At 71.5% G+C, this 57,671-nt stretch carries 46 protein-coding genes, 1 tRNA gene and 3 pseudogenes (2 of these 50 only partly in view); 22 read left to right on the top strand and 28 right to left on the bottom strand.

The window, feature by feature from the left end:
- A protein-coding gene (locus tag OG594_RS04790; RefSeq protein ID WP_266595473.1) for an RHS repeat-associated core domain-containing protein crosses the window boundary here: on the bottom strand, positions 1-1,890 show its 5' end (the start). It extends 4,068 nt beyond the left edge of the window; the window shows 1,890 of its 5,958 coding nt (coding positions 1-1,890); the start codon lies at positions 1,888-1,890; its stop codon lies off the left edge, out of view.
- A gap of 1,026 nt (positions 1,891-2,916) precedes the next feature.
- On the opposite strand from OG594_RS04790, the gene OG594_RS04785 reads away from it, so the two are divergent.
- On the top strand, positions 2,917-6,906 hold the full coding sequence (locus OG594_RS04785; protein ID WP_266595471.1) for a ricin-type beta-trefoil lectin domain protein: 3,990 nt from the start codon (positions 2,917-2,919) through the stop codon (positions 6,904-6,906).
- Between the two features lie 256 nt (positions 6,907-7,162).
- Here the strand turns inward: OG594_RS04785 and OG594_RS04780 are convergent, their stop codons facing one another.
- Together OG594_RS04780 and OG594_RS04775 are read right to left on the bottom strand one after the other, a co-directional pair.
- Entirely contained in the window at positions 7,163-8,650 is a 1,488-nt protein-coding gene (locus tag OG594_RS04780; RefSeq protein WP_266595469.1) for a vanadium-dependent haloperoxidase, read from the bottom strand.
- A gap of 326 nt (positions 8,651-8,976) precedes the next feature.
- Positions 8,977-10,470, bottom strand: a complete 1,494-nt coding sequence (locus OG594_RS04775; protein WP_266595467.1) for an FAD-binding oxidoreductase — start codon at positions 10,468-10,470, stop codon at positions 8,977-8,979.
- Positions 10,471-11,238: 768 nt separating this feature from the next.
- On the opposite strand from OG594_RS04775, the gene OG594_RS04770 reads away from it, so the two are divergent.
- Together OG594_RS04770 and OG594_RS04765 are read left to right on the top strand one after the other, a co-directional pair.
- Positions 11,239-11,311 (top strand) — tRNA-Arg (locus tag OG594_RS04770).
- Positions 11,312-11,542: 231 nt separating this feature from the next.
- Positions 11,543-12,394 (top strand): nitroreductase/quinone reductase family protein, encoded by an 852-nt coding sequence (locus tag OG594_RS04765; RefSeq protein ID WP_266595465.1) that lies wholly within the window; start codon positions 11,543-11,545, stop codon positions 12,392-12,394.
- On the opposite strand, the gene OG594_RS04760 is transcribed toward OG594_RS04765, so the two are convergent.
- The 4 genes from OG594_RS04760 to OG594_RS04745 all read right to left on the bottom strand — a co-directional run bounded on the left by OG594_RS04760 (position 12,297) and on the right by OG594_RS04745 (position 19,041).
- Complete coding sequence (locus OG594_RS04760) at positions 12,297-13,643, bottom strand: ATP-binding protein (RefSeq protein WP_266595463.1); 1,347 nt, start codon at positions 13,641-13,643, stop codon at positions 12,297-12,299. The two genes, OG594_RS04765 and OG594_RS04760, sit on opposite strands and share 98 nt — an antisense overlap.
- A 249-nt stretch (positions 13,644-13,892) precedes the next feature.
- A complete protein-coding gene (locus OG594_RS04755) occupies positions 13,893-14,096 on the bottom strand; it encodes a hypothetical protein (RefSeq protein ID WP_266595461.1) in 204 nt (67 codons plus the stop codon).
- A 146-nt stretch (positions 14,097-14,242) separates the two neighbouring features.
- Entirely contained in the window at positions 14,243-16,222 is a 1,980-nt protein-coding gene (locus OG594_RS04750) for an MFS transporter (protein WP_266595459.1), read from the bottom strand.
- 104 nt (positions 16,223-16,326) lie between these two features.
- Positions 16,327-19,041 (bottom strand): D-alanyl-D-alanine carboxypeptidase, encoded by a 2,715-nt coding sequence (locus OG594_RS04745; protein ID WP_266595457.1) that lies wholly within the window; start codon positions 19,039-19,041, stop codon positions 16,327-16,329.
- A gap of 186 nt (positions 19,042-19,227) precedes the next feature.
- On the opposite strand from OG594_RS04745, the gene OG594_RS04740 reads away from it, so the two are divergent.
- The 3 genes from OG594_RS04740 (at position 19,228) to OG594_RS04730 (ending at position 21,572) form a co-directional block, all read left to right on the top strand.
- A complete protein-coding gene (locus OG594_RS04740; RefSeq protein WP_030390041.1) occupies positions 19,228-19,962 on the top strand; it encodes a GPP34 family phosphoprotein in 735 nt (244 codons plus the stop codon).
- 295 nt (positions 19,963-20,257) lie between these two features.
- On the top strand, positions 20,258-21,142 hold the full coding sequence (locus OG594_RS04735) for a helix-turn-helix transcriptional regulator (RefSeq protein ID WP_030010145.1): 885 nt from the start codon (positions 20,258-20,260) through the stop codon (positions 21,140-21,142).
- A 220-nt stretch (positions 21,143-21,362) separates the two neighbouring features.
- Complete coding sequence (locus OG594_RS04730; protein WP_266595453.1) at positions 21,363-21,572, top strand: DUF397 domain-containing protein; 210 nt, start codon at positions 21,363-21,365, stop codon at positions 21,570-21,572.
- Between the two features lie 214 nt (positions 21,573-21,786).
- Here OG594_RS04730 and OG594_RS04725 read toward each other — a convergent pair whose 3' ends face one another.
- A complete protein-coding gene (locus tag OG594_RS04725; RefSeq protein WP_266595447.1) occupies positions 21,787-22,656 on the bottom strand; it encodes a hypothetical protein in 870 nt (289 codons plus the stop codon).
- Between the two features lie 138 nt (positions 22,657-22,794).
- Between OG594_RS04725 and OG594_RS04720 the strand changes: the two genes are divergently transcribed.
- On the top strand, positions 22,795-24,051 hold the full coding sequence (locus tag OG594_RS04720) for a PLP-dependent aminotransferase family protein (protein WP_266595445.1): 1,257 nt from the start codon (positions 22,795-22,797) through the stop codon (positions 24,049-24,051).
- Between the two features lie 61 nt (positions 24,052-24,112).
- Here OG594_RS04720 and OG594_RS04715 read toward each other — a convergent pair whose 3' ends face one another.
- The 3 genes from OG594_RS04715 to OG594_RS04705 all read right to left on the bottom strand — a co-directional run bounded on the left by OG594_RS04715 (position 24,113) and on the right by OG594_RS04705 (position 26,352).
- On the bottom strand, positions 24,113-24,523 hold the full coding sequence (locus OG594_RS04715) for a hypothetical protein (RefSeq protein ID WP_266602600.1): 411 nt from the start codon (positions 24,521-24,523) through the stop codon (positions 24,113-24,115).
- A 167-nt stretch (positions 24,524-24,690) separates the two neighbouring features.
- Positions 24,691-24,933 (bottom strand): amphi-Trp domain-containing protein, encoded by a 243-nt coding sequence (locus OG594_RS04710; protein WP_266595443.1) that lies wholly within the window; start codon positions 24,931-24,933, stop codon positions 24,691-24,693.
- Positions 24,934-25,017: 84 nt separating this feature from the next.
- Positions 25,018-26,352, bottom strand: a complete 1,335-nt coding sequence (locus tag OG594_RS04705; RefSeq protein WP_266595441.1) for a diacylglycerol kinase family protein — start codon at positions 26,350-26,352, stop codon at positions 25,018-25,020.
- Between the two features lie 296 nt (positions 26,353-26,648).
- On the opposite strand from OG594_RS04705, the gene OG594_RS04700 reads away from it, so the two are divergent.
- From OG594_RS04700 to OG594_RS04685, 4 genes are all read left to right on the top strand, one after another.
- Positions 26,649-27,152, top strand: a complete 504-nt coding sequence (locus tag OG594_RS04700) for a hypothetical protein (RefSeq protein WP_266595439.1) — start codon at positions 26,649-26,651, stop codon at positions 27,150-27,152.
- A 99-nt stretch (positions 27,153-27,251) separates the two neighbouring features.
- Positions 27,252-27,509, top strand: coding sequence for a hypothetical protein (locus OG594_RS04695; RefSeq protein WP_266595437.1), 258 nt, complete (start codon positions 27,252-27,254; stop codon positions 27,507-27,509).
- A gap of 40 nt (positions 27,510-27,549) precedes the next feature.
- Positions 27,550-28,332: an SDR family oxidoreductase gene (locus tag OG594_RS04690; protein WP_266595434.1), complete on the top strand. Its 783-nt coding sequence runs from the start codon at positions 27,550-27,552 to the stop codon at positions 28,330-28,332.
- A gap of 51 nt (positions 28,333-28,383) precedes the next feature.
- Complete coding sequence (locus OG594_RS04685) at positions 28,384-30,960, top strand: bifunctional FO biosynthesis protein CofGH (RefSeq protein WP_266595430.1); 2,577 nt, start codon at positions 28,384-28,386, stop codon at positions 30,958-30,960.
- Positions 30,961-31,046: 86 nt separating this feature from the next.
- On the opposite strand, the gene OG594_RS04680 is transcribed toward OG594_RS04685, so the two are convergent.
- Entirely contained in the window at positions 31,047-32,111 is a 1,065-nt protein-coding gene (locus OG594_RS04680; protein ID WP_266595428.1) for a tyrosine-protein phosphatase, read from the bottom strand.
- A gap of 645 nt (positions 32,112-32,756) precedes the next feature.
- On the opposite strand from OG594_RS04680, the gene OG594_RS04675 reads away from it, so the two are divergent.
- The 3 genes from OG594_RS04675 (at position 32,757) to OG594_RS04665 (ending at position 35,524) form a co-directional block, all read left to right on the top strand.
- Entirely contained in the window at positions 32,757-33,875 is a 1,119-nt protein-coding gene (locus OG594_RS04675) for an ADP-ribosylglycohydrolase family protein (RefSeq protein WP_266602598.1), read from the top strand.
- 103 nt (positions 33,876-33,978) lie between these two features.
- Entirely contained in the window at positions 33,979-34,839 is an 861-nt protein-coding gene (locus OG594_RS04670) for a TIGR03619 family F420-dependent LLM class oxidoreductase (RefSeq protein WP_266595426.1), read from the top strand.
- 100 nt (positions 34,840-34,939) lie between these two features.
- Positions 34,940-35,524, top strand: coding sequence for a hypothetical protein (locus tag OG594_RS04665; protein ID WP_266595424.1), 585 nt, complete (start codon positions 34,940-34,942; stop codon positions 35,522-35,524).
- A gap of 22 nt (positions 35,525-35,546) precedes the next feature.
- On the opposite strand, the gene OG594_RS04660 is transcribed toward OG594_RS04665, so the two are convergent.
- Complete coding sequence (locus tag OG594_RS04660; RefSeq protein ID WP_266595422.1) at positions 35,547-36,800, bottom strand: DUF4241 domain-containing protein; 1,254 nt, start codon at positions 36,798-36,800, stop codon at positions 35,547-35,549.
- 218 nt (positions 36,801-37,018) lie between these two features.
- On the opposite strand from OG594_RS04660, the gene OG594_RS04655 reads away from it, so the two are divergent.
- Positions 37,019-37,261, top strand: coding sequence for a hypothetical protein (locus OG594_RS04655; RefSeq protein WP_266595419.1), 243 nt, complete (start codon positions 37,019-37,021; stop codon positions 37,259-37,261).
- Between the two features lie 115 nt (positions 37,262-37,376).
- The gene (locus OG594_RS04650; RefSeq protein WP_266595417.1) at positions 37,377-37,793 is read left to right on the top strand and encodes a VOC family protein; all 417 of its coding nucleotides are present in this window, start codon (positions 37,377-37,379) and stop codon (positions 37,791-37,793) included.
- Here the strand turns inward: OG594_RS04650 and OG594_RS04645 are convergent.
- Positions 37,739-37,930: pseudogene (locus OG594_RS04645) on the bottom strand (hypothetical protein); the annotation flags it as partial. The gene OG594_RS04650 and the pseudogene OG594_RS04645 overlap by 55 nt on opposite strands.
- On the opposite strand from OG594_RS04645, the gene OG594_RS04640 reads away from it, so the two are divergent.
- Positions 37,887-38,189, top strand: coding sequence for a MerR family transcriptional regulator (locus tag OG594_RS04640; protein WP_266595415.1), 303 nt, complete (start codon positions 37,887-37,889; stop codon positions 38,187-38,189). The pseudogene OG594_RS04645 and the gene OG594_RS04640 sit on opposite strands and share 44 nt — an antisense overlap.
- Positions 38,190-38,204: 15 nt before the next feature.
- Here the strand turns inward: OG594_RS04640 and OG594_RS04635 are convergent.
- Together OG594_RS04635 and OG594_RS04630 are read right to left on the bottom strand one after the other, a co-directional pair.
- Positions 38,205-38,591, bottom strand: a pseudogene (locus OG594_RS04635) (MarR family transcriptional regulator); the annotation flags it as partial.
- A 162-nt stretch (positions 38,592-38,753) separates the two neighbouring features.
- Positions 38,754-38,951 (bottom strand): annotated as a pseudogene (locus tag OG594_RS04630) (helix-turn-helix domain-containing protein); the annotation flags it as partial.
- A 245-nt stretch (positions 38,952-39,196) separates the two neighbouring features.
- Between OG594_RS04630 and OG594_RS04625 the strand changes: the two are divergent.
- From OG594_RS04625 to OG594_RS04615, 3 genes are read left to right on the top strand one after another with little or no spacing between them, the layout of a single operon-like run.
- Positions 39,197-39,871, top strand: a complete 675-nt coding sequence (locus tag OG594_RS04625) for a DUF4097 family beta strand repeat-containing protein (RefSeq protein WP_266595413.1) — start codon at positions 39,197-39,199, stop codon at positions 39,869-39,871.
- Between the two features lie 33 nt (positions 39,872-39,904).
- Positions 39,905-40,870, top strand: coding sequence for an ATP-binding cassette domain-containing protein (locus OG594_RS04620; RefSeq protein WP_266595411.1), 966 nt, complete (start codon positions 39,905-39,907; stop codon positions 40,868-40,870).
- Positions 40,867-41,652 (top strand): ABC transporter permease, encoded by a 786-nt coding sequence (locus tag OG594_RS04615; RefSeq protein ID WP_266595409.1) that lies wholly within the window; start codon positions 40,867-40,869, stop codon positions 41,650-41,652. Before OG594_RS04620 ends, OG594_RS04615 begins: the two co-directional genes overlap by 4 nt.
- Here the strand turns inward: OG594_RS04615 and OG594_RS04610 are convergent.
- The 4 genes from OG594_RS04610 to OG594_RS04595 form a co-directional block, all read right to left on the bottom strand.
- The gene (locus tag OG594_RS04610) at positions 41,610-42,023 is read right to left on the bottom strand and encodes a hypothetical protein (protein ID WP_266595407.1); all 414 of its coding nucleotides are present in this window, start codon (positions 42,021-42,023) and stop codon (positions 41,610-41,612) included. The two genes, OG594_RS04615 and OG594_RS04610, sit on opposite strands and share 43 nt — an antisense overlap.
- Positions 42,024-42,145: 122 nt before the next feature.
- Positions 42,146-42,940 carry a DUF4239 domain-containing protein gene (locus tag OG594_RS04605; RefSeq protein ID WP_266595405.1) on the bottom strand — a complete coding sequence of 265 codons (795 nt, stop codon included), beginning with the start codon at positions 42,938-42,940 and terminating at the stop codon, positions 42,146-42,148.
- Between the two features lie 63 nt (positions 42,941-43,003).
- A complete protein-coding gene (locus OG594_RS04600; protein ID WP_266595403.1) occupies positions 43,004-43,291 on the bottom strand; it encodes a hypothetical protein in 288 nt (95 codons plus the stop codon).
- Between the two features lie 154 nt (positions 43,292-43,445).
- Complete coding sequence (locus OG594_RS04595) at positions 43,446-45,011, bottom strand: APC family permease (RefSeq protein ID WP_266595401.1); 1,566 nt, start codon at positions 45,009-45,011, stop codon at positions 43,446-43,448.
- Positions 45,012-45,427: 416 nt separating this feature from the next.
- Between OG594_RS04595 and OG594_RS04590 the strand changes: the two genes are divergently transcribed.
- Positions 45,428-46,516, top strand: coding sequence for a DNA alkylation repair protein (locus tag OG594_RS04590; RefSeq protein WP_266595399.1), 1,089 nt, complete (start codon positions 45,428-45,430; stop codon positions 46,514-46,516).
- A gap of 51 nt (positions 46,517-46,567) precedes the next feature.
- Here OG594_RS04590 and OG594_RS04585 read toward each other — a convergent pair whose 3' ends face one another.
- From OG594_RS04585 to OG594_RS04560, 6 genes are all read right to left on the bottom strand, one after another.
- On the bottom strand, positions 46,568-48,208 hold the full coding sequence (locus OG594_RS04585; RefSeq protein ID WP_266595397.1) for a transposase: 1,641 nt from the start codon (positions 48,206-48,208) through the stop codon (positions 46,568-46,570).
- A gap of 351 nt (positions 48,209-48,559) precedes the next feature.
- Positions 48,560-50,032, bottom strand: a complete 1,473-nt coding sequence (locus OG594_RS04580) for an aldehyde dehydrogenase family protein (protein WP_266595395.1) — start codon at positions 50,030-50,032, stop codon at positions 48,560-48,562.
- Entirely contained in the window at positions 50,029-51,768 is a 1,740-nt protein-coding gene (locus tag OG594_RS04575; RefSeq protein ID WP_266595393.1) for an amidohydrolase family protein, read from the bottom strand. Before OG594_RS04575 ends, OG594_RS04580 begins: the two co-directional genes overlap by 4 nt.
- A 240-nt stretch (positions 51,769-52,008) precedes the next feature.
- The gene (locus tag OG594_RS04570) at positions 52,009-53,130 is read right to left on the bottom strand and encodes an LLM class flavin-dependent oxidoreductase (RefSeq protein WP_266595391.1); all 1,122 of its coding nucleotides are present in this window, start codon (positions 53,128-53,130) and stop codon (positions 52,009-52,011) included.
- Positions 53,131-53,225: 95 nt separating this feature from the next.
- Positions 53,226-54,011 (bottom strand): SDR family NAD(P)-dependent oxidoreductase, encoded by a 786-nt coding sequence (locus OG594_RS04565; RefSeq protein ID WP_030012737.1) that lies wholly within the window; start codon positions 54,009-54,011, stop codon positions 53,226-53,228.
- A 13-nt stretch (positions 54,012-54,024) separates the two neighbouring features.
- Complete coding sequence (locus OG594_RS04560) at positions 54,025-54,972, bottom strand: TIGR03619 family F420-dependent LLM class oxidoreductase (RefSeq protein WP_266595387.1); 948 nt, start codon at positions 54,970-54,972, stop codon at positions 54,025-54,027.
- 148 nt (positions 54,973-55,120) lie between these two features.
- Between OG594_RS04560 and OG594_RS04555 the strand changes: the two genes are divergently transcribed.
- Positions 55,121-55,759 carry a hypothetical protein gene (locus OG594_RS04555; protein ID WP_266595385.1) on the top strand — a complete coding sequence of 213 codons (639 nt, stop codon included), beginning with the start codon at positions 55,121-55,123 and terminating at the stop codon, positions 55,757-55,759.
- Here OG594_RS04555 and OG594_RS04550 read toward each other — a convergent pair.
- Both OG594_RS04550 and OG594_RS04545 read right to left on the bottom strand, forming a co-directional pair.
- A complete protein-coding gene (locus tag OG594_RS04550) occupies positions 55,731-56,585 on the bottom strand; it encodes a hypothetical protein (protein ID WP_266595384.1) in 855 nt (284 codons plus the stop codon). The genes OG594_RS04555 and OG594_RS04550 overlap by 29 nt on opposite strands.
- Positions 56,586-56,626: 41 nt before the next feature.
- Positions 56,627-57,671 carry the 3' portion of an ATP-binding protein gene (locus OG594_RS04545; protein WP_266595382.1) on the bottom strand. Its footprint extends 203 nt past the window's final position, so only the last 1,045 of its 1,248 coding nucleotides appear in the window; its start codon lies off the right edge, out of view; it ends in the stop codon at positions 56,627-56,629.

The raw sequence follows: 57,671 nt of genomic DNA, 5'->3' as shown, positions 1-57,671 counted from the left end.
GTCGAGTTCGGTGACGCGGGTGACGACGTACTTGTGGAACCAGTCCAGGGTCGGATCGTTCGGGCTCTTGTCGTCCGGGTTCCAGTAGACCGGGTAACAGCGGGTGGTGTTGGCGTCCTTCGAGGACGGCAGGCCAGCGCCCGGCGCGCAGTCCGGGTCCGCGTATCCGACGTCGATGACCTGGCCCGTTTCGGACGTGATGCCGACGATGCGGCGTCGGTTCATCGCGGGCCTGTTGTCGGAACTGGAATCGACGCGGTTGTTCCTCAATTGGCCGGTGAAGGTGATGGGCTTGGTCTCGAACGTGGCTTCGCCGTCATGACCGGTGCGGGTCAGCGAGGCCAGCCACAGGGCGGGCGCCGTGTGGTCTTCCGGGTTGGGGAACTCGTGCTTGAGCTCGTAGAGGTCGACGTCGTCGTAACCGCCGCTGGTGTTCAGGACCTTCGTAGTGATCTTGGTGAGGCGTTTGGTGGTCCAGAACGTGGCGGAATAGTTCTCGCAGGTGCCCGTGCTCGCGCAGTTCTGGTCGAAGGGGACGTCGGGCCACTTCGTCGCGTTGGCCTTGGTCAGCTTGGCCGGGGCGCAGTCGAAACCGTCCTTTTCCGGAAGGCAGCGCTCGGACGTACCGAAGACCACCTGGGCGGTCGGCTTGACGGTGTCCGCGTCGGTCAGCTTCGAACCATAGGTGATCTTGGCGAGGTTGCCGCCACGGATGTACGGGGTGAGATCACCCTTGGGCGTCGCCTCCGACGCTCCGCGCTTGTAGTGGTTGGTCTCCGTGTCGTACCAGTGGGTGATCACCCCGCCGCGCGGGTCGACGACGAAGTCGAGGTTCCAGCGCCAGGCCTGCTGGCACCAGGACGCGGCGAAGGTGGACTGGTGGCACTCCTCGCCGGCGTTGTTGCCGTAGACCGGTGTGGTCCAGGCGGAGTTGGTCGGCGGGGCGGTGGTGCTGCCCGGCTTGCGGCCCACACCGAAGTAGTACTGGGTGCCGTCCGCAGTGGTCACCTTCCAGTACTCGCCGTTGTTGTCGCCGTTGGCCGCGCCGGTAAGCCGCTCGACCTTCGACGCGTCGTCGTCCTCGAGCCGCCAGTCGCCGGTCGCGTCGTTCCGCACCAGGGCCGAGGACTTGCCGTTCAAGGAGAGGACGGCGTTGTGGCCGGCCAGGCACTGCTCGCTCGATTCGGCCTGACCGTCCTTGGCGCACGGCTTGAAGACCCGTTCGACGAAGCCGGGCGAGTAGTCCCAGCCCTCACCGACCCACGAGGCCTGGTTGTTGGTGGCAGCGGTACGGCCGTCAACGGACTGGGAGCTGTAAGCGAGGGAGACGGTGGGCTTGGCGCCGCCCAGCCCGTCGGGCACCGCGATCGGGTACGACCAGGAGAACCCTCCCCCGCTCCCGCCGCTGGCCCACTTGCCCGAGGGCGCCAGGCTGGTGGCCGCGTACGTACCTGCGGGGCCGCCCGGGGCAGCCGACGCGGCGATCACGGTCGCCCCGCCCGGGCCGCCCGAGGCGCCGCTCGCACGTGCACCGCCCTGTGCGGAGGCTCCGCCGAGGGCCACCTCCGCGCTGAGCAGCCCGGCACGGTCGCCGTCCCGGGCGGTCTGCAGCGGCGTCTGCGTACGGCACTCGGCGCGCTCGGGAGTGGTCAGCGCACACGCGGGAAGGGCGACGAGGCGGGCTCGGGAGAGCCAGTCGCCGCCGAAGGCCCCCGCGATGAACGAGACGTCCACCGAAACCTTGACCGGGCCGCCCTGCACCGTTTCCCCGGCCGGCCGGACCGCGAGCAGCAGGCCCTGGACGCCAGCCTTCTCCGCGGCCGAGCGGTCCGTGAGCTGTACGGCGGCCTTGCCCGTGCGCGGCGCGTCCTTGGCAGGGGCCGGAGTCACCCAGACGGGAGCAGCGCCCGCGCGGCTCGGGTCAGCAGCGGGAGCCGCCGGGACGTCGGAGGGGGCGGGCGCCCTGAGGAGCGAACCTCGGGGAGGGGCGGGGCGCGCGGCGCCCAGATCCACCTCGGCCTCCGAGGCGGGTGGCCAATACACGTCCTTCGGGCTCCAGGCCCTCGCCCCGTCGCCTTTCGGAGCCTTTGCGTCCGATTTCGGGGCGCTCTTTCCGGGGACCGATTCCGTTTTCTTTAACACCTCTGGTGACCAGCGGCTTTTCTCTTTGGGCTGCCACTGCGCAGCCTGGGCGGTGCCCGAGCCGACGACCAGCGAGAGAGCCACCAACACCGGGACTGCAACGCCCTGTTTGATCTTCGAGTTTCTTCTTAATGGCCGAAATCCAGCCGCTGGTACCGACACGGCATTCCCCCCAAGGTCGCCGAGTGGATCAATTGGCCTGGGAGCCTAGCGTGTTAGCAAATCGCAAAATGCAGAGCAATTCGGACAAGGCGTGCCCCACCGACGCGCCCACCCCGCAAAGATGTCCGAAAAGAGTCCGCCGACCCAGGGGTTGACTCATTTGCATCAGTCAATTGATCACGATTATGGGAATAAATTCCAAGGAATATCCGATTCCATATTCGCGCCCACGGGGGATATGCCAAAGGGGCTGTTAGCGTTCACGCCCAGTTGACAGGCAGCAATCAAACCGGGGAGTTTGCCGTGGGGGGCACACTGAGAAAGAGGCGACCAGCCAGCTGGCCGATCGCCATTGCGGGGCTGGTCACACTGGCCCTGCCCATCACGTCCGTCGGCGCAGCACCGGCCGCTTCAGCGGCACCGGCGGCGGGCAAACCGGCAGCACCGGCGGCGGGCAAACCGGCCGCACCAGCAGCACCCGCCGCACCAGGAGCACCCGGAGCACCCGGAGCACCCGCAGCTCAGACGCCGCCGAAGCGGCCGACGACCGAACGGGAGGCCGCGGAAGACGCAGCGCTCGCGGAGGCCAAGCGCACCGGGAAGCCCGTGCCCGTGGCTGCGGCGACCACCGAGACCGACGCCGTGGTGGCCAACCCGAACGGCTCCCTCAGCCTGACCCGCAGCGTCGCTCCCTTGCGCACCCAGCGCGACGGCACATGGGTCGACCTCGACGCCACCCTCGTCAAGGCGGCCGACGGCATGCTCCGCCCGAAGGCGACCACCAACGGTCTGACCCTGTCCGGCGGCGGCACCGTGCCGCTCGCCACTCTGGAGCAGGACGGCAAGCAGCTCGTGCTGAGTTGGCCGGAGCCGCTCCCCACACCCGTGCTGGAGGGCGAGAGCGCCCTCTACCGCGAAGTGGTCCCGGGCACCGACCTGAAGGTGACGGCCGACAAGGCCGGCGGAATCTCCCAGATCCTCGTCGTCAAGTCCGCCGAGGCCGCCAAGCACCCGAAGCTCGCCAAGCTGACCACGGGCCTCAAGGGCGAAGGCGTGACCGTCTCCGCCGACGGCCAGGGCAACCTCAAGGCGGCCGACGCCTCGGGCCGTACGGTCTTCCGCGCCCCGGCCCCGACGATGTGGGACTCCACCGCCCCGGTCCGGGCTCCGCTCTCCAAGCCCTCCAGCTCCACCGCGTTCTCCCAAGCGGCCAAGGGCCGAGGGTCCGCGCCGACCGGCGCGGACGAAGAACCTGCCCGGCCCGTCTCCGGCACCGACGGCCCGGGCGACTTCGCCAAGGTCGCCCCGCTCCGGGCCGACCTGGGCAAGGATTCCCTCGCCCTGGCACCGGACCAGGCCTTCCTCACCGACCCCGCGACCGCCTACCCGGTGTACATCGATCCGGCGTGGCAGCCCACCAGCCGCGGCACGCAGCACTGGGCTTGGGTCCAGGAGGCCTACCCGGGCGCCAACAACTACGACGACTACAACGACACCTACGACCCGGGCGTCGGCTACCAGCGCTGGCGGGCCAGAACCGGACTGGAGCGCTACTACGTACAGGTCGACACCAGCGACCTGGGCGACAAGAGCCTCAGGAAGGCCTCCTTCTTCGCGACCCAGTCGTACGCGGCGGACGCGACGTGCAGCCGGACCTACGACGTGGACCTGCACTCCACCGGAGAGCTGCCCTCCAACATCACCTGGGACACCCAGCCACGCGACTGGGAGGTCCTGCGCACCACCTCCATCAACAGCGCGGGCGGCCCCGGCTGCCCCGGCTCCACGAGCCGCGGCGAGTGGGACGTGCTCAACCACCTCGCCGCCAACTACTGGCGCGGCAACCTCACCTACGGGCTCTTCGCGTCCAACGAGTCCAAGAGCGGCAGCAACAACTCCTTCAAGCGCTTCACCCGCAACAAGAACGACCTGCCGTTCCTGTACGTCGAGTACAACCGGCGCCCGTACGACCCCTGGGCGCTGGGCACGTTCCCCGCGCCGCAGAACCCCAGTGGCACCGGCTGCGGCTGGGTGGGCGCCACCAACTACGCGGGCCTCAGCATCGGTGCCTGGATCGGCGACCCGGACGGGCAGACGAACGCCGCCCGCTTCCTGGTCAACGACACCGCGGACTCCAGCCTCGCCTTCGACAGCGGTTGGATCGGGTCCGCGGCTGGAACCCACTGGGTCGCCGCCCACCCCACCTACCTCGTGGACGGCCACACCTACAGCTGGCAGGTCCAGAGCGGTGACGGGGACATGGCATCCAATTGGGTCACCGGATGCAGCTTCACCATGGACACCCAGCCGCCGTCCGTTCCCGTGGTCACCTCCGCCGAGTACCCGCCGTCCGGCACCCTGCCCGGCTCCGCGCAGCACATCGGCCAGCCCGGAACCTTCACGGTGAAGTCCACCGATTCCCTCAGCGGGGTCACCTCCTACGAGTGGTCCCTGAACGGAACCATCCCGGTGGGCGGCGCCCAACAGGTCGAAGCGGCCGCTGACGGGAGCGCCACCCTCAAGCTCACCCCCACGACCTGGGGCACCAACGTCCTTCGCGTCCAGTCCGTGGACCGCGCGGGCAACCGCTCGCAGCAGCACACGTACGCCTTCTACGTGCCCGACAACCCGAACGCCAAGACGACCCTCGGCGACATCACCGGTGACGAGCGGGTCGACTTCATCGCCCCGACGGACAACGGCGACCTCGTCGTCTACCCGACCGCCGTCGACCCGGCCGCCGGCGGCGTCATCGCCTCCAACGTGGCCAACAGCCCCGGGGGCAAGGGCTGGGGCCCCGGCACGCTGACGACGCACCGCGGCGGCAACGGCATCCGCATCGACGACCTGTGGACCTACCGCGACGGGGAGCTCACGCTCTACCGCAACTCCCTCACCAAGGGCGGCCTCGAAGCCAACGGCGGCCTCTACTACAACCGGACCAACGCAGCCGGTGTGCCACGGCCCTACACGCAAGACTGCAAGGTAGCCGCCACCGGCCGACCCTGCGGTGCGGAGTACGTCGAGAACTGGACCCGGGTCAAGCAGATCCTTGCCGTCGGTGACGCGCTGCCGGAAACGGGCGCCACCCCGCGCAACGACCTCCTCACCGTGGAGAACGACGGCACGAACAGTTCACTGGTGCTCTTCCAGGGCACCGGTGCCACCGGCGAGCTGCGCGATCCGCTCGTACTCGTCCTCAGCCCCACCGGCTGGGACAACCTCACCCTCATCGCACCCGGCGACGCCACCGGCGACGGCCTTCCCGACCTGTGGGCCCGCGACGGCACCACCGGTGACGTCTACCAGTACGCGAACGTCGCCGGAAACCCGGCAGCCCTCGGTGACCACACCAAGCGCACCAAGATCGCCTCCGGCCTCCAGGGCGCCACCCATCCCGTAGTCGGCTCGTCGGGCGACACCAGCGCCGACGGCATCCCCGACCTCTGGGCCCTGGACAGCCTCCACCGGCTGCGCACCTGGGACGGCACCGCCACCACCGGGAAGGTCACCGGATTCGGTAACGGCCGCACCATGGGCGATGCCCGCATCTCCGGCTCGCACTGGAAGCTGGACGAAGGCGCGGGATCCGCTGCCGCTGACCTGCGCCGCCGCAACAACGCCACGCTCAGCGCCACCGGCGCCACCTGGGCCAACGACACCGTCGCCGGCACCGCCACCAAGGTGCTCGCCCTCGACGGCAATTCCGGCAGCGTCACCGCCACCGGCCCCGGCGTCGACACCACCCGGAGCTTCACGGTGTCGGCCTGGGCCAAGTCGGAGAAGCCGTCCGTCGTCCTCAGCCAGGACGGCCAGCACGCCAGCGGCTTCATGCTCTGGCACGACGCCGACGGCACCTGGCGCTTCGCGATGTCGGTCAAGGACGACGACGACTGGGCCTACGACCAGACCATCACCATGAACGAAGTCGCCAAGGTCAAGACCGGCGCGTGGACCCAGCTGACCGCCACCTACGACGCCACCACCGGCCTGATCGCCCTGTACGTCAACGGCACCCTGGCCGGCACCGGCCACCACGCCAAGACCAGCGCCTGGAACGCCACCGGCCCCCTGGTCCTGGGCCGCTACAAGCACCGGAGCCTGCCCTCCTCCTACTTCGAGGGCAAGATCAGCAACGTCGCGGTCTACTCCCACTCCACCGTCCCCACCACCGCGGGCGCCGGCACCAAACTGGTCTCGGCATTGAGCTCGGCCAAGTGCGCGGACAACAACGGCGGCAACAACGCCGATGGCAACCGCATCCAGATCTGGGACTGCAGCAGCACCGACCAGGACACCGCCCAGAGGTTCGAGGTCACTGCGAACGGTGAACTCCGCGTCGGCGGAAAGTGCGTGGACGTTGCAGGAGGTGGCACGGCCAACGGCACCCCGGTCCTGCTGTGGACGTGCGCTACCGGCGCCTACAACCAGCAGTGGCTCCCCACGGCGACGGGCGGCTTCTTCAACCCGACCGCCAACCGCTGCCTCGACGTGCCGTCCGCACGGCTCGACAACGGAACACAACTCCACATCTGGGACTGCATGGGCAACAACAACCAACGCTGGCACACGCCCGGCCTCGCGACACCCCTGGCCGGCTGACCGCCGACCCCGACCTGCCGGCCCGCCCCCTCCGCGATCGCGGAGGGGGCGGGCCGGTTTCCACACCCCGGAGCACCGGCAGAGCATCCGTCCGGGCGAGCCGAGCACCGAAGACCAAGCCCTGCCCACCCCTGCTCCTCATACCTGGGACTGGTGACGACCGGACCACCTACGACCCTTGACTCACCCGGTCCCGCTTCAACCGAACGGCGTTGGTACGAGCAGCCCCTCCGCTGGCGCGGGCCAGGGCGTCGGTTCACTGCTGATGCGGACGGCTCGATCGCGTCGGCTGGAGCGCGTTGGCGAACACGTAGTCGCCGACGTTGGTGCCGATCTCCCTCCCGTCCTCGGCGTCCCAGCGGAAGTGCACGCCCAGCCACATTCGGCTGAACTCGCCCTCCTCGGCGACCTGGCTGAAGCTGTTCATCCGGCGGAACCGCTCGAGGGTGTGCGGGTCCTCGGACTGCGCGGTGAACGAGGCGTCGTCACGGCCGAAGAAGTTCTGCATCGCGGCTGCCCACGCACCGGTGAAGTTGGCGTGCCCGGAGGTCCAGGCGATGAAGCACGGGGTCCACGGCTTTCCCGCCCGGTCCGCGCTGAGGGGTTGCCAGTTCGCGTTCTCTCCGCCCAGCGCCTGGATCGCGGACACCGGACGCCATTCGTTGATGGGCCCGTCGAACTTGCTGTCCCAGGCCGTGATCCCGGCATCCGCGAGGGTTAGCGCCGACAGTGCGAACAAGCGGGTCGTCTCGTACGTGTCGAGCTTGAACTTCTTGGCGACCGTCCCGGTCAGCTGGAGCAGCTGCCCCGGGGGGTGGTAGGTGCCGTTCAGGTCGTGGTCCCAGAACCAGCCGATGACGGTCTGTTCGCGGGTGCGCTCGGTGGAGTCGACGGCACCCACGCGTCGCACCTCGTCGACCTGGCGCGCATACTCCGGGCTGTTCACCATCTTGTCGTAGGAAGTGAAGCCGCGCAGGCTGGGAGGCCGGAACTGCGAACCGGAGCGGAGCACGAACGGCTTCACCTTGCCCCAGTTCGGGGTCACCGCGTCGCCAGGCTCCTGGCAGGCCCCCTCGTCAGCCGTCGCCTCTTCGCCCGTCGGCCGCCAGGCTCCGGGTGTGGTGGTGTCGCCGTCGTAGAGCTCCGGGTTGTCCGAACCGTCGTTCGCCCGCGCCTTGTTGATCTGCCTCACCACGCGGTCGACCACGAGGCGGTCGAGGGGGTCGTGGGCACGGGGGGAGCGGCCGGTCCGGGCCTCGTACCGGGCGTCGATGAAGGCCCGGTCTCCCGGGTACAGCTCGGAGAGCATCCGGTACGCCGTGCGGTCGATCAGCCGCTCTTCTTCGTCCGCGGGCGGCTTCGACGAGTCGGTGGCGTACTTGAGCGGCCGGTTGAGGTACGGCTCGTACTTCATGGTTCCGTACGTGTTCTGGTAGGCGCTCTCGGCGTTGTAGATCGCCGCGAAGACCATGGCCCCGGATCGGGAGAGTTTGCCGGGCGAGGCGTCCCAGCCCCGCGCATTGCGGAACGTCTGAAGCAGGACCTTGTTCCAGTACTGCGTCGGATCGCCCTTGCGCTCCGGCCCGGCGGCGGCCTGCGGCGCAGCGGCCGCCACCGGACTCAGCCCGGCAAGCAGGGCACCGGCCACGACGACGGCCCGGAGCCGTCCCAGGCGCCTGCCTGCGCGGGACTTCGAGCGCGGTAGCGCGGACTTCGCGGCCGACTGGCGGCCATGGTTGGGCATGAGGGGCACGGCGTTCCTTTCGGTATGTACATGGAAATGCGCATCCGATCGCGGTCGCGATGGATGGGCGGTGCACCAACTGGCCGCGAACGGACGCGACTTCCCATGCGCATGCCGCTGCCGCCGTTGGAAGACCTGTGCCGCCCGCTCAGGCCTTCGCCCCTCCCCGCCGCGGACCAACCGCACTCCTTGGCGAACAACTCAGGCAACGCGGCCCGCTCGTCCAAGCCGAGCCGTGCGGGACCCGTTCACCACCCGGCGGAGGCCGTCGACGCGCCTGCGCCCCCTCACCGGTCGGGGGAGGGGGCGCAGGCCCTGCTCGTCCATCAGGACGCGGGCGGAATGCTCTGCTCGTACTTGAAGACGTTGTGCGGGTCGTACTCCGCCTTGATCGTGCGCAGTCGGTCGAAGTTGGATCCCCAGTAGGCGGTCTCCCAGTCCTGCATGCCCACGTTCGGCACGTTGACGTAGGCGCCGTCCACGTAGGGGCGCAGGGCCAGGCTGAATTCGGCGATCCAGGCCTGGGCCTGCGGGGTGAGCGGGTCGCAGACGCCCGGCTCTTCGGAGCGGGTGCCCCAGCCGGCACCGGGCTCGGAGTAGAAGAGCGCATCGCGGTGCGGGAACGCGGTGCCGCCACGGGGGGTCTTCCTGACCGCCCCGCCGAACGCCTGCGCGAAGAAGTTGCTGTCGTCCGTGGGCGCGTTCTGCATGTACGAGACGATCACATCGATCGCCTTGCTCGGGAACGGCTTTCTGGTGAACTGGGAGTAGAACTTCCAGTTCGCGGGTTCGTCCGCGGTCGGGATCTGGAAGCCGGCATACACGTCGCCCCAGTTCCCCACCTGCACCGCCACTTGCGGGCTGTCGATCGACAGGAGCGGGTCCAGCAGCTTCTTCGCCTCCGCGGGTGTTCCTTCCGCGAGGACCCCGAACAGGAAAATCTGGTTCCGGTGGATTTCGAGCTGGGTGCCGAGGCGGTCGTCGATGTACGGCGCAGTGCGCTGATAGGTGTCGAAGATCCTGCGCAGGTCGCCGATTCCGTCCCAGGTGGCCTGTACGTACGTGACGCTCTTCAGCGGGGCCACGTTGTAGGTGAGTGAGGTGACGATCCCGAAGTTGCCGTTGCCGGCTCCGCGCAGCGCCCAGAGCAGGTCCCCGTGGTGGCGCAGGTCGACCTTGACCACCTTGGCGCACTCGTCGCCTTCCGCAACCACGATCTCAGCACCGATCAGGCTGTCGCAGGCCATGCCGAGCCAGCGGGTGAGGAAGCCGAAACCGCCGCCGAGTGTCGCCCCGGACAGGCCCACGGTGCCTTCGGTCCCCGTCGTCACCGCGAAGTTCTGCTCCGCGAGCGTGGTCACCGCTTCCAGCTGGCTGAGCCCGGCGCCGACCGTCGCGATCCGGGCGGCGCTGTCGATGTGGACCGACTTCAGCTCGCTGATGTCGATCACGAGACCGTTGTCGACGTTCGACCAGCCCTCAAGGCTGTGGCGGCCGCTCCGGACCCGTACCGCGACGTCGTTCTGCCGGGACCACGTCAGGGCGTTGACCACGTCCTGGGTGTTCTGGGCGAAGACGATGACCAGCGGGTAGTGGGAGAAGAGCTGGTCCCAGCCGAGGCGGGCTTCCGTGTACCCGGCGTTGTCGGGGCGGACGATGCGGCCGGTCAGCTTAGCCGGCGGGCACTTCGTGTGCTTGGGGGGCTCGTTCACGGCGCTCGCACCGTGGGCCTCCGCGGTCGTGACGCCTTGCGCGACGACCGCGCCGGCACCGGCGACCGCGGTCGCCTTGAGTAGTTTGCGACGGGAAAAGTCGTTCATAGTCCGTCTTTTTCCTCTCGGCCACCGATAGGTGCGAATGATTCCCTTACGGGCGATTTAGGCGAAGTGGACGGTAGCAAGGACGTCTGCGTGGACTGCTCCGACACACTCGCGATCTCGGCCGTAGGGGCTAACGCCGTAGCTCCACAGCGCGAACCCGATGCGCTTGGCTGGTAATACGGCTGCATTACCGGGGCCTGGATGGGCTGCAGTTCCTCCGGAACCCCCGGCGGCCTCGCCCTTCCGGTGACCGATCACCTCGTGGAAGCGCAGGAGTTGGTCGCCGAGACTCTCCAAGGTGACCGGGCTCGCGGCCGGAGACGTCCCCGCGGTCAAGTACGAGGCGGGCGCGAGCGGCGGGACCGGGCACACCCCCGTGCTTCGATCGCTCGCCGCACGGTGTCAGCGTCCGGGGGCGGTCCCGGACGCGACGGCAAACCTTGCGGTATTCGCCAAGCAGCGGTGCAACAACGGGGCCGGGGGTCATCCGCAGATCATGCTCGCGGTGCTGGTGGCCTGCGGGTCACCGAAACGCGCAGGTCACAGGCCCCGAGATGGACGTGGCCGAGGCGCACGGCAATCGAGGCGACCTCGGCCAGCCTGATCCGCTAGGCTGTCAGCGGTCAGTCGGCTACCAGGCGTGTGCCCGGGAAAGTGTCCGCGAGGGCGCTGCCCGCTCCGCATACGCACGCAAGCTGACCAGGACGTTCGTCCGTCCGCGTCGGGCGGCCCCAGCGGGGTTTCCGACAAGGTTCGCGACGAGCCCCCGCCTTCGTAGCTCAGGGGATAGAGCACGGCTCTCCTAAAGCCGGTGTCGCAGGTTCGAATCCTGCCGAGGGCACGGACGGGGCCCCGCGGTCGATATCGATCGCGGGGCCCCTTTGCGTTGTGGTTACATGGCGCACGTGTCGCGTGACGCCGCCTACTGAGATGTGGGCCGGGCGGTGGTTGGGCAGGCACCTGTTGTTGAAGGACCGGGCCCATGGGCATGTACGCCACCGGCTACGGGTGATCTCCCTCGGTTGTTTCGCTGCCGTCGCACGCACACACACCGTGAGGAATTACACACTCCGTGTCATCGTTCAATCACACCGCCATCGAAGAGTTCAGGGCGAACGCCGGCCAGGTCGGCGGGCCCATCGAAGGTTCCGAGCTGATCCTGCTCACCACCACCGGCGCCAGGTCCGGAAAGCCGCACACCGTTCCGCTCGGGTTCGCCCGCGAGGACGGCGGCGGGGGCGGCGGGGAGCTGTTCGTCGTCGCGTCCGCCGCCGGGGCCGACCGGCATCCCGCCTGGTACCACAACCTGCTCGCGCGTCCCCTCGTAGAGGTCGAGACCGGGACGCAGACGTACGAGGCCGTCGCCGTCCCCGCCCAAGGGGCGCGGCGGGACGAGCTGTTCGCGCGGATCGTCCGCGCGGAGCCCGGGTACGGGGAGTACCAGGCGCGCACCCGGCGGGTGATCCCCGTCGTCGCGCTCCAGCGCACGCACGAGGTCCCGGCCCGGGAGGGCGGGATCGCCGGGAAGCTGCTCGAGGTGCACGGCTGGCTGCGGGCGCAGCTGGCCCTCGTACGGGAACTCGCGCGCGAAGAGCCGCAGGGCGCCGGGGCGGCCTCGCTCGGGCTGCAACTGCGCCAGCACTGCCTCGCGTTCTGCCATTCGCTGGAGTTCCACCACCGGAGCGAGGACGCCGGCCTCTTCCCGTACCTGGAGCAACAGCATCCGCACATGCGGGAGTTCTTCCTCCGGGTGGGCGCCGAGCACCGCGTCATCGCCCGGCTCCAGGAGGAGTTGGTGCGCGCCCTGGACGCGCCCGGCGCCGGCTTCAGCGAGCGGGTGGAGCGGATGAGCCGGGAGCTGGAATCCCATCTCGACGGCGAGGAGGCGCAGTTGCTCCCTGTCCTGCGGGCCCTGGAAGCGTGACGCGGGCCTCGGCGCCGCCCGCCTCCCGGTTGCGGAAGGTAAGGGTGGCGCCGAGGACCCGGGCCTGGGCGGCCGCGATGGTCAGGCCCAGCCCGTGGCCCTTGCTGGTGCCCTCCGTACGGAACCGCTGCGGTCCGGTGGTCAGCACGTACTCCGGGTAGCCGGGGCCCGAGTCCGTCACGGTCAGGGTCCGGCCGTCGACCGTGAGCGTGACCGGGGCCGCGCCGTGGCTGTGCGCGTTGGCCACGAGGTTGCCCAGGATCCGCTCCAGGCGCCGCCGGTCCGTGTCCACCCGCAGGGATCCGCGCGAGCCGCGCACCTCCAGGGCCGTGTCGGTGCCGGAGGCACGGATCGCGCGCGCCGCCAGGTCGGCCAGGTCGTGCGCGTCCAGCTCCAGGCGTTCGCTGCGCGTCTCCAGCCGGGAGATCTCCAGGAGGTCCTCGGTCAGCGAGCGCATCGCCCGAACCCGGTCCCGTACGAGCTCGGCCGGACGGCCCGGCGGCAGGAGCTCGGCGGCTGCGTTCAGGCCGGTCAGCGGGGTGCGGAGCTCGTGGGCGACGTCCGCCGTGAACCGCTGTTCCGCTTCGAGCTTGCCCTGGAGCGAGGAGGCCATGGTGTCCAGGGCCCGGGAGACCGCCGCCACCTCGTCCTTGCTGCGCGTGCTGTCATCGACGCGCGCGTCGAGGTCGCCGGCGCTGATCCGGCGGGCCACCTGCGCGGTCAGGTGCAGCCGCCGGGTGATCCGGGTGACGACGAACGCGCCGATGAGGAGGGTCGCCCCGATGGCGAGCCCCGAGGAGCCGAGGATGGCCCGGTCCAGTTCGGCGATGGTCCGCTCGCTCGCGCGGAAGTCCACGGAGACGGCTATCGCGCCGCCGTGGGCGGCGGGCCCGGCCGCCCACATCACGGGCCGGCCGCGGTGCCTGCCGACGGCCGTGCCGCGCTTGCCGCCGACCGCCAGGGCGCGCAGCTCCGGCGGCAGGCCCGCAGGGTCGATGCCTTCGCCGCGCGGCATGCGCCCGCCGGCCTCGTAGATCTCGATGGCCCGTTCCAGCCGGGTCAGCGCCTTCTCGCGGGCCACGCCCACGGTCTGGCGGGTCATGGCGCCGTGCACGAGGCAGCCCAGCAGTGCCGCGAGGCCGCAGCACATGAGGGTGATGAAGACCGTGGCCTTCCAGGTCAGGGTCGAGGTCCAGGCGGGCAGCCGCAGGGGCGGCCGCAACCGCTCGTCGCGCTGCATGTCGTTCATGGTCACGTCACGGTAATGCGCGAGCCCCGGAGGGTGAGCGGCTGTATTCGGCCGGATCGCATCGGGTCCGGCCGGATTGCGACGGATCTCGACGGATCGCGACCGATCGCCGGTCGGACCACTGCCCAGGACCGCTGCCCCCGCACAGCGCGCCGGAGCGCCGCGCCGGGCCCCCGCGCCTGAGCGCCGCGCCGGCCCGGGGCGCACGAAGCCCTTCCGGCCCGGGCCGGAAGGGCTGTGCCATCACGGTCAGCTCAGGCCACTGCTGCGTTCGCCGATGCGGTCGCCCTGCGGAGTGCCGGCCCGCTTGAGCGCGGCCTTGGTGTGCAGTCCGCCCTTGACCTTGCTCCGTACCGGACCGCTGAAGCCGTGTCCCGGAGCGCGCGGCGGTTGCGCCTGCTCCTGCGCCCTCGCGATGGCCGCCCGGACATCCCGCTTCTGCTCTTTGTTCATCCCGTCGTCAACTCCTTCGGGAAGCACCCAATCGGACTACTGGGATCGTATGCACATATACGGACCAACGCACCCGGACCGATGTGCAAAGAATTCCGATCAAGAGCCCGATCGAGGGCCCGATCAGGGGCCGATCAGGGACCCGATCAGGGGCGCGGCGGAGCCGGACGCTTCGGCTGGCCGAGCGTCTGGTGCACCAGGTCCTCCGGGCAGGGCGTCCCCCGCGGCAGCTGGTACTTCGCCGCCACCCGGTACTCCCCGGGCGCCGGTGCCAGCAGCTCCGTCCACACGTCCCCGGTCTCGTCCGGAGCGGCCTTGAAGAGGCATCCCGCCGTGTTCGCGTACTGCTTGCGCAGCGCGCCGCCCTCCCCGCTCCCGCCCCGCGCCTTCGAGGCGAAGGTCTCCTGCGGCGGCGGTACGGGCTTGCCCGTCGCGTCCACGAGCCCCAGCCACGGCGAGTGCGGGATCCGCACCAGGACCCGTCCGGGCTGCTTCACGTCGACGACCAGCTGGTCGGCGCTCGCCCGCACCACGGTCGCCGGTCCGGCGACCAGGTCGGTGGGCTCCTGGACCTTGAAGAGCAGCCAGTTCTCGTCGCCCCACACCTGCTGGAGGTACGGGAGCCCCCCGCGCACCAGCTTCGCCTCGTCCTCCCCGCCCGAGTCGGGTTTGTCGGCGGGCAGCACCACGTAGTGCACGGCCCAGCGCTCCAGCCAGGCCCGGTAGCTGTCGGCGCTCAGGGTGTCGTCGTAGAAGAGCGGGTTGCGCTCCAGGTCGGCCTGCCGGTTCCAGCCGCGCGCGAGGTTCACGTACGAGGGGAAGGCGGAGGACTCGCGGTGGCTGCTGGCCGGGACCACCTCGACCCGGCCGCGGTCGGCGCCGGCCTTCTGTAGCTGGTCGACGAGCGGGGCCAGCTCCCGGCTCCAGGCGGCCAGCGGGGTGGTCCGGACGATGTCGGTGACGCTGTTGGTCGTGATCCAGGCGTTCAGCCCGACGAAGGCCAGCAGCACCGCGTACCAGCGCCGCGAGCGGGAGAGCTCGTACGGGAGGGCCGCGAGCAGCGCGACCCCGCCGAACAGCATCACCAGGCGGGTGACGTTCGAGCCGACCTGGGAGTCGATCGCCCAGGTGAGGAAGACACCGAGGGCGTAGACGGCCGAGGCGATCCGGACGGTCTTCCACCGCCTCGGTACGAGGAACAGGATCAGCAGCCCGAACACGAACGGCAGCCCGGCCGAGCCGATCTTCATCGGCTGCGTCCCGGAGAACGGGAACAGCCACGCCGACAGGCCCACCACGGCCACCGGGGCCAGCCCCAGCGCGTACGCGCCCGGGCGCCGCCCGCTCAGGAACAGCGCGGCCGCGATCACCCCGAGGAAGAGCCCGGCGACGGGGCTGGCGGCGGTCGCGAGGCCGGCGAGCGGGGCCGCCACCGCGGCCTTGGCCCAGCGCCGCTCCGCCCATTTGCGGGGCCAGCAGAAGACGGCGGCCACGGCGCCGAGCGCGAACATCACGCCGAGGCCGAAGGTGACGCGGCCCGAGAGGGCGTTGCAGAGCAGGCCGTAAACCCCGGCCAGGGCGGGCCACAGGGGCTCGCGCACGGCCCCGCGGCAGCGGGTCAGGATCAGCGCGAGCAGCCCGGCCGAGACGGTACCGGCGATCATCATCGTGGTCCGGACGCCGAGCATGTGCATGAGGTACGGCGAGACCACGCTGTACGAGACGGGGTGCATGCCGCCGTACCAGGCGAGGTTGTAGGCCGAATCGGGATGGCGGCCGACGAACTCGGCCCAGGCGTCCTGCGCGGCCAGGTCGCCGCCGCTGTTGGCGAAGCTGAAGAACCAGACGACGTGCAGCAGCCCGGCGAGGACGGTGGCGACGACCACCGGGTGGCGCCGGGCACCGTCGAGAACGGCGGCGAGCCGGCCGCGGGGCGGCCGTGCGCCTCCGGGCGTGGAAGGTGCCGCGGACGCGCCGGGCGCGGCGGACCCAGTGGTCCCGGCGGAACCAGTGGTCCCGGCGGAACCGGTGACCACGGCGGTCGCGGACACCGCCGGAGCAGCGCCGTCGCCGTCGGCCGGCGGGATGGCTTCCGGGCGCCGGCCCTGCTGCTCAGCGGTGGTCACTGCCGCACTCCCCAACCCATGAGTCCACGAACTTCCCTGGGGCCAAGACGCGGCCCGGCGCCCCGGGGTTGCCCGGGGCGCCGGATCCACGCTCTCACCGGATGTCAGCCGACGCGCGTCAGCTTGCTGCCGATCCCCGGCGCGGCCAGCTCGGACTTCAGCGCCACCGGCACCTTGACCTGGCTGGCACCCTCGCCGACGGTCAGCACGCCGACCTCGGTACCGGCCTTCGCGGTCTGCGGCAGCTTGCCCCCGCCGTCCGCGAGCTTGATGTCCACGGTCAGCGAGGCCCAGCCGACCGCCTGCACGTCGGCGGTGGCCACCACCGGCGTCCGGCCGCCGAGACCGTCGTCGACGTAGCCCACGACCTGGCCCTTCTTCACGACGGTCGCGCCGTCGAGTGCCTTTTGGGTGGCGAGCATCAGCTCCTTGCTCGCGGCGAGCACGGTGTCGATGATCGCCGGCTTGTGCTGGCCGAGGACGGCTCCGACGATGAGCTGGTTGGTGTTGCCGACCTTCTTCTGGGCGGCGAAGAGCAGGTTTCCGCCCGCCTTCGTCGTCGTACCGGTCTTGATGCCGAGCGCGCCGGTGGGTCCGGTGAGGCCGTTCCAGTTCCGCCAGTTCTTGCCGGACGGGTCGACCCAGTTGGGCTTCTTGGTGATGTCGAGCAGCGTCTCGATCTCGACCAGCTTCAGGCCCAGCTTCACCTGGTCCTCGGCGGTGCTGACCGTGGTCGCGTCCAGACCCGAGGGGTCCGTGTACGTCGTGTTGGTCATGCCGAGTTCCTTGGCGGTGTCGTTCATCTTCTTGACGAACGCCTCCTGCGACCCGGAGTCCCAGCGCGCGAGCAGCCGCGCGATGTTGTTGGCCGACGGGATCATGAGGGCGGCGATCGCGTCGTACTCCGAGATCTTGTCGCCCTCCTTGACCGTGTCGAGGGTGGACTCGTTGTCGGTCGAGTTGTTCTTCTTGCCCTCGGTCTCGGCCGTCTTGTCGACGTCGATCATCGCGCCCTGCTCACCCTTCTTGATGGGGTGGTCGCGCAGGATGATGTACGCCGTCATCGACTTGGTGACGCTCGCGATCGGCACGGGCTTCTGCTCGCCGGACTGGCCGAGCGTGCCGAGACCGGCGGCCGCCATGTACGCCTGTCCCTCGGAGGGCCACGGCAGCTGGGGCTTGGCACCCTCGAAGGTGTACGAGGACTTGCCGGTCTTGACGAGCTTCGGCTCGGGCAGCGGGCGCACCAGCTGCACGACGGCCAGGATGACCACCAGGAGCGCGACGAGCGGCGCGTAGATCTTGACCCGCCGGATGGCGGTGCGCATCGGGCTCGGCGGCGGGGGCGGGTTGTTCGTGAGGTCCGCCAGCATGTCGAGCGGCGGCTTGGGCGGCAGCGGCTGCTGCGTGGTCCGCTCGGAGTGGTCGAGCCGCGCGGCGGCGGGCGGCACCGGAACCTTCGGCCGCTGCGCGGGCGCGGGCGCAGACGTGGGCGTGGCCGTGGGCGCGCTGCCCTCCGGACGCAGCGGCACGAAGGTGCTGCCCTTGGGCGTCTCGGCCGTGGGCTTGACGGCCGTGGGCTTGGCCTCGGCGGGCTTGGCCGCGGGCCCGGCCGCGGTCGGCTTGGCCAGGGTCGGCCTCGCGGCGGCGGGCTTGGCGGGGGCTGGCTTCGGGGCCTCCGCCTCGGCCGCGTCCACCTTCGGAACGCGGAAGACGGCGGTGCGCTCACTGTCCGCGGGCTTCTCGGCCGCTGCCGCCGGCTTCGACCCAGCAGCCGGAGCCGAAGCGGAGGCGGGCTTCACGGCACGGAACACCGCGGTGCGCTCATTGTCCGCCGGCTTCTCGGCCGGTGCGGCCGGCTTCGACCCAGCAGCCGGGACCGGAGCAGAAGCGGAGGCGGGCTTCACGGCACGGAACACCGCGGTGCGCTCATTGTCCGCGGGCTCGTCGGCGACCGGCTTCGCGGCCGCAGGCTTCGACGGCTCCGCGGCAGGAGCCGAAACGGAATCGGCCTTGAAGGCGCGGAAGACGGCAGTGCGCTCACTGTCCGCGGGCTCTTCGGCCTTCGGCTGCTCGACTGCGGGCTTCGGCTTGGCGGGCTGGAAGGCACGGAAGACGGCGGTGCGCTCGTTGTCCGCGGGTTCCTCGGCCTTCGGCTGCTCGGCCGCGGGCTTCGGCGCGACGACCGGAGCGGAGGCGGCGGAGGCCTTGGAAGCGGAATCGGATGCGGAGCCGGGATCGGATTCCGGCGCTTCGGCAGCGGCATCCGGCGTGCCGGACCCGACGGCGTCGGGCTCGTCCGTGCTCGCCTCGTCGTCCGCTGAAGCGGAATCTTCAGCTTCGCCCGTTGCGGCGTCGTCGGCGGAGGCGACCCATGCCGCCACTGCATCCCGCAGCGGATCCCGCCCCCCGGCCCCGGACTCGGACTTGGCTCCGGACTGGGCCCCGGCTCCGGCCCCGGACTTGGCACCGACCCCGGTCTCGGCTCCAGACTCGGCTCCGGACTCGGCCCCGGCCCCGGGCTGGTCTACAGACTCGGACTCGGCTCCGGACTTGGCTCCGGACTTGGCTCCGGCCCTGGACTCGGCCCCGGCCCCGGGCCGGGCTACAGACCCGGCTCCGGCGTCAACCTCGGCATCCGCATCCGCATCCGCATCGGCCTGGACATCGACGTCGACACCGGCACCGGCACGGGCGGCCGCGCCGCTCTCGGGATCGCGCGGCCGGAACACGGACAGCCTCGGATCACGCTCCGCGGACGACTCCGCCGCCCCCGGCGCTCCTTCATCTACCGACTTGTCGGGGGACTCGCCCGCCACCGTTCCTCCTCCATCGCCGCCACGTCCGGCTGTCCGAATGTCTAACAGTGTCCCGTCTCGGGAGCATCGCCCCCGTGCGAGACGAGAACGACATAGCTGCGGGTTCCCCCACAAAGCGACCACGCGCTCTCGACAGATGAATGTGAGAGGCGTCACCCTGTCACTCATCCACGCGGGGAGGCATGGATGGGCAGGAGCCGCAGAACAATTCCGGAGGAGCTTCTGCTGCTCGCCTTGGACCCGGCCACGGGTACCACGGCGCAGCCGCAGTCGCTCGACCTCGGCCTGGCCGGGGCACAGCTAGTGGAGCTGGCTCTGGCAGGACGGATAGCCCCTGATGGGGATCGTATCGCCGTGGTGATGCCACGGCCGACAGGAGATCCGACTCTGGACTCCGCACTGGAACTGCTGCGCAGGCGCGGCAGCCCGGTACGGGCCGTCCACTGGATCGGCGGACCCCGACTGGGGCTCCGTCAGATTTACCTCGCTCATCTGGAGCGCTGCGGCATGGTCCATGCCGTCGCGGGACAGATGTGCGGTGTGCTTCCGACGACTCGCTACCAGGCGACGGACACGGAGATCAGCCGGGAGATCCGAGCCCGGCTCGACAGTGCGATCCGCACCGGCGTACCGCCGGACCCGCGGACCGCGGCGCTCGCCGCACTGGCCCACGCGGTCGGACTCGGCAAGCACCTGTACCCCGGCAACGAGGGCCGGTCGTCCAGGTCCCGGCTGCGGGACCTGATCCGGCACGACCCGATGGGCGGACTCGTGGCGCATGCCGTGATGGACGTCCAGAACGGTGTGGCCGCACAGCCACGCCGTGACCGCGCACCCGCACCGCCGGCCCGGGCCACGGCGAGCAGCGTTCCGCTGCAGCCGCGCCGGACGGGCGCGATGGCCCGCGCGGCCGCGCACTGATCCACCCCGTTCCACCCCTGTTCCACCCCCGATCCACCCGATCACCCGTTCCACCCGCTTCATCGCACCACCATCGCAACGCCACCGCCCAGACCGACGTCCGCGAGGACCCGGTCGGTTCGGGAGCCGCCAGCGCGCGGGGTGGCGGGGCCGGTTCGCCGGACCCCGCCGCCCCGCGCGTCTGTGTTTCCGGGCCGTTCCCCAGCGGCGCCGCCCGCTTCGGTGGCAGTCTGCTCAAGACCAGATACGCAGAGAGACAGCTGCAACGACAGAAGAAGGCGGAGGTGCCGTTCACGTGGCGTCCAATGTCAATCCCACCGTCCGACGCCGCCGACTGGGCATGGAGTTGCGCAAGCTCCGCGAGGACAAGGGCATGACGGCCGAACAGGTCGCCGAGCGCCTGCTCGTCTCCCAGTCGAAGATCAGCCGACTGGAGAACGGCCGCCGCTCCATCAGTCAGCGCGACGTCCGCGACCTGTGCGACGTCTACGAGGTCGAGGACCGCCGCCTCATCGACTCGCTCATGCAGATGGCCAAGGATTCCCGCCAGCAGGGCTGGTGGCACGCCTTCGGCGACATCCCGTACAGCGTCTACATCGGCCTGGAGACGGACGCCGCCAGCCTTCGCACGTACGAGCCCCTGGTGATCCCGGGGCTGCTCCAGACGACGGAGTACGCCCAGTCCCTCGTTCGCGGCGCGTGGCCGGAGACCGCCCCGGCCGACGTCGACAAGCGCGTCCAGGTCCGGATGCACCGCCAGAAGCGACTCTCCGAGACAGACAACAACAACCCTGATCTCGGTCCGCTGCGCCTGTGGGCGGTGATCGACGAGGCCGCACTGCGCCGGCGCGTGGGCGACGCCCAGCTGATGATCCGGCAGCTCGAATACTTGATAGAGCAGTCGGAGCAGCCCCACGTCACGGTGCAGGTGATGCCCTTCGAGCTGGGCGCGCACCCCGGCGTGAACGGTCAGTACGCGATCCTGGAGTTCCCGGACGCGTCCGACTCGACCGTCGTCTACATCGAGGGCGTGACGAGCGACCTGTACCTGGAGAAGGCCAACGACGTCCAGAAGTACAGCGTGATGTACGAACACCTGCGCGCGCAGGCGCTCAATGTCGACCAGACCCGCGACTTCATCTCGGGGATCATCAACCAATATGCCGACAAGGGCGCGTAGGGGAGGGATACAGCCGATTTTCACCGCGCACGTGGCAGGAGGGTCGGCACCGTACACCGTCACTCCCCAGCCACAGAAGGCTTGAATGGAATATGCCACCCGGTCGGGTGAATGCTCGCTTCACCCGTCAGGAGCTGCCGGTAGCGTCGATCAGGTCAGCCGGAAGATTGGCCGACAGGACATCGGAACCACCGGAACTACTCGCTCACCGGAGAGAAACATGGCTATTCGCCAGGGCGCCACGACCAACTGGATCAAGTCCTCCTACTCCGCCAACGGCGCCTGCGTCGAGGTCAAGTCCCCTGTCATGGAGGCCATCGCCGTCCGCGACTCGAAGGCGCAGGACGGACCGTCCCTCACCTTCGCCCCCGACTCCTGGACCTCGTTCGTCGCCGACGTCACCGAGGGCCGGCTGGGACGCCTCGCCTGAACATCACGGCGCGCCCCAACCGCCGCCGCCGTCCCTACCGTTCGACCCCCGCGTCCAGCACCAGCGGGCCCGGCTGCTGCACCACCCGCACCACCCGCACCCCCCTTATGACCTGCGCCACTTGCATCACCTGCACCACTGACTGGAGCCCTCTCGTCCGACCCGCCGTCTTGGCCGAGGGGGCTCGGCCATGCCCGGGAGCCGACGGACCCGCTCAGCGCAGCTGATCGACGTAACGGTCGGTCCCCGGCACCGTCGGAATGAACGGCGCCACCAGCTCCACCCGCCCCAGCCCCGCCTCCGCGACCTCCGCGTCCAGCCCCAGGAAGCGGTCCCAGCAGGTCCGGGGGTCCTCCTGGAGGAACCACAGCAGCGTGAGGCGGGTGTCGACCCCCTCCACCTGCTTGACGTACGGCATCCGGTCGCCCGGCAGCGGCGTGGGCCGGAAGACCGTCACCATCGCGGCCGGACCGCCGCGCAGCCGCTTCGGCAGGGCGCGCGAGCGCAGCCACTCCAGCAACTCGGCCCGCTGCTCGGGCCCGTCGGCGTCGACGACCTGGACGACGAGGCCCTCGTACGGGTGGTCCAGGGCGTGGAAGTCCCGCGGGCCGGCGGCGCCGTCGCGGTAGACGGTGGCCAGGTGGTCCTGGAAGGACGTGAAGACGTGGGTGCGGTCCTGGTAGACCCGACCGTCGCGGTTCAGGCGCTTGTTGATGCCGACGGTCCACTTCATGTGCTCGTCGTAGCGGCCCTGGGTGACCCAGTACGTGGATATGTAGCAGCCGGCGGTGACGGGCTGGGCGACGGCCGACTTCTCCGGGTAGCGCAGCTCCTGTAGCTCGCGGGTGGCCACCCAGCGGCGGCCCGCGTACATCCAGGGCATGGCCATGGCGCCGGCGTAGTAGTGGTCGTCCTCGTACCAGCGGTTGTACGCGTACTCGTGGCCCGGGTGCGGTTCCACCATGGTGATCAGCGCATGGCCGGGGCGGACGCCGTAGGGGCCGACGGCCGCGAGCTCGGCGTAGTCCTCGACACGGGTGTCCCGCTTCGGATTCTGCTGCGGGTCTTGCTCTCCTGTCGTCATGGGTCCGGTCTATCTGATGCAGCATCAGATGGGGAGGGGGCGGAGGCCTCCGACGACCGGTCCGCCACCTGATATATAGATGCCGTCTACAACTTCCGTCGCTACGATGCGCGCACCCGCCTCCTGAAGGAGCTGCCCGTGCCCGCCTCCGCGCCCGCCTCCGCACCTACGACCGCACCTACGACCGCATCCGCCTCCGCGCCGCCACCCGCGTTCGCCGCCCGCGCCACCTCCGTGGAGGGGTCCCCCGTACGCGAGATCCTCGCGCTCACCGAACGCCCCGGGACCATCTCCCTCGCCGGCGGCCTCCCCGCGCCCGAACTCTTCGACACCGAGGGCCTGCGGGCCGCGTACGACGCCGCCTTCGCGGTGTCCGCGCGGCGCGCGCTCCAGTACTCGACCACCGAGGGCGCCCCGGAACTCCGCGAGGCCGTCGCCGCCCGGGCGACCGCGCGCGGGCTACCGACCGGCCCGGACGACGTACTCATCACCTCGGGCTCCCAGCAGGCGCTGACCCTCATCACCGCCACCCTGATCGAACCCGGCGACGTGGTGCTGGTCGAGAACCCCACCTACCTCGCGGCCCTCCAGTGCTTCGGCCTGGCGGGGGCACGGGTGGTGGCCGTGCCCTGCGACGCGGAGGGCATCCTCCCGGACGCACTGGCCGACATCGTCGCGCGCGAGCGGTCGAAGCTGCTGTACACCGTCCCCACCTTCCAGAACCCGACGGGGCGCACCCTCCCGGCCGCCCGGCGGGCGGCGGTCGCGCAGACCGCGGCCCGGCTCGGGCTGTGGCTGGTGGAGGACGACCCGTACGGGGAACTCCGCTACGAGGGCCCCGCCGTCCCGTGGCTCGCCGCGCACCCGGGGGCGGAAGACCGTACGGCCCTGCTCGGCAGCTTCTCGAAGGTCATGGCCCCCGGACTGCGGCTGGGCTGGCTCCGGGCCCCGGCAGCACTGCGGCGGGCCGCGGTCGTCGCGAAGCAGGCGGCGGACCTCCACACCTCCACGGTGGACCAGCTGGCCGCGGCGCACTACCTCGCGGCGGTGGACCTCGACGCGCACATAGCCACGGTCCGGACGGCCTACCGCGCGCGCCGCGACGCCCTGCAGAGCGCCCTGAGCCGGAGCCTGCCGGCCGACTGCGAGTGGAACCTGCCCGCGGGCGGCATGTTCCTCTGGGCCCGCCTGCCGGAGGAGCACGACGCGACGGACCTCCTCAAGACGGCCGTCGCCCACGGCGTCGCCTTCGTCCCGGGCGCCCCCTTCTACGCCACCGCCCCGGACCCCCGCACCCTGCGCCTGAACTTCACGACGCACACGCCGGCCGAGATCACCGAGGGCGTCGGCCGGCTGCGCGCGGCGCTGGCGGAGTACGGGGGGATGGAGAGGTAGCCGGGGAAGGTATGTGGCCGGGGAAGGGGAGGTAGCCGGGGTAGTGACTCCGTCGGCGGCTTCAGTGCTGAAGGCCGACCTTGAGCAGCACGATGAGCAGCCCGAGGAACAGGTTGATCACGCCGGCCAGGATCATCAGCCGGCGTGACGCTCCGGCGCGGCTGGCTGCCAGGGTGGCCCAGCCGACCTGTCCGATCAGGGCGACCGCGAGCGCGAGCCAGGCGATGCCCGTGGCGCCCAGGCCGAACAGCGGGGCGACGGCCGCGGCAACGGCAGGGGGGACGGCCGCCTTGATGATCGGGCGCTCCTCCTTGGACGTGCTGCGGACCACGTCCCAGCTCAGCCGGTTCACCATGCGGGCCCCGAAGAGGCGGGAGAAGACGTGCGCGGCCCAGAAGACCACCCCGGTACCGAGGAGCAGCGCGACGAGTTCCAGCCGCGGGTACTTGCCCAGCGTTCCGGCGCCGACCACGACGGAGGCGGCGAGGAGGGAGCCGTAGACGGCGCCGGTGTAGTCCTCGCGGCCCGCTTCCCACTCCGGGGGGCCGCCCGCCGGGCCGCCCCCCGTCGGGCCGCCACCTTCCGCGCCGCCACCTGCCGCGCCACCGCCTTCCGCGCCACCGCCTTCCGGGGGCGCTGTCACGCGGCCCCGGCCTGCGCGGTGGGCCACTTGAGTTCGATCTCCATCTCGATCTCCCCGTCGCCGATCTCGACCTCGATCTCGGTGCGGAGCTCATCGGGGACCCGCAGGCTCATCTTCCCGGGGCCGAGTTCCAGTTCGGCATTGCCGCCGTGGCGCAGCGCCTCCGCGAGTGCGGAGAGCTGGTCGGCGACCTCAAGGCGGGAAAGGGAGCTCTTCTGCTCAAACTTGAGGTCCTTCACGGACGTCTCCAATCCGCTACGCACACCGGGTACGCCTCATTGTGACGCCGCACAGGAGGTCGGGCATCCCGGGCATCCCGGGCATCAGCCGCCCGAGCCGGCCCCGGGCCGGTTGAAGGCCAGGGCGAGGACCTCGCTCCACTGCATGGGCGGAGCGGCCGCCGGGGCCCCGGGGCGGAGCCTGGGGACCAGGACGCGCAGTGCGCCGGGGCGGATGGCGCAGGTCACGGGTGTGGGCATGGTCAGCGCCTCGCCGTCCACGGCGACGGCGATGCGTTCCGCGGCCGATCGGACGACGACCTGGCGGGTGGTGAGTACGTGGAGGCCCGCCGCCCTCGCTCCGCGCAGCGCGACTTCGGCCGCCTGGGCCGCGTTGTTCACCCGGATGCCGAGGACGCCCAGCTCTCCGCGGTCGAGGCGGGACCTGCGGGCGCCCATCGGTTCGGAGGAGGTGTAGGGGTTGTTGCTGACCAGCAGCGCCTGCTGGGACTCCAGCCGTTTCCCGTCGGTCACCGCGTCGAGGGTGGTGCCGGCGTATCCGAGGAGGAGGTCGGGCAGGGCGGCCAGTGCCGAATCCGCTTTGGCGTCCCGGTACTCCGGTCTCTGCACGATCTCCGCGTAGACGCCGAACGAGGCCGTGTTGACGAAGGCCTGGCCGCCCACGACCCCCAGGTCGACCCTGAGCTCCTCCCCGTCGGCCAGCGCGTCCAGGCATCGGGCCGGGTCCTCGCGGTCCAGCCCGAGGTCCATGGCGAAGTGGTTCCGGGTGCCCGCGGAGATCACGAGGAACGGCAGGTCGTGTTCGGCCGCGACCTCGGCCACCCGGGCCTGGGTGCCGTCGCCGCCCGCCACCCCGAGCAGGTCCGCTCCGTCGGCCACCGCCTGACGGGCGAGGGCCGCGACGTCCGTCACGACCGCCGGGTCCAGCAGCACCACCCGGGCGCCGAGCGCCTCGCCCTTCTCGACCAGGCCGAACCGGCCGACCTTCCCGCCGCCGGACTTCGGGTTCATGATCAGCACCGGGTTCCGGGGGGCGGCCCGTGCGACGGCGCGCATGCCGTCGGGCCGGCGCGCGGCGCGCAGCGCCGTCCGCGCACAGGCCACGGCGGCCGCCCACAGCGCGATGGCGAGCAGCGCCGTGGGCCACAGGTCCTCGCGGGCGTAGATGAGCAGTATGGCCACGGGCGCGGCCACCACCAGCAGGGTGCCGACCAGCCGTACGGCGCCGCGATGGGACACCACCCACCAGGTCCCCATGGCCGTGAGCGCCGCCCCGGCCACCCCGACGACGAGGACGAGCAGCCCTCCGACGATGCCCTCGGCCACCAACGTCACCGCCGCGAGCACCGCACAGACCAACGCCAGCAGGGCCCACAGCCGAGCCCGCCGGGACGGGCCGGAAGTATGCAGGAGTGCCATGCCCTCACGTCCTCGCCTCGTGCCGCGGACCTCCACCACGAGGGTGTGGTCATCTCCGATCATCCCCCGCGAAGGATCGACCGTCGACGCGACGGGGGCGGTGCCTGCGCGGAACGTGCGGGCCGCCCCGTCCGGTCGTTCCACGGCCCGTGCCGTCGCCGCGGCGCACCGGGCCGAGGGGCCGGGCCGGGCCGGGCAGACGCTGGCGGTCATCCGGACCGCAGCGACCATGCACACGTCCGGGCGCTGCTCGCCGGGCACGACCGACCACCGAGGCACTCCGCGGAGGATGGCACATGGAAATGAACCGCTCGATGGCGCGCCTGTTGGGCCGCGTCGACACCGAGGGCATCACCCCGGACGAAGCTCCGCCCGGGTTCCTTCGGATCGCGGAGGCCGGCTGGGAGGTCACCCCCGGCGGCGCGCACGTCCTGTCGGCGCTGAAGTCCGCTCCACCGGGACCGTTCTCGGACGTGGTGCACGAGGAGTACACCGTCAACGGCCGCGGCATGACGGACTACGACCTCCCGGCCTCCGGGGAGGAGCGGGAGTCGAGGCTGTTGCGGCGTTGTCTGGCGTACGCGCGCGTCGCTCTCCTGCGTGCGGACGCGCTCGGCTCCGCCGTGGAGGTCTCCGCGTACGTCTCCCTGTCCTACGGCGGCCTGGCCGACGACCACCTGACGGCGAACGTCACCTTCTGCGGTGACCACCCGGGCGTCCGGCCCTATGCCGCCGACCTGGAAGCGTTCAGATCCGAGTCCTTGCTGAAGCTCCGGCGCGCGGGGCTGCCACCGTGGTGACCGGTGCCCCATGGACGACGGGGCCGCAAGCCGCCGGAAGCAGTGGAGGACCGCCAGCGATGTTCCGAAGGTTCGGGAACCGGCCGGAAGCCGGAGCTCATGAGGAGGCCGTCCCGCGCCGAAATCCGGCCGGAGGGGTTCGCCGAGCCGTGGCTGGACGCCCGCAGGAAGGCCTCGGACGCACACCCGATCGACCCGGCCCTTCGGGAGGACGCAGGCACCACCGGCGCGGAACTCCTCGGCATCGTGAACCGGACCGTTGGGTGGAGCGACGCGGCCGGGGAGCGGCGGTGGCCGCCGGCTCCGCCGCCACTCGTCGGGTCCGCGCCCCTTCACACCATCGCGCCCGCATCGTAGCCTGACGGACCGTCAGATCAACCGTGCCCGGAGGTCCGTCATGCTGCTGCAAGGAAAGACCGTCATCGTCTCCGGCGTCGGGGCCGGGCTCGGGCATCAAGTGGCCGCCGCCGTCGTGCGCGACGGCGGGAACGCCGTGCTCGGGGCGCGGACCGAGGCGAACCTGGCCAAGTCCGCCGCCGAGATCGACCCCGACGGCACGCACACCGCGTACCTGGCGACCGACATCACCGACGAGGCGCAGTGCGAGGCCCTCGCCGCGCTCGCGCTCTCGCGCTTCGGCCGCATCGACGGCGTCGTGCACGTCGCCGCCTGGGACTCGTACTTCGGGGGGCTGGAGGACGCCGACTTCGGGACCTGGCAGCAGATCGTCGACGTGAACCTGCTGGGGACCCTGCGGATGACCCGGGCCTGCCTGCCTGGCCTCAAGGAGCGCGGCGGGTCGGTCGTGGTCATCGGCACGCAGTCCGCCGTCGCCGCGCCCAACGAGGTGCAGCAGGCCGCGTACGCCGCCTCCAAGGGAGCGCTGACCTCCGCCATGTACTCCATGGCCCGCGAGCTCGGACCGCACCGGATCCGCGTCAACACCGTGCTCCCCGGCTGGATGTGGGGGCCGCCCGTGCAGGCCTTCGTCACCTTCACCGCCCACACCGAGGGCGTCCCCGAGGCCGAGGTGCACGCCCGCCTCACGGAGCGCATGGCGCTGCCCGATCTCGCCACCGACGGGGACGTGGCGGATGCCGCGGTGTTCTTCGCCTCCGACCGGGCTCGGGCGATAACCGGCCAGTCGCTGCTGGTCAACGCGGGTGAGCTGATGAGATGAGCCACTCCCCAGCCGCCCCACCGCCGGAACGTCGGATCGTATGCTCGGCCCATGACCACTCCGAGTGACGCTCCGACCGAAAACGCGATGCGCCGCGCGCTCCGGCGGGCCCGCGACGGCGTCGCGCTCGACGCGACCGAGGCGGCCGTACTCCTCCAGGCGCGCGGCGAGGACCTGGGGGACCTCGCCGCCTCCGCCGCACGGGTGAGGGACGCCGGGCTCACCGCCGCCGGGCGGCCCGGTGTCATCACCTACTCCCGCAAGGTCTTCATCCCCCTCACCCGCCTCTGCCGCGACAGGTGCCACTACTGCACCTTCGTCACCGTCCCCGGAAAGCTGCGCAAGAGCGGCCACGGGATGTACCTCTCCCCCGACGAGGTCCTCGACATCGCCCGCCAGGGCGCGGCGATGGGCTGCAAGGAAGCGCTCTTCACCCTCGGCGACCGCCCCGAGGACCGCTGGCCCGAGGCCCGCGAGTGGCTCGACGCGCACGGCTACGACGACACCCTCGCCTACGTGCGCGCCATGGCGATCCGGGTCCTGGAGGAGACCGGCCTGCTGCCGCACCTCAACCCCGGCGTCATGTCGTGGTCCGACCTCCAGCGCCTCAAGCCGGTCGCACCCAGCATGGGCATGATGCTGGAGACCACCGCCACCCGCCTGTGGTCCGAGCCGGGCGGCCCCCACCACGGCTCCCCCGACAAGGACCCGGCCGTGCGGCTGCGGGTGCTGGAGGACGCCGGCCGCTCCAACGTCCCCTTCACCACCGGCGTGCTGATCGGCATCGGCGAGTCCTACGCGGAGCGGGCCGAGGCGTTCTTCGAGCTCCGGCGGATCCAGCGCGCCTACCACGGCATCCAGGAGGTCATCGTCCAGAACTTCCGCGCCAAGCCGGACACCGCCATGCGCGGCATGCCGGACGCGGAGCTGGAGGAGCTGGCCGCCGCCATCGCCGTCGCCCGGCACATCCTGGGCCCGAGCGCGCGCATCCAGGCCCCGCCGAACCTGGTGGACGCCGAGTACGCGCTCCTCATCGGTGCGGGCATCGACGACTGGGGCGGGGTCTCCCCGCTGACCCCCGACCACGTCAACCCCGAGCGTCCCTGGCCGCACATCGAGGAGCTGGCCGCGCGCACCGCCGCCGCCGGCTTCGAGCTGCGCGAACGCCTCACCATCTACCCGGAGTTCCTCCAGCGCGGCGAGCCCTGGCTGGACCCCCGGCTGCTGCCGCACGTACGGGCGCTGGCCGATCCGGGGACCGGGCTGGCCGACGAGGGCGCCGTGGTCGAGGGCCGGCCGTGGCAGGAGCCGGACGAGGGCTTCACCGCGTACGGGCGCACCGACCTGCACGCCACCATCGACACCGAGGGCCGCACCGGCGACCGCCGCGACGACTTCGACGACGTGTACGGGGACTGGGAGGCGCTGCGGGAGGCGGCGGCTCCCGGCATGGTGGCCGAGCGCATCGACACCGACGTACGGGGCGCCCTCGCGCAGGCCGCCGACGATCCGACGAAGCTGACGGACGCACAGGCGCTGGCGCTGCTTCACGCGGACGGCCCGGCCCTGGACGCGCTGTGCCGCATCGCCGACGACCTGCGCAGGTCGGTCGTGGGCGACGAGGTCACCTACATCGTCACGCGGAACATCAACTTCACCAACGTCTGCTACACCGGCTGCCGCTTCTGCGCCTTCGCACAGCGCCGCACGGACGCCGACGCCTACACCCTCTCCCTCGACCAGGTCGCCGACCGGGCCGCCCAGGCCTGGGACGTGGGCGCGGTCGAGGTGTGCATGCAGGGCGGCATCCACCCGGACCTGCCCGGGACGGCCTACTTCGACATCGCGCGCGCGGTGAAGCAGCGGGTCCCCGGCATGCACGTGCACGCCTTCTCGCCGATGGAGGTGGTCAACGGGGCGACCCGCACGGGGATGTCCGTACGGGACTGGCTGACGGCGGCCAAGGAGGCGGGCCTGGATTCGATCCCGGGTACGGCGGCGGAGATCCTGGACGACGAGGTCCGCTGGGTCCTGACCAAGGGCAAGCTGCCGACGGCCGACTGGATCGACGTCATCACCACCGCGCACGAGCTCGGGATCCGCTCCTCGTCCACGATGATGTACGGGCACGTGGACCAGCCGCGGCACTGGCTCGGCCACTTCCGCACGCTGGCCCGGATCCAGCAGCAGACCGGTGGTTTCACGGAGTTCGTCACGCTCCCCTTCATCCACACCAACGCGCCCGTGTACCTGGCGGGCATCGCGCGGCCGGGTCCGACGGTCCGGGACAACCGGGCGGTGACGGCGATGGCCCGGATCCTGCTGCACCCGCACATCCCCAACATCCAGACGAGCTGGGTGAAGCTGGGGGCGGACGGCGCGGCCGAGATGCTCCGGTCCGGGGCGAACGACCTGGGCGGCACGCTGATGGAGGAGACCATCTCACGCATGGCCGGGTCGAGTTACGGCTCGTACAAGTCGGTGCAGGACCTGATCGCGGTCGCCGAGGCGGCCGGGCGGCCCGCGAAGGCCCGTACGACGCTGTACGGGGAGGTGCCGCAGGAGCGGCAGGAGGCGGCCCGCGCCTCGGACGGGCACCTGCCCGAGCTGCTCCCCGTACTGGACTGAGCGGAAGCGGGGTCCCGGCCGGACGGCCGGGACCCCTTTCCGGGACCCCTTTCCGGGAGCCCTTTCCGGGATCCCTTTCCTCCCGATCAGCCGACCAGGAGGTCCTTCTTCAGCTCCTTCAGCTCACGGGCGTCGATGCCGAGCCCGTCCTTGAGGTAGCGGTCGAAGGAGCCGTACTTCACCTTCACTTCGTCGTAGCCCGCGTTCAGGTACTCGGGGCGCACGTCGAGCAGCGGCTTGTAGACGGCGGCCTGCTGGGCGGGCAGGTGGGAGAGGATCGCGTCGTTGGCGGCCTTGCGGTAGTCGTTGCTGGCCAGGTAGTCGGCCTCGACGGTCTCGCGGGGCACGCCGAGGGCGGTCAGCAAGGTGGCGCCCGCCCAGCCGGTGCGGTCCTTGCCGGCCGTGCAGTGGAAGAGGACGGAGCGGCTGCGGTCGCGCTCGATGCCTTCGAAGACCTGGGTGTACGCCTTCTTGCCGCCGGCGCCGGAGACCATCGCCCGCTCCGCGTCGACCATGGCCTTGACGGCCTCGTCGGGGGTGCGGGGCATCGTCTGGAAGGAACCGGAGCCCGCGAAGACGTCGGCGACGACGTAGCTGGCGCCGGCGGGCACCTTGTCGGCGTCCTTGGTGCGCTCGTCCTCCATGCGGAGGTCGAAGACCGTCCTGACGCGCAGGCGCTGCAGCTTGGCCAGGTCGTTCTCGGTCAGCTTGTTGAGGGCGTCGGAGCGGTAGATCTCGCCCATCTTGACCCACTGGCCTGTGCTGGTGCGGTAGCCGCCGGCGTCACGGAAGTTGGCGGTGCCGTCCAGCTCGATCAGGCGGTCGGCGAGGCGCAGGCCCTGGCCGCGGCCGGGCTTGAAGTCGAACCACTGGCGGTCGGCGGCGGGCAGGCCCGTGACCACGGCGCGGCCCTGGGACCCGCCCTTCGCGACGACCTTGCCGTTCGCCTTGATCTCGACCCGGTCGGTGCCGCGGGCCTTCCACTGGAGGGTGAAGGAGCCGTCGGCTCCGGCGGTGACGGTGGCTTCGGTGAACGGGACGGCGGACCGGTCGTACCGGTCCCAGCCGGAGGCGGAGGCGAGCGGGGCCGCGACCAGGGAGGCGGCGAGTGCGGAGGCGACGGCGGTCGCGGCGAGGAGGGCCTTCTTCATGGCTCCGAGGCTGGGTGGCCGCGGAGAACGTCCGATGAACGAGGCGTGACTGAAAACGACCGGCTCGGAGGCAACTGGCAAAACGTGCCATCTCCCGGATCGCGGCCGGAAGTATTCGGATTCTGGCCGATCTACGTTCGCTTACGGGCCCCTTGGCCGACCGCTTCCGGATTCGACCGATCCTGTCCACTACAGTGCGGGTTCGCGTGCGCGGCGGGTACGGGTAGGGGCGCCGGGCATCGAGTGGACTCGTCAGCGGGGAGCGCGGTGCCGGGGATGGACGCAGTGAACGGTACGAACGACACGGGCTCCGCGACGGGCCCGGGCGGCCCCGGCCCGACCGAGGACCCGGCCACCAACGCCCCTGCCATCTCCCTGCACGCCCCAGCCCCCGCAGGCACCCACGGCCCGGTCGGTGGCCAGGGCTCCATCGGCGCCCACAGCCCGGCAGCCAGCCCCGGCACCGCAGGCGGCCAAGCCCCCGCCGGCACCACCGGCCCGGTCGGCGGACCCGGGCACGCAGGCGGCCAAGGCCCCGCCGGCGCCAGCGGGCCGGTCGGGGGGCAAGGCCGGGTCGCCGCCGGGCCCGCGGGCGGCGGGGTGGGGCCCGCCCCCGCCGGGGCGAACCGCACCCTCGGCCGTGGCATCGCCACCGGCCTCTGGGGCCGCGTCGAGCAGCAGGACTTCCGCAGCCGCGTCCGCGGCGCCCTCCTCGGCTCCGCCCTCGGCGACGCCCTCGGCGCACCCGCCGCCGGCCTCTCCCTCGCCGCCCTCCGCGCGGCCCACGGCCCGGACGGCCTGACCGGTCCGGCCCCCGCCCTCGGGCGCCGCGGCCGGGTCACCGCCGCCACCCAGCTCACCCTCTTCACCGTGGACGGGCTGATACGGGCCCACGTACGCCGCGACACCGGCGCCTGGCACCCGCCCACCGACATCCACCGCGCGTACCTGCGCTGGGCCGCCACCCAGCACGACTGGGGCCCCGACGAACGCCGCAAGGACAACGGCTGGCTCGCGCAGGAGGAGTGGCTCTACGCCCGCCGCGCCCCGCACCGCGCCTGCCTGACCGGCTTCGCCGACGACGTCCTCGGCACCCTCGACCAGCCGAAGAACCCCACCGCCCGCGACGCGGCCGCCGCCTCCCGCTCGGCACCCTTCGGGCTGCTGGTCGGCTGGGAGCCCGCCCTCGTCCTCCAACTGTCCGTCGAGTGCGCCGCGCAGAGCCACGGCCACCCCACCGCCCACCTGTCGGCCGGAGCCGTCGCCGTCATCGTCCACGGCCTGGTCCGCGGCGACTCCCTCGACTCCGCCGTCCAGCGCACCCTCGGCCTGCTGGGCGCCCGCGCCGGGCACCAGCCCGTCACGGACGCCCTCCAGCGCGCCCTGGCCGCCGTCACCCAGGGCTCGCCCGGGCCCGGGGCCGTCGCGTCCCTCTCCCCCGGCGGCGACGGGCCCGAGGACGCCGCCGACGCCCTCGCCGTCGCCGTCTACTGCACCCTGGTCGCCGAGGACGTCCCGCAGGGCCTGCGCCTCGCGGTCAACCACGGCGGTGACTCCATCGCCGCCGGCACCCTGTGCGGGGCCCTGCTCGGCGCCCTGCACGGCGAGACGGCCCTCCCGGCCGCCTGGCTCGCCGAACTCGAAGGCCGCGCCGCGCTGCTGGAACTCGCCGACGACTTCGCCCTGGAGATGACCCAGGGCCCGAGCCTGCACAGCCCCACCACCGCCTCCCCGGGCTGGCTGGCCCGCTACCCCCGCGACTGAACCGCGCCCCCGGGGGACACGCCCCACCACCTGACGCCCCCTCAACATTCGCGGGCCCAGCCCGTACCGTGGCGGGTCCCACGTCTCGGAGGTGTCAAAGCACATGCGGATCGCCACGACCATCTTCCTCACCGACCGCACCATCTCCCCCGTCCGGCTGGCCCACAGCCTCGAAGAGCGCGGCTTCTCCGGCCTCTACCTCCCGGAGCACACCCACATCCCGGTCAGCCGCGAGACCGCCACCCCCATGGGCGGTGAACTCCCCGAGATGTACGGGCGCACCCTCGACCCCTTCGTCGCCCTCGGCCAGGCCGCCGCGGTCACCGAACGGCTCCACCTCGGCACCGGCATCACCCTGGTCGCCCAGCACGACCCGATCGACCTCGCCAAGCAGGTCGCCACCCTGGACCACCTCTCCCACGGCCGCTTCACGCTCGGCATCGGCTACGGCTGGAACGTCGAGGAGGCCGCCGACCACGGCGTCGAATGGCGCACCCGCCGCGACCTGGTCCGCGACCGGATGGCGCTGATGCGCGCCCTGTGGTCCCCCGAGCCCACGGCGTACGTCGGCCAGTACTGCTCCGTCCAGGCCAGCGCCGCCCACCCGAAGCCGGTCCAGGCCCCGCGCGAACTCGGCCCCGGCGCACCCCTGTACGGCCCGCGCACCCTGATCGGCGGCGCGGCCGGCCCCAAGCTCTTCGCGGCCATCGCCGACCACGCCGACGGCTGGCTCCCCATCGGCGGCGGCGGACTCGGCGAATCCATCCCGGTGCTGCGCCAGATCTGGGAGACGGCCGGGCGCGACCCGAAGGCCCTGCGCGTGGTCCCGTACGCCGTCCGGCCCACCCCCGGCAAGATGAGCCACTACGCCGACCTCGGCATCGAGGAGGTCGTCCTCCAGCTCCCCTCTGCCGCGAAGCCCGAAGTCCTGCGCACCCTGGACGAGTTCGCCCAGTACCTCTGACGGCGCGGGGCGGGCCGGGGCCTGGGCAGGGGCCCGGGCAGGGGCCGGCCGCTCCCGAAAACCCCTCGACGGCGCGTCACCGCCCGCGGATCATGACGCCATGACGAACCGAGGGGCGGACGGCGTGGACCGGGACATCGAGAACCACTGGACGGCGCTCCCGGCGGGCATCCGCACGCAGGTCGACGGATACGTCCTCCAGGACGGCTTGATGCTGGCGATCAAGCTGGTGTGGGAGGCGGGCCGCGCCCGGGGCATCGGTCTGCGGGAGGCCCAGGAGATCGTCCACCTGCGCTACGTGCACTTCGGCGACCGGGTGGCCCGCACCCCCGACGATCCGCTCGACCTGGACTCGCTCGCCACCCTGGCCCACGGCATCCGGGGCCGGGTGCTGGCGATCGAGGCGATCTGGGACGGGGACACCGTCCACGGCTGGTTCGTGAACCTGCTGGCCATCTTGGACGAACCGGCCGGGCAGAACGGGCAGAGCGCGCAGAAGTGCCTCGCCGCGATCTACTGGGGTGCGGCGGAACGCGCCCTGGACGGCGCCGACACCGGCGGCCTCCACCCTTCGGCGGCGGCCGCCACCCGCGCGGGCACCGCCCTGGCCGACCACCTCGGCGTACCGTTCCACTTCGCCAGCCCCGACACCCCGGACGACGAGGCGCCCCGCTGGCGCCCCTGAACGCCCGCCCGGCGGCGGGGGGTCAGGGCGCCGCGAGCTCGGGCATCTGGTCGATCACCACCACCACACCGACCACGTCCCCGTCGGCGGACCTGCCCACCCAGACCGGATGGCCCCCGTCCGAGCACACCGCGAACGCGGCCAACTCGGCGCCGGAGACGGGCTCGCGGGTCCGCACGAGGAAGATGGACCCCTCGTTCGGCTCCCCCTCGTCCGCATCGCCGTCCGCCATCACCCGGTCGAAACGCTCCTGGAGCGGTCCCCACGCACGGGCATCGGCGAAGGCGCCCGTCGCGCCGTCCGTGGAGAAGCAGTACACCTCGCCCTCGCCGAGCAGCCGGGGATCGTCCTCCGGCGCCATGGCCATCTCCCAGGAGGCCGCGGGCGCATCGCTCACGCACAGCCGGACCGCCGTGGTGTCCGTGCGGTCCACCCAGCGCCCTTCGAACATGCAGACGTACCCGAAGGTGATCCGGCCCTCCTCGAGCGGGTACGCCCCGGGCGGCACGGGCACGGTCAGGCGCGGCCCCTTGCCGTCCAGCGGGCAGTCGATGCCCAGCAGTCCGCTGGGCACGTTCAGGGTTCCGCGCCGCACCGGCTCGACGACCGTCATCTCGGGGTCGTGCGGCGTGGTCATCCGGGTCCCGGGCCGGAACAGCGCGTCCAGCGGCCCGGCCTCGCCCGGCCGGGGAGCCCGCCAGCGGTCGGCGGGCTCGGACTCCGCGCCGGCGACCCGTCGCTCCACGACCGTCTCCCGGACGGTGACCGGCTCCGCCAGCCCGTGCACCTGCGCCGAGAGCACGGGCCAGCACCCGAACTCCGGGCGGTCCATCCACCGCTCCTCCTCGGTGACCTCGGCCGTGGTGTGCGTCGATCCCCTCTTGGAACCCTTCGGTTCCCGCACCAGACGGCCCCGGCCGTCGGGGTGCAGCGTCACGGTGGTCCGGGAGGCCTCCTCGTCGAACTCCGGCACCTCGGGCCCGGCATAGCCCCAGCGGCGTGCCCGCCGGGTCAACAGCCGTTCCCCGTCCAGGAGTCGGTAGTCGACCTCATGGACGCGGCGGCCCTGCTCGTCGTAGACCCAGAGGCCCACGTGGTGTTCCTGCCAGGAGACGAGCCTGACTTCGAGCGGAGCCTCGCGGCCGGGCATCCGGTACTCCACGACGTACGGCAGCCCGGCCGCGTCCCGCTCCCGCGCCTCCTCGGCGGACAACGGCCGCCACGGCGTACGGGTCGCCAGGTCCCAGCCCTCCGCGTACCCCAACTCGACGACCATCCCCGCCACCGCCCGATCTCGCCGGCTCCTGAACCTGATCGCAAGGTAGCGACCGCCACCGACAGTGCGGCCACGGCGGGCTTCTGACAGGGCACGCCCGAATGACAGAGGGTGACCGCCATTGGGGTGAAGCACCGTTTCCCGGGAACTCTCCGTGATGTTGAGCCGGTCGCGTGCCGTCTATCCGGCGCGTAGATCGAGATCCTTAGGAGAGTGTCATGCGTATTCGCTCTGCCCTGACGGCGTCCGTCCTGGCCGCCGGCATCCTGCTGGGCGGCGCCGGTGCGGCGCTGGCCAACGACGGTGTCGACATCGATTACTTCTCCGGCGGCCACAAGGCCTTCGCGTCCAACTGCTCCTCCTTCGCCGGCATTCCGGCGAAGATCGGCCCCCTGTACGCCGACAACTGCGAGTCCGAGGGCGAGAAGGAGTGGGCCGAGTTCCACCACCTGGGCGCCTGACGCCCGGCACCCGTCGGCCGGGGCCCGCCCCACAGGGCTCCCGGCCGGCGGGCCCGCCGTGCGGCGGACGGGCCGAACCGCCCGCGTCCCGGCGGGGTTTCGTACGCTGACGAGCATGATCGATTCACGTACTCACGTCCGCGTCGCCCGGCCCTCGCTCGACCTGGCGGCCGCCGAGCGGTTCTACGTCGACGGGCTCGGGCTACAGGTGCAGTGGCGGAGCGCCGAGAGCGTGGCCGGGGAGCACGACCTGCTGATGGTCGGACCGGCCGGGGGCGGCTGGCACTTCGAGCTCACCCGTGACGCCTCGAACCCGATCGTGCCCGCGCCGACCGTCGACGACCTGTTCGTGCTCTATCTCGGCGAGGCCCCCGACGAGGCCCTGGTCCAGCGCCTGGTCGAGCACGGCGGAACCCGCGTCGCCGCCCACAACCCGTACTGGGACGAGTGGGGGGTCACCGTCGCCGACCCCGACGGCTACCGGCTGGTGCTCTGCTCCCGCACCTGGGGCCACGCCGACTCGCCCTCGTAGGCGGACCGCCCGAGGGCCGGGTAGCCGGTGTAGCCCTCCGCGCCCTGTACGTGCATCAGGAACTCCGGACGGATCGCGTGGAGCGGCGCGCCCGTGCGCAGCCGCTCCACGAAGTCGGGGTTGCCGAGGAAGCCCCGGAACTTCCCCGAGCGGGCGGTCGACCGGGTCAGCCGGATCCAGGAGCTGTACGCGGCCGGCCTGCACAGCGCGAAGATCGCGCAGATCCTGCCCTGCGTGCGGGACGAGGACGGCGGCCCATCGGTGCGCGCCACCCCGGCGCTGGTGGCCGAACTGGCCACGGAGCGGGAGCGGATCGACCGGATGATCGGCGATCTGGTCCGCTCCCGCGAGGTGCTGGACGAGGTGATCGAGGCGGCGGCGGGCCGCACGGCCTGATCGGCAGGGCACTCCCTAAGGGGTGTCGCCCGGGGGCGTTGCGGCGGGCGTTCCCGGCTTCGCGTGGAGGACCTCGCGCGCCTGTTCCGCGGCGCGGGTGATGCCCTCGGAGACGAAGTCCATGAAGCGGGCGATGTTCTCCAGGCGGTTGGCGGCCGGGGTGTCCGGGCCGAGGATGCTGACGCCCTGGCGTGCGGTTTCTATGATCTGCGCGTTGGCGCGGGCGCTGGCGATGGTCGCCTGGTACCAGACGTCGTCGTCGACGAAGTAGCGCTCGCGGCGGCGTTCGTCGCGCTCCCTGCGGACGAGGCCCTGGCCCTCCAGGAACGTGATCGCCTTGGAGATGGACGCCGGGCTGACCTGGAGGCGCTGGACGAGTTCGGACGCGGTCAGGCTGCCCGTGTCCGTGATGTAGAGGCAGGACATCACCCGGGCCATCATCTTGGGCGTGCCCGCCTGGATGAGGACGTTGGTGAACACCTCCTCGAACTCGCGCACGGCCTCGGGGTCGCGCCCGTGGGCCTGCGGGATCGCCTCCGCCCCCCGGGGGGCGGCCTGACTGCGCCGGTGGGCGCGGCGTTCGGTGGCGCGGTGGGCCAGGTCGGCCCGGTAGGCGCCCGGGCCGCCGTTGCGCATCACCTCGCGCGAGATCGTCGAGGTCGGACGGTCGAGGCGCCGGGCGATCTCCGCGTAGGCGAGGTCGTCGGCCAGTCCCAGCGCGATCTGCTGGCGTTCCTGCTGATTGAGCCTGCCTCCCGGCATCGCGTTCTCCTTCGTGGTGCGTGGTGTGGCCCACTATAGCGTTCACTCTCATTCCATTGCAACGAATCGCGTAGCGCGCGTTGCGTTAAGTTCGAAACCATTGCAATGAAATCTCGCACTTGACCTGCTGCGATGCAGATTTTACGCAACGAGTCTGTTGCCAGTTTCTCGAACGCAACGTAGCTTTTCGTTCATCAGAAACCGCGGGGCGCACGGAGCGCAGCCGCTGATGAAGGAGAAGGACCATGCAGAAGTTCGCCACCGCCGCCCCGATCGCCGCCGTCCTGGACGTCCCCGCCGGGCTCATCCGGTTCATCGCCGCCGACCGGGCCGACACCACCGTCGAGATCCTGCCGGCCGACGCTTCCAAGGGCCGCGACGTGAAGGCCGCCGAGCAGACCAGCGCCGAGTACAGCAACGGCGTGCTGCGGATCGCGACCGCACCCGCGAAGAACCGGATCCTCGGCAACCACCCGGGATCCGTCGAGATCACCGTCCAACTGCCCGCCGGCTCCCGCGTCGAGGCGAAGACCGCGGCCGCCGAGTTCCGCGGCGTCGGACGCCTCGGCGACGTCACCTTCGAGAGCGCCCAGGGCACGGTCAAGCTCGACGAGACCGCGAGCGCCCACCTCACCCTGATGGCCGGCGACGTCTCCGTCGGACGCCTGGGCGGCGCCGCGCAGATCACCACCCAGAAGGGCGACCTGCACATCGCCGAGGCCCAGCGCGGCACCGTCGAACTGACCACCCAGGCCGGCGACATCACCGTCGGCGCCGCCCGCGGGGTCTCCGCCACCCTCGACGCCGGCACCGCCTACGGCCGCATCCACAACGCCCTCACCAACACCGACGGCGCCGCCGCCGGCCTCACCATCCGCGCCACCACCTCCTACGGCGACATCACCGCCCGCAGCATCTGACCCGCAGTCACCGCTTCCGAAGGAGCACTCCTCATGACCAACCTGGCCATCGCGGCGAACGGGCTGCGCAAGTCCTACGGCGACAAGGTCGTCCTCGACGGGATCGATCTGGCGGTCCCCACCGGCACGGTCTTCTCCCTGCTCGGTCCGAACGGCGCCGGCAAGACCACCGCCGTCAAGATCCTCTCCACCCTGATCGGTGCGGACCCGGGCACCGGAGCCGTCCACATCAACGGCCACGACCTGGCCGCCGACCCGCAGGCCGTCCGCGCCTCGATCGGTGTCACCGGCCAGTTCTCCGCCGTCGACGGCCTGATCACCGGCGAGGAGAACATGCTCCTCATGGCGGACCTGCACCACCTCTCCCGCAGCGAGGGACGGCGGGTGACCGGCGAACTGCTGGAACGCTTCGACCTGGTCGAGGCCGCCAAGAAGCCCGCCGCCAGCTACTCCGGCGGCATGAAGCGCCGCCTCGACATCGCGATGACGCTGGTCGGCGACCCGCGGATCATCTTCCTCGACGAGCCCACCACCGGCCTCGACCCGCGCAGCCGCCACAACATGTGGCAGATCATCCGCGAACTCGTCACGGGCGGCGTCACCGTCTTCCTCACCACCCAGTACCTGGAGGAGGCCGACCAGCTCGCCGACCGCATCGCCGTGCTCAACGACGGCAAGATCGCCGCCCAGGGCACCGCCGACGAGCTGAAGCGGCTGATCCCCGGCGGACACGTCCGGCTCCGCTTCACCGACCCGGCTCTCTACCGGTCCGCGGCCCTCGCCCTGCACGAGGTCACCCGGGACGACGAGGCACTGGCGCTCCAGGTGCCCAGCGACGGCAGCCAGCGCGCGCTGCGCTCGGTCCTCGACCGGCTGGAGGCCGCCGGCGTCGAGGCGGACGAGCTGACCGTGCACACCCCCGACCTCGACGACGTGTTCTTCTCCCTCACCGGCCCGTCCGCCGCCCTCCCCCACCAGTCCAAGGAGAACGTCCGATGAGCTCCCTCTCCCTCGCCGTGCGCGACTGCTCCACGATGCTGCGCCGCAACCTCCTGCACGCCCGGCGCTACCCGTCGCTGACGCTGAACCTGCTGCTCACCCCGGTCATGCTGCTGTTGCTCTTCGTCTACATCTTCGGCGACGTGATGAGCGCCGGCATGGGCGGCGGCGACCGCTCCGACTACATCGCGTACGTCGTCCCCGGCATCCTGCTGATGACCATCGGCAGCACCGTCGTCGGGGCCGCGGTGTCCGTCTCCACCGACATGTCCGAGGGCATCATCGCCCGCTTCCGCACCATGGCGATCCACCGCGGCTCCGTGCTCGTCGGGCACGTCGTCGGCAGCGTCCTACAGGCACTCGCCAGCGTGGTCCTGGTCGGCGCCGTCGCCGTCGCCATCGGCTTCCGGTCCACCGACGCCACGGCCCTGGAGTGGCTGGCCGCGTTCGGGCTGATCGCGCTCTTCTCCCTGGCGCTCACCTGGATCGCCGTCGGGATGGGCATGAACAGCCCGAACGCCGAGGCCGCCAGCAACAGCGCGCTGCCGCTGATCCTGCTGCCGCTCATCTCCAGCGCGTTCACCCCGATCGAGGCGATGCCGGGCTGGTTCCAGCCGATCGCCCAGTACCAGCCGTTCACGCCGGCCATCGAGACCCTGCGCGGCCTGCTCCTCGGCACCGAGATCGGCTACAACGGGTGGCTCGCGGTCGCCTGGTCCATCGGCCTGGCGGTGCTCGGCTACCGCTGGTCGGCGGCCTCCTTCAACCGCGACCCGAAGTAACCGGTATGAGCGCGCGGGCCTCCTCCCGCAGCACCGTCCCGCCCCTGGGCGGCGTACACCGACACGGCGGTCGGCGTACGCCGCCCGTCGGCGTTGGGGCCCACGTGCGGGGCGTCCCCGGCCATGCCGACGCTCGTCCAGAGGTGCTTGAACACCGACCACAGGCGGTGGCCGGAGCCGCCGTCGCGGGACGCCGGGGCGGTGGAGGAGTGCGGGGTGCGCGGCGTCGCGGGGGCGGCGAGCGCCCCGTAGGCCAAGCCGGCGCCCGCGGCGGCCAGCGCGGCCACGATGACGAGCAGGACGAGACGCCGGGTCCGGGTGCCGGTGCCGGTGCCGGTGCGGGTCCGGGTGCGGGTGTGGATGCCGGCCATGGGAATGCTCCTCGGGAGGCGAAGGCGTGGGGGCGGGGCGGTGGGCCCGTGCATCCAGTCAGCCCGAGGGAGCGGATCGCGTCACGTCGCTGGAGTTCGGGACTTGACAGCCCGCGGCCCCCTCAGCCGGCGGCCCAGAACTGCGCCAGGGCCGCCTCCTTGTAGGGCTCCGGGGTCACGCTCAGGTCCCCCGCGAAGGGCCGGTCCAGTGCCACCACCAGGAGCAGGCTGAAGCCGATCAGCCCGGCCACCGCCGATACGAAGAGCAGCTGCATCTTCAGGCTGCGCAGCCTGAAGAGGAAGGTGAGCGGGACGATCACGAACGCGCCCCCGTACACCAGCACCTGGAGCAGCATCGGCAGCGAGCTCTCGGCCATCGTGATGCGGGCCCGGCGCTGGGCGGCGACGTCGTTGAGTCGGGTGACCGCTTCGGCGTAGAAGGTCTCGGCCCGGGTGCCCTGCGGCTCGTAGGCCTGGAGCGCCTGGTAGAGGGCGTGCGTCTGCGGGGCGGTCGCCTCGTAGCTCGGCCGCCCGTCGCGCATCAACGGCCACTGCACCTCGACGACGGCGTGCGCGTACGCGCCGACGGCCCGGTGCACCCGGTCGCGGTCGGCCGGCGGGAAGGCGTCGGCGCTGCGGACGACGAGCGCCAGGTCGGTGGCCTCGCTGGCGACGATGTTCTGGGTGTTCTCCAGCTGCGTCCAGAGGGTGACGACGACGAAGGCGAGGATGATGCCGTAGATCGCGCCGAACATGCCGAGCGCGACCCCGACCATCTCGTTGTGGTCGCCCTGGGCCAGGTGCGGGAAGCGGCGGCGGGCGGCCACGCTCCCGGCGACGGCGAGGCCGGTGAGGCCGCCGACCAGGAGGACGGCGATGACGAAGGTGCTGAGATGGTTGAGCAGCCAGAGGATCATGCCCTGCTCAACGAGCGCCGCCGCTCGAGACACCCTCTGGAGCCGGGCCTCAGCCGGTGTTCGTCACCCGACCTTCGGGGCGTTGGGGAGGCCGGCAGTCAGGGCCGTGCCGGCGCCCTTGAGGGAGGAGTCCGTGGCCTGGCCGGCGGCTCCGGCCGCCTGGGCGGTCGCGCCCACCGCGGTCTTGGTGTCCTGTACGGCCTGGGTCGGGTGGTCGACGATGTCCACGACCCGGCCGACGACCGGGGGCGCCTGGTCGGGTGCTTCGTCGGCGTGCGCGGCGGCGGGTACGAGGGCGAGGGCGCCACCGGAGACGACCAGGGCGGCGAGGGTGCGCTTCAAGGCGTTCATGCACCGTCCAACGACCCCGCCGCACACCTGGTCACCGCCCGCGCCCGGGTTGGCGCGGTGGAACGGCCCGGATGCGCCCGCGGCCCCGGATCGGGGGAATCGATCCGGGGCCGTGGCATGACTCAGCGGCTGGGGCGCGGGGGCGCGGGGACGGTCAGTCCTCGACCACCAGGGACGGGGTGGACTTCGTCAGGACCTCGCCGCGGAAGAAGGCCGGGCTGCGGCGCTCGGTGACGAACATGATCACCAGGCCGAGGGCCAGCAGGCCGACGCCGATGACGAAGACGTTGCCGACGTCGAGGCCGGGGAGGGTGGAGCCGGAGCCGTAGGACGGGTCCCAGGCGTCGTACAGGGTCTTGAAGAAGACCGCGGCCAGCAGCAGGCCGCCCAGGATCGGGAAGACGCCCTTGAAGAACAGGTCGCGGGCGGAGCGGCGCAGCTCGCCGCGGAAGTACCAGACGCAGGCGAAGGCCGTCAGCGAGTAGTAGAAGCAGATCATCAGGCCGAGCGCGAAGATCGTGTCGGTGAGGACGTTCTCGCTGACCAGGGTCATCACCGTGTAGAAGACGCCGGTCGCGACGCCCGCCATGACGGTGGCGCGGCCCGGGGTCTTGAAGCGCGGGTGGACCTTGGCGTAGGAGGGCGGCAGGGCCTCGTACGTCGACATGGCGAGGACCGTGCGGGCCACCGGGATGAAGGTGGTCTGCAGGGAGGCCGCGGCGGAGGCCAGGACGGCCACGAAGAGCAGGATGCCGAGGGCCGGGCCCATGACGGGGCCGGCGAGGGCGGCGAAGACGTTGCCCGAGGTCTCCTCGTTGGCGAGGCCGAGTCCCTCGCCGCCGGCGCCGACGGCCATCTGGGCGGCGATGCCGGTGGCCAGGTAGGAGCCGACCAGGACGATCATCGCGATGAGCGAGGCGCGGCCGGGGGTCTTCGTGGAGCCGGTGGTCTCCTCGTTGGTGGCCAGGCACGCGTCCCAGCCCCAGTACATGAAGATCGAGAGCGAGAGTCCGGCGGTGAAGGCCGCCATGGACTCGACCGCGAAGGGGTTCATCCAGGACCAGGAGAAGTCCAGGCCGGTGTCGAAGGTGCCGGCGGAGGCCTTCTGGAAGGCCATGGCGACGAAGATCGCGAGCACGACGAGCTGGAGGCCGACCAGCGCGTACTGGACGCCCTTGGTGGCGGTCATGCCGCGGTAGCTGATGGCGGTCGCGACGGCGATCAGCGTGAGGCAGGTGGTGATGTGGACGAGCTTGTTGTCGTCCAGGGCGGCGACCGACGCGTTGTTCGTGATCTCGCCGGCCAGCAGCCAGAAGTAGGAGGTGGCGACGCCCGCGAGGTTGGAGAGCACGATGATCGTGGCGATCACCAGGCCCCAGCCGCACATCCAGCCGATCCGCGGGCCGAAGGCCTTGACGGTCCAGGTGAAGGAGGTGCCGCAGTCCGGCATGGCCTTGTTGAGCTCGCGGTAGGCGAAGGCGACCAGGAGCATCGGGAGGAAGCCGGCGAGGAAGATCGCGGGCATCTGCATGCCGACCTCGCCGGCGGTGGAGCCGAGGGTCGAGGTCAGGCAGTAGACGGGGGCGACGGTGGAGATGCCGATGACGGCGCTTCCGACCAGTCCGACGGACCCCTTGCCGAGGCCCTTGCCGCGAACGTCGCCCTCGGCGACGCCGCTTACCGTGTCTCCGGCCCGAGGCCGAACGTCCAGCTGAGTCATGGGTCAGGACGTTAGATGGTGCGTTTTCCACATCTGGACGATCGAAGTCCGGAACTCAACACCCCCGAACGCCTTCGAATCTTGAGGTCGAGGCAGTTCACGAGCGCTTAATGCAAGGTTCACTTTGACGCGCGCCCACGCTTCGACAGGCTCGACCGGGACTCTTTCGGCATGCGGAAACCGCAGCCATGTCCGTTTTGCGAATTTTCAAAGTTTCCGTCGTGACTTTGCGGTGACCGGCGGTAACGGGGGTCCGGGATCGGTTTGAAAGTCATGCGCAGCATGAAGGGCTGCGTCCTCACCGCCTCCTCCGTGGACGGAGCGGGCGACCGGGCACGACCGGGCCCGGAGCGCGGCGGTCGCCGCCGCGCTCCGGAAGCCCCCGGACCGGGGGCCGCATCGGCGAGACTGGCCCCATGCCCACGGCCGATGAACTGCTCAGCGCGGACACCGTCACCAGCCTCGCCCGACTGCTCGCCCGCGCGGGCGGCCGCCGGTCCTCGCCGGCCCTGCGCGCCCGCGCCGAAGCCCTCGACGGATTGACCTTCAGCGGCCGCGTCGCCGCCGTCCGCGACGCCGTGCTCGACGACCTCCCCGACCCGTGGCCCGCCTTCGAGGCCGTCGTACGCACCGCCCTCGCCCAGCCCGACTTCGAGGGCTGGATGACCTTCCCCGTCAACGAGGCCGTCGCCGTCCGCGGGCTGGAGGCGTTCGAACCCGGGCTGGACCTGCTCCACGACCTCACCTCCCGGCTCACCGCCGAGTCCGCCGTACGGCCCTTCCTGCGCGCCGACCCGGACCGCGCCCTGGCCGTCGTACAGAAGTGGACCGCCGACCCGGACCCGCACGTACGCCGCCTCGCCAGCGAGGGCACCCGGCCCCGGCTGCCGTGGGCCCCGCAGCTGCCCGCCTTCGTCACCGACCCGCGGCCGGCCGTGCCGGTGCTGGACGCCCTCTACCGCGACGGGTCCGAGTACGTCCGCCGCTCCGTCTCCAACCACCTCAACGACATCAGCCGCGACCACCCCGCCCTCGCGGTCGAGACCGCGGCCCGCTGGCTGGCCGGGCCCGAGGCCACGACCGACCGCGTCGTGCGCCACGGACTGCGCACCCTGATCAAGGCCGGGCGGCCCGAGGCGCTGACCCTGCTCGGTCACTCCCCCGACGTGCCCGTCACCGTGAGCGGCCCGGTCGTCGCCGCCCCGCGGATCGCCGTCGGCGAGTACCTCGTCTTCGACTGGACGGTCACCAACACCGGCCCGCTCCCGGCGCAGTTGGTCATCGACTACGTCGTGCACCACGTGAAGGCGGGCGGCACCCGCACCCCCAAGGTGTTCAAACTCGTCACCCGCTCCCTGGCCCCCGGCGAAACCCTCGGCGGCACCAAGCGCCACTCCTTCAAGCCCATCACCACCCGCCGCTACCACTCCGGCGAGCACCTGGTGCAGCTCCAGATCAACGGCCGGGTCCGCGGCGAGGCCGGATTTTCGTTGGACGCGTCCTGACTTCGCCTGACACCCTCTCGGCATGACCTACGGAATCGAGTCCCACCGTTCCTAGCCAGTGTGCATGAGTGAGTCTTGGACCCACCGGTGCGTACTGGGCGCATCCCGAACGGTTTTGGATGCACTCGGTCTCCGCTTTCTCTTCCCACTCGGCGTCGGCTCTCCGTGTAGCCGGTCCGTCGTGGGTGGGCGGTTTCCGTCACGCCCATGGGTGCCTGGCCCGGCCTGGGCGGTCCGATGCCCCACACGATCACTCTGGTCGTGTGGGGGCGGTGCCGTCCGTCGCCGGATCGGGTGCCCGAGGGCGCGTCGTCCAATCGCGATGCCTGCGGCATCGTGTCGGGACATCTTGCGGCGTGGGGTGACCAGCGGTTTCTGCCAGTGCTGGCCTCCCCACTGTGAGGTGTAGGCGGGATCGACCGCGACGATGGAGAGACCGTGTGCGGCGGCCATCGACACGAGGCGGGCTTTGAGTTTGCCGGTCGGCATGCCGGAGATGAGCTGCCGGAACCGCTTTCTGCCGCCGTGCTTCTCGCGGGTCTTCTCGGTCGTGAAGTCGAGGTCTTCGAGCCCTATCGCGCCGACGTCAGCCCGCTTGGCCCAGTTGATCAGACGGGTGATGGCGTGTCGGATCTGCGCGTCGCGGTGAGTGGCAGTGCCGGACAGGTCGTAGAAGTAGCGGTGCGGCTCACCCATCGGGTTGCCATGCGGGTCGAGCTGGTAAGCGGCGAAGTGGTCGGCGTTCATATCGACACCGATCACGCCGTTCGCCCGGGCTGCGGTGAGCGGGACCGTTTGGACGACGGGACGCTGCCAGGACGCGGTCAGGTACCAGCGCCCGCGCTGCGCGTCCAGGTGGATGCGGTAGGCGACAGCTCGGTCTCCTTCGATCCGGTCTGCCCATTCCTGGCCCCGGTGCTTGAACGCCACAGTGGAAGCGAGGACGTACCGGCCGTGCTTGCTGTTGGCCAGATATGCGAGCGGGGCGGGCAGCTTGATCGACACTTCGCCATCGGGCGTGACCCTGATCGTCTCGTTCCCGAACCGTTTTCCGGACTCCCCGTCAGCAGCCAGGAACCAGCGTTCGGCTTCCCAGCGGGCGCGCCACTGCGCCTCGGTGAGCTGGGCCCCAGTGAGGTTGTGCCGGGTGTTCGCGAGTCGCTTCCCACCCCGCACAACACGGACCCGCCCGGCCTGCCAGTCGCGGACAGCGGCAGCGTGCCGGACCTCCAGCGCGGCCAGACGCCGGGACTTGTTGAACCACTCTCTCCTGGAGCGGTAGCCGCCCGCCGCGCGCTTGCCGCCCTTCTCCCCGATAGGCAGGGACAGTCGGTGCCGCAGCGTGCGGATGCCGGCTTCCAGGCTCTTTATGTGCGCGGCCTGGCAGCGTCGGGCGAGCGCCCACTGATCGTGGCTGGTCTTGGTTATCGCCCCAGCAATCCGCGACGACGATTCCTTCGTCAGATCCCGCTTGCGCCTCGCCCAGGTGCCCGTGCTGTGATCGTTGCCATCCGCGCAACGTTGCTTGAGGTCACGGGAAGCCAGAGCACCCTGATACTCCCCGACAGCCCGCAGGACCTCCTCATCCCCCTGAGTGAGATGCTCCAGGCGGTCGCGTATTGCGACGCCAGAGGGAGCGAGCGCCACAAAAGAGGGGGCTATAGCGCGAAGCTTCCTGGCTGGATCAGCCATCGCCGGCCGCCTTCTTCGGCGCCCTGCGCGCCCGGTTCTTACCCTCACGAAACCAGCGATACGCGGTCTGCGGATGCGCACCCTGCGCCTTCGCCCACTCCTTGAGGTACATGCACCCGACCGTAACGACAACCACCCAAATGCACTATCACTCACAGGAATGAACAACCAACAGCGTCCACTCTGCCCAGTGAGCGCCCGCAACGAGCGCCAGGCGTCAGCTCCCAAACCATCGCCCTCATCCAACCGAGGGCCGGATCGCGCGCCGCGGCTACCCACTGCCCGACCGACCGGCCGGCCGGCCGGCCGGCCGGCCCGGAGACGTTCCCCCGGCCGGACCCCGCCACCGCCTCAGCCCGTCCAGACGATCGACTGGATCTCGCTGTACGCGTGCAGCGCGTACGAGCCCACGTCGCGCCCCACCCCGCTGCGCTTGAAGCCGCCGAACGGGGCCTCCATGTTCCGGCCGATGGTGTTCACGCCGACCCCGCCCGCCCGCAGCCGCCGCGCCACGCGGAACGCGCGCGCCGAGTCCCCGGACCACACGTAGCTCAGCAGCCCGAAGTCGCTGTCGTTGGCCAGCCGGACCGCCTCGTCCTCGTCCCCGTCGAAGGGGACGACCACGACCACCGGGCCGAAGATCTCCTCGCGGACCACCCGCATGTCGTTCGTGCAGTCGACCAACAGGGTCGGAGCCACGTAGAAGCCGCGGCCGTCCCCCACCACCGGGCGCTCGCCGCCGTACGCGATCCGGGCGCCCTCCTTCTTCCCCAGCTCGACGTACGACTCCACCCGGTCGCGGTGCGCCGCAGAGATCACCGGGCCCACCACCGTGCCGGGCGCCGCCGGGTCGCCGACCTTCATGAAGGCCAGATAGCCGGTCAGCTTCTCGATCAGCCGGTCGTGGACGGACCGGTGGGCGATCACCCGGGTCGGGGCCGTGCAGATCTGCCCGGAGTAGAAGGAGAAGGTCGTCCCGATCCCCATCACCGCCGCGTCCAGGTCCGCGTCCTCGAAGACGATCGCCGCGCCCTTGCCGCCCAGCTCCATCAACTGCCGCTTCATGGACCGGCCGCAGACCTCCGCGATGCGCTGCCCGACGGCCGTGGAACCGGTGAAGGACACCATGTCCACGTGCGGGGAGTCCACCGCGGCCTCACCGACCTCCACCGACTGCCCGCCCACGACGTTCACCACGCCCGCCGGCACCCCGGCCTCGTGCAGGGCGTCCGCCATCTTGAACACCGACAGCGGGTCCTGCGGGGCCGGCTTGACCACCACCGTGTTGCCCATGGCCAGGGCCGGGGCCACCTTGCCCGCCGGGTTCGCCCAGGGGTTGTTGTAGGAGGTGATGCAGCTGACCACCCCGACCGGCTGGCGCACCTCCAACGCGCCCAGGATGCTCGCCCGCCCCATCGGGCCGGCTTCGGTGACCTGCGGGGGCAGGCCCCGCTCGACCGGTTCGAGGGCGCCCTTCGCGTACCGCCGGAAGCGGGTGACGCCCACCCCGACCTGCATGCCGCGCGCGATGCCGGTCGGTGCGCCCGTCTCCTGCCGGGCCAGCGCAGCCCACGGCTCGTACTCCCGCTGCATGATGTCCGCGGCCCGGTCCAGGATCGCCGCGCGCGCCTCGGGCGTCGTACGGGACCAGCTCTCGAAGGCCTCGGCCGCAGCGCGCGCCGCCTCCTCGACCTGGGCGCGCGAGGCCTCGGGCGCGAGCCCGACCACCGACTCGTCCGCCGGGTTGATCACCTCGTAGTGGCCGCCCGCGGGCTCCACCCACTCGCCGCCGACGTAGAGCTTCTGCGCCTGCGCGTCCGTCATCGGGTGCTCACCGTCCTCGTGTCCCGGCCCGACCGGAGCACGATCCCGGGGACCGCCCCCGTCACCTCGTCGTCGCGGATGGTCTCCACGCCGTTGACCCGTACCGAGACGATGCCGATGGCCCGCGCGTCCAGCCGGGGGCTGTCCCCGGGCAGGTCGTGGACCAGGGTCGCGGGACCGGCCTCGATCCGCTCCGGGTCGAAGAGGACCAGGTCCGCGTGGAAGCCCTCGGCGAGGCGGCCGCGCTCGCGCAGCCCGAACAGCCGGGCCGGGTCGTCGGTGAGCATCCGTACGGCCTGCTCCAGCGGCACCAGCTTGCGGCCGCGCAGGCAGTCCCCGAGGAAGCGGGTCGTGTACGGGGCCCCGCACATCCGGTCCAGGTGCGCGCCCGCGTCGGAGCCGCCGAGCATGACGTCCTCGTGCTGCCAGGTCTCCTGGCGCAGGGCCCAGCTCGCCGGATCGTTGTCGGTGGGCATCGGCCAGAGCACCGTGCGCAGGTCGTCGTGGGCGCAGATCTCCACCAGGCAGTGGAAGGGGTCCTGGCCGCGTTCGGCGGCGATGTCGTTCACGACCCGGCCGGAGAGGCCCTCGTTCTCCTTGCTGTACGTGTCGCCGATGACGTACCGCCCGAAGTGCGCGAGGCGCCGGAAGACGCCGGCTTCCTTGCTGTCGGCGCGGCGCAGCAGCTCGGCGCGTACGTCGGGGTCGCGGAGCTTCTCGATCCGCTCGGGGACGGGCAGGCCTAGGACCTCGCCCCAGCCGGGGATGAGGTTCAGCGCGCAGAAGGTCCCCAGCGACATGTTCATGGGGGTGAGGATGGGCATCGTCAGCGCGACGATGCGGCCGCCGGCCTTGCGGGCGCGCTCGCTGGGGATCAGCTGGCGCGGGACCCGCTCGGGGACGGACGCGTCGATGGTGAGGACGTTCCAGTTGAGGGGCCGGCCGGCGGCGGCGCTCATCTCCACGAAGAGGTCGATCTCCTCGTCCGAGAACTGGTCGAGGCAGCCGGCGACGATCGCCTCCAGCTGGGTGCCCTCGTGTTCGGCGACCGCCTTCGACAGCGCGAGCAGCTCGGCGGGGCGGGCGTGGCGGGAGGCCACGGGGGCGCCGGACCCGTCGGAGTGGGTGGAGGACTGGGTGGTGGACAGGCCCCAGGCGCCGGCGTTCATGGCGTCGTGGAAGAGGTCGAGCATCTGTTGCATCTGCTCGGGGGTGGGCTGACCGCCGACGGCGTCCTCGCCCATCACGTGCCGGCGCAGGGCGCAGTGGCCGACCATGAACCCGGCGTTGACGGCGATCCGGCCCTCCAGGGCGTCGAGGTACTCGCCGAAGGTGGACCAGGTCCAGTCGACGCCCTCTTCGAGGGCCTTGAGGGCCATGCCCTCGACCTTGCTCATCATGCGGCGGGTGTAGTCGGCGTCTTCGGGGCGGGCCGGGTTGAGCGGGGCCAGGGTGAAGCCGCAGTTGCCGCCGGCGACGGTGGTCACGCCGTGGTTCATGGAGGGCGTGGCGTACGGGTCCCAGAAGAGCTGGGCGTCGTAGTGCGTGTGCGGGTCGATGAAGCCGGGGGTGAGGACCAGGCCGGTGGCGTCCTCGGTGGTGCGGGCCGCTTCGGTGATCGTGCCGGGTGCGGCTATCGCCGCGATCCGGCCGTCGCGTATCCCCACGTCCGCGACGCGGGCGGGGGCACCGGTGCCGTCCACGACGGTCGCGCCCTTGATCAGGTGGTCGAGCATGACGTCCCTTCGCACTCTGAGCCCCGCCGGCGTTTGAGCAGGGGGCACCTCCCAGCGGTAGCTGGGGGAGGGTCCGGGCGGAGCCCGGTGCCCGGCGGAGCCGGGTTCCCTGGGGCTCCGCCCCAGACCCCGCGCCTCAAACGCCGGCGAGGCTGGAATTGGCCCCGGCCGGTGGCCGCCCGGCCGGGGCCGGTGCGGGACGGCGGTCCGGGAAGACGCCGTCCCCGTGTCCCCGCCGGGTCAGACGGCCTGGCGGAAGCGGGTCGTGCGGTGGACCGGGTCGGTGTCGATGTGGGGGATGACGTGTTCGCCGATCAGCTTGATCGTCGTCATCGTGTCCTCGGGCGAGACGCCGGTCGGCAGGCCGAAGGACAGCTGGTCGGCGCCGGCCTGCTCCCAGCGCTTGCACTGGGCCCGGACCTCCGACGGGTCGCCGCAGATCAGCAGTTCTTCCGCGATCAGCAGCTCGATGATCTCCGCGTTGTACTCCGGCAGGGTCTCGGGCCACTGCGGGATCGCCTCGGGCCGCGGGAACGTGTCGTGGTAGCGGAAGACCAGTGACTGGAAGCGGTTCATGTTGGCGCCCACGGCGATCTCGACGGCCTTGTCGTGGGTCTCGGCGCAGATCGCGGTCGAGGTGACCATGACGTTGTCGTTGACGAAGGCGCCGATGGCCTTCGCCTCGCGGATGGCCGTCTTGTACTGGTCGAGGACCCACTCCATGTCGGAGACCTTCTGCACGCTGAAGCCCAGCACGCCGAGGCCCTTCTTCGCCGCCATCGCGTACGAGGACGGGGAGCCGGCGGCGTACCACATGGCCGGGTGGGCCTTCCCGTACGGCTTGGGGAAGACCTTCCGCGGCGGCAGCGACCAGTGCTTGCCCTGGAACCCCTCGTACTCCTCCTGGAGGAACATCTTGGGGAATTCCGCGATGGTCTCCTCCCAGATCTCCTTGGTGCCGTTCATGTCCTCGATGCCGGGCAGGAAGCCGAGGATCTCGTGGCTGCCCGCGCCGCGGCCGGTGCCGAACTCGAAGCGGCCCTTGGAGAGGTGGTCGAGCATGGCGACCTTCTCGGCCACCTTGACCGGGTGGTTCACCGGGGCGAGCGGGTTGAAGATGCCGGAGCCGAGGTGGATGCGCTCGGTGGCGTGGGCGAGGTACCCGAGGAACACCTCGTTCGCCGACAGGTGCGAGTACTCCTCCAGGAAGTGGTGCTCGGAGGCCCAGGCGTACTTGAAGCCGGACTTGTCCGCCTGTATGACGTACTCGGTCTCCTCGATCAGCGCCTTGTGCTCTGCCTCGGGGTCGACCTTGGACCGCGCCTCAGGCACGTATCCCTGCACAAAGAGCCCGAATTCCAAGGGGGTTCACCGTCCTTTGACTTCTGACGTTCCGTCAGATTCGATGTCTCGACTGTTCCACTGCCGGGGCGGGACCGTCAATAGCTGACGCCCCATCAGAGAATGCTGACGCCCGCCATCCAGCCGCCGTCGATCACGAAGGGCTGGCCGGTGATGTACGAGGAGTCCTCGCCCGTCAGGAAGAGCGCCAGCTTCGCGATCTCCTCCGGCTGGCCCACCCGACCCATCGGGACCACCCGCTTGTAGAGCTCCGCCATCGCGTCCCTGGCCTCGTCGGTCATGTTCGCCGGGTCCAGCAGGCCCGGATTGGCCATCGGGGTGTCCACGGCGCCCGGGCACATCGCGTTGACCCGGATGCCCTTGCCCGCCAGCTCCAGCGCGGCCACCCGGGTCAGGCCGAGGATCGCCGCCTTGGTGGCGGCGTACGTGCCGACGTACGCCATGCCCGTCAGGCCCGTGTACGAGGAGGTGTTGACGATGGTGCCGCCGCCGGCCGCCTCGATCTCGGGGGCCACCGTCTTGATGCCGAGGAAGGCGCCCACCTGGTTGACCTGGACCACCTGCTGGAACTCCTCCAGCGGGGTCGCGGTCAGCTCGTTGAAGCGCAGGATGCCCGCGTTGTTGACCAGGCCGTCGACCGGGCCGAAGGCCTCCTTCGCGGCGGCGATCGCGGCCGCCCAGTCCTCCTCGCGGCTCACGTCCATCCGCACGTACCGGGCCCGGTCCTCGCCGATGTCCTTGGCCACCGCCGCGCCCTGCTCGTCCAGCACGTCGCCGAGGAGCACCCGCGCCCCCTCGGCGGCGAAGAGCCGGGCCTCCTGCTCGCCCTGCCCGCGTGCCGCGCCCGTGATGATGACGACGCGCCCGTCCAGCTTGCCCATGGTCGCTCAGCCCCTAGTCGTTGAGGAGGGGGGCCACCTCGGCCCCGAAAGCGGTGATCTGGTCGACGAGTTCGGCGCGGTCGCGACTGCGGAAGCGCACCTGGATCTGGTCCACGCCGAGCGCCCGGTACTCCCGCAGGGACTCGGCGAGCACCTCCGCCTTGCCGGTGAGGGTGCGGCGCCCGGTGTCCCAGCCGGGCTCGCCGACGTACAGCGCCTCGGTGATCGCGCCGAACTCGAAGGGGGCGGTGACCCCCGCCGCCTCGCGGAGCTCCCCGATCCGGGCGATCTGCTGCGGGAGCGCCTCGCGCGGGTCGCCCTGCGGGAGCCAGCCGTCCCCGCGCACGGCGGCGCGGCGGACGGCCGCGGGCGAGGAGCCGCCGACCCAGACGGGGATCCGCTGCTGGGCGGGCCGGGGCAGCTGGCCGAGGTCCTTGAAGGAGAACAGCTGGCCCTCGAACTCCGGGTACTCCTCGGGCCCCAGCGCCGCCCGCAGCGCGTCCAGGGTCTCGTCGAGGACGGCCCCGCGGCGCGCGAAGTCCACGCCGAGGACCTCGAACTCCTCCTGCACATGCCCGGCCCCCACCCCGAGGATCAGCCGGCCGCCGGAGAGGTGGTCGAGGGTGGCGTACTGCTTGGCGCTGATCAGCGGGTGGCGCAGGCCCAGGATCGCGACGTGGCTCAGCAGCCGCACGTGCTCGGTCATGCCGGCCAGGAAGGACAGGGTCGCCACCGGGTCGTACCAGACGGTGCTCATGGGGCCGGCGAGCCGCCGCGGGATGGCCACGTGGTCGCAGGTGGCCACGTACCCGAAGCCGGCCCGGTCGGCGGCCCGCGCGATCCCGGCGAGATCGGCGGCGGTGGCCGACGCCTCCCAGGGCTCGGCGTAGAGGGTGCTCTGCGACTGGACCGGGAGCTGCATCCCGTAGACCAGCCGACCTTGCGGAAATACGCGCGCCATGGCGGGCCCGCCTCGCCTTCGTCTGCCGATTCGTCATATCGGTGCGGGGCCATCGTCGTAGCTGACGGATCGTCAGACAAGGGGTGCGACGCACCCCTGGCAGAACTGGGGCGTTCCCCTTCCGCGCTGCCGTCGCTAGGGTGCGCGCGTGGATCTGATACTCACGCTGGTCAGCGGGATCGCCTGGACGGTCGTGTACGTGGAGGCGATCCGCGTCGGGCTGCGGGACCGGACGTACGCGATGCCCGTCGCCGCGCTCGCGCTCAACTTCGCCTGGGAAGCGATCTACGCGGTCCGCGACGTCTCGGTCGGGGTCTCCGCGCAGGGCGTGGTCAACGTGGTGTGGGCGGTGGCCGACGTGGTGATCGTCTACACCTATCTGCGCTTCGGGCGGGCCGAGCTGCCGGAGTTCGTGACCCGACCGCTCTTCGCCACCTGGTCGATCCTGGTGTTCGGTGCGGGATTCGCCGTGCAGTGGATGTTCCTGGCGCACTTCGGGGCGCACGACGCGAGCCGGTACTCGGCGTTCCTACAGAACCTGCTGATGTCCGGCCTGTTCATCGCCCTGTACGCCTCCCGGCAAGGCCCGCTCGGGCAGTCCTTGACCATCGCCGTCGCCAAATGGCTGGGGACGCTCGCCCCGACCCTGCTGTTCGGGGTGAGGGAGGACGCGCCGTTCATCCTCGGTCTCGGGATCCTGTGCAGCGTCTTCGACCTCGCCTACATCGGACTGCTGCTGCGGCCCCGACTCGCCCGGCTCAGAAGCCTTCCGGCCCCATCACGATGACCGGCTTCGCCGCCGGGTCGAGGGTCTGGAGGACCTTCTCCATGGCCGCCTTCGGGATGCCCACGCAGCCCTGCGAGGGCCCGTCGTGGTCCACGTGCAGCCAGATGTTGCCGCCCTTCTCCTCGCCGTCCGGCATGACCGGGTCCAGCGGGGACCGGCCCGGCCTGCGGTTGAAGTCGATGGCGACGACGTAGTCGAAGGAGCCCACCAGGGACTCCCCGTTCACCCCGAGGCCGGTGGCGACGAAGCCGTTGTCCTCGTCGTACGGGAGCCGGGTCCCGGGCGGCTTCGGCAGCAGGCCGCCCGCGTCGGTCAGCGCGAAGACGCCCATCGGCGAGGTCAGGTCTCCGTACGTGCGTTCGGTGGACCAGCCGTTGGCCCCGTTGCGGGCCGGCCAGCTCTCGGCCTTGACCCAGTCGGCGCCGGCCGCGGGGCGCGTGTAGAAGGCGGCGGTGGACTCCGAGGAGTCCACCGCCTTGCCCGTGACCAGGATGAGCTGACGGGACCCGGCCGGGATCCGGGCCCGGGTCCGCTCGCTGACGCCGGCCAGGCCCTGCGGGGCGGCGGCCCGTTGGGCAGCCTGTTGGGCGGCCTGCCGCTCGGCCTGCCGCACGTCGCGCGCGGCACGGTCCTCGGCCTGCGGGCGGGCGTCCACGCGGGCCTGCGGCCGGGAACCGGCGGCCCCGTCCGGGTCCTGGGCCACGTACACCCAGCCGACCGTGAAGGTCGCCAGGCCGAGTACGGCGGCGATGGCCGCCCGGCGGGTCCTACGGATCGCACGGGGCTTGCGGGGCGGACGGGAGCGGGCTCGGACGTGCTGGCTCATTCCTCCGACCGTACATCAGCAGGCCCCCGCAGCCCGGTTGGCTACGACGTGCGCGCCTCGCCGGACAGCGGGAAGCGCACGCGGACCGTGAGGCCGCCCTCCGGGGCCGGATTGGCCTCGGCCGCCAGCTCCGCCCCGTGCGCCCGCGCGATCGAGGCCACGATCGACAGCCCGAGCCCCGCGCCCTCACCCGCGGTGTGCAGTCGTTCGGCGCGCCTGCGGAAGGGCTCCAGCAGCCCCGGCACGTCCACCGGATCGATCACCGGGCCGGTGTTCGACACCGTCAGTTCCCCCTCGGCGGAGGTGGACACGGTGATCCGTCCGCCGGCGCGGTTGTGGCGCACCGCGTTGGTCAGCAGGTTCCGCAGCAGGTGCCCCAGCAGGGTCCGGTCGCCCGGCACGGTGAGCGGCGCGAGGGTCCGTACGACGGTCAGCCCCTGCTGCGGACAGGCCGCCAACTCGACCGCCGCGAGCGCCGCCAGGTCCACCGGACCGGTGGACTCCACCCCCTGCTCCGAGACGGCGAGCAGCAGCAGGGACTCGATGAGGTGCTCGCTGGAATCGGCGACACCGATCAGCTTGGCGCGGATCCGGGCCACCTTCTGCGGTGACGGGTCCCCCGCCAGCCCGATCTCGGCCGCCGCCCGCTGCACGGCCAGCGGGGTGCGCAGTTCGTGCGCCGCGTTCGCCGCGAACCGCCGCTGTGCGGAGACCAGCTGCTCCATCCGCCCCAGCATCGCGTCGAAGGTGTCGGCCAGTTCCTTGAGCTCGCCGGGCGGCGCGTCGAGCGAGATCCGCTCGTCCAGGTTCTCCCCCGAGAGGCGGCGCGCGGTCTCGGTGATCACGCCGACGGGGCGCAGCACCCGGCCGGCCATCCACCAGGCCAGCCAGATCGACAGCACGGCGAAGACGGCCAGCGCGAGGAGGGAGTACACGAGCAGCCGGTGGCGGGTGGCGTCGGTGACGGCGTCGGAGAGGTTCTGCGTGTACGCGTAGGCCTTGAGCTGCTCGGCGGTCGGGGGCCGGCCCGTCGGCAGCGCCTTCGCCGGTTCGCAGGGACAGCCCGGGTCGAAGGTCCGGCCGGGG

Origin of the sequence: Streptomyces sp. NBC_01214, from assembly GCF_026340975.1 — a bacterium.
Taxonomy (GTDB): Bacteria; Actinomycetota; Actinomycetes; order Streptomycetales; family Streptomycetaceae; genus Streptomyces.
Note: the sequence above shows the minus strand (reverse complement) of the source record. Positions and strands in the feature narration are given on the sequence as shown.

Bases quoted from the DNA above. Each gene is read 5' to 3' on its own strand.
- OG594_RS04690 (WP_266595434.1), top strand. From the start codon at position 27,550: ATGCTGCTGCAAGGAAAGACCGTCATCGTCTCCGGCGTCGGGGCCGGG.
- OG594_RS04625 (WP_266595413.1), top strand. From the start codon at position 39,197: ATGCAGAAGTTCGCCACCGCCGCCCCGATCGCCGCCGTCCTGGACGTC.
- OG594_RS04565 (WP_030012737.1), bottom strand. From the start codon at position 54,011: ATGGGCAAGCTGGACGGGCGCGTCGTCATCATCACGGGCGCGGCACGC.
- OG594_RS04740 (WP_030390041.1), top strand. From the start codon at position 19,228: ATGGGCAGGAGCCGCAGAACAATTCCGGAGGAGCTTCTGCTGCTCGCC.
- OG594_RS04705 (WP_266595441.1), bottom strand. From the start codon at position 26,352: ATGGCACTCCTGCATACTTCCGGCCCGTCCCGGCGGGCTCGGCTGTGG.
- OG594_RS04760 (WP_266595463.1), bottom strand. From the start codon at position 13,643: ATGAACGACATGCAGCGCGACGAGCGGTTGCGGCCGCCCCTGCGGCTG.
- OG594_RS04585 (WP_266595397.1), bottom strand. From the start codon at position 48,208: ATGGCTGATCCAGCCAGGAAGCTTCGCGCTATAGCCCCCTCTTTTGTG.
- OG594_RS04670 (WP_266595426.1), top strand. From the start codon at position 33,979: ATGCGGATCGCCACGACCATCTTCCTCACCGACCGCACCATCTCCCCC.
- OG594_RS04775 (WP_266595467.1), bottom strand. From the start codon at position 10,470: ATGAACGACTTTTCCCGTCGCAAACTACTCAAGGCGACCGCGGTCGCC.
- OG594_RS04680 (WP_266595428.1), bottom strand. From the start codon at position 32,111: ATGAAGAAGGCCCTCCTCGCCGCGACCGCCGTCGCCTCCGCACTCGCC.
- OG594_RS04605 (WP_266595405.1), bottom strand. From the start codon at position 42,940: ATGATCCTCTGGCTGCTCAACCATCTCAGCACCTTCGTCATCGCCGTC.
- OG594_RS04655 (WP_266595419.1), top strand. From the start codon at position 37,019: ATGCGTATTCGCTCTGCCCTGACGGCGTCCGTCCTGGCCGCCGGCATC.
- OG594_RS04725 (WP_266595447.1), bottom strand. From the start codon at position 22,656: ATGACGACAGGAGAGCAAGACCCGCAGCAGAATCCGAAGCGGGACACC.
- OG594_RS04695 (WP_266595437.1), top strand. From the start codon at position 27,252: ATGAGGAGGCCGTCCCGCGCCGAAATCCGGCCGGAGGGGTTCGCCGAG.
- OG594_RS04590 (WP_266595399.1), top strand. From the start codon at position 45,428: ATGCCCACGGCCGATGAACTGCTCAGCGCGGACACCGTCACCAGCCTC.
- OG594_RS04575 (WP_266595393.1), bottom strand. From the start codon at position 51,768: ATGCTCGACCACCTGATCAAGGGCGCGACCGTCGTGGACGGCACCGGT.
- OG594_RS04595 (WP_266595401.1), bottom strand. From the start codon at position 45,011: ATGACTCAGCTGGACGTTCGGCCTCGGGCCGGAGACACGGTAAGCGGC.
- OG594_RS04600 (WP_266595403.1), bottom strand. From the start codon at position 43,291: ATGAACGCCTTGAAGCGCACCCTCGCCGCCCTGGTCGTCTCCGGTGGC.
- OG594_RS04665 (WP_266595424.1), top strand. From the start codon at position 34,940: ATGACGAACCGAGGGGCGGACGGCGTGGACCGGGACATCGAGAACCAC.
- OG594_RS04730 (WP_266595453.1), top strand. From the start codon at position 21,363: ATGGCTATTCGCCAGGGCGCCACGACCAACTGGATCAAGTCCTCCTAC.
- OG594_RS04780 (WP_266595469.1), bottom strand. From the start codon at position 8,650: ATGCCCAACCATGGCCGCCAGTCGGCCGCGAAGTCCGCGCTACCGCGC.
- OG594_RS04560 (WP_266595387.1), bottom strand. From the start codon at position 54,972: ATGGCGCGCGTATTTCCGCAAGGTCGGCTGGTCTACGGGATGCAGCTC.
- OG594_RS04550 (WP_266595384.1), bottom strand. From the start codon at position 56,585: ATGAGCCAGCACGTCCGAGCCCGCTCCCGTCCGCCCCGCAAGCCCCGT.
- OG594_RS04700 (WP_266595439.1), top strand. From the start codon at position 26,649: ATGGAAATGAACCGCTCGATGGCGCGCCTGTTGGGCCGCGTCGACACC.
- OG594_RS04755 (WP_266595461.1), bottom strand. From the start codon at position 14,096: ATGAACAAAGAGCAGAAGCGGGATGTCCGGGCGGCCATCGCGAGGGCG.
- OG594_RS04660 (WP_266595422.1), bottom strand. From the start codon at position 36,800: ATGGTCGTCGAGTTGGGGTACGCGGAGGGCTGGGACCTGGCGACCCGT.
- OG594_RS04650 (WP_266595417.1), top strand. From the start codon at position 37,377: ATGATCGATTCACGTACTCACGTCCGCGTCGCCCGGCCCTCGCTCGAC.
- OG594_RS04610 (WP_266595407.1), bottom strand. From the start codon at position 42,023: ATGGCCGGCATCCACACCCGCACCCGGACCCGCACCGGCACCGGCACC.
- OG594_RS04685 (WP_266595430.1), top strand. From the start codon at position 28,384: ATGACCACTCCGAGTGACGCTCCGACCGAAAACGCGATGCGCCGCGCG.
- OG594_RS04615 (WP_266595409.1), top strand. From the start codon at position 40,867: ATGAGCTCCCTCTCCCTCGCCGTGCGCGACTGCTCCACGATGCTGCGC.
- OG594_RS04580 (WP_266595395.1), bottom strand. From the start codon at position 50,032: ATGACGGACGCGCAGGCGCAGAAGCTCTACGTCGGCGGCGAGTGGGTG.
- OG594_RS04620 (WP_266595411.1), top strand. From the start codon at position 39,905: ATGACCAACCTGGCCATCGCGGCGAACGGGCTGCGCAAGTCCTACGGC.